At 58.3% G+C, this 55,440-nt stretch carries 54 protein-coding genes and 1 tRNA gene (1 of these 55 cut by a window edge); 28 read left to right on the top strand and 27 right to left on the bottom strand.

Annotation, left to right across the window (positions count from 1 at the left end):
* The first annotated feature begins 149 nt into the window (after window positions 1-149).
* From QSJ36_RS03195 to feoB, 3 genes are read left to right on the top strand one after another with little or no spacing between them, the layout of a single operon-like run.
* Window positions 150-806, top strand: coding sequence for a metal-dependent transcriptional regulator (locus QSJ36_RS03195; RefSeq protein WP_022396434.1), 657 nt, complete (start codon window positions 150-152; stop codon window positions 804-806).
* Window positions 807-834: 28 nt separating this feature from the next.
* On the top strand, window positions 835-1,059 hold the full coding sequence (locus tag QSJ36_RS03200) for a FeoA family protein (protein ID WP_102721624.1): 225 nt from the start codon (window positions 835-837) through the stop codon (window positions 1,057-1,059).
* A gap of 8 nt (window positions 1,060-1,067) precedes the next feature.
* A complete protein-coding gene (gene feoB / locus QSJ36_RS03205) occupies window positions 1,068-3,209 on the top strand; it encodes a ferrous iron transport protein B (protein ID WP_102721623.1) in 2,142 nt (713 codons plus the stop codon).
* A gap of 144 nt (window positions 3,210-3,353) precedes the next feature.
* Here feoB and QSJ36_RS03210 read toward each other — a convergent pair whose 3' ends face one another.
* Window positions 3,354-4,253, bottom strand: a complete 900-nt coding sequence (locus QSJ36_RS03210; RefSeq protein ID WP_218957693.1) for an SDR family oxidoreductase — start codon at window positions 4,251-4,253, stop codon at window positions 3,354-3,356.
* A 58-nt stretch (window positions 4,254-4,311) separates the two neighbouring features.
* Between QSJ36_RS03210 and QSJ36_RS03215 the strand changes: the two genes are divergently transcribed.
* A complete protein-coding gene (locus tag QSJ36_RS03215; RefSeq protein ID WP_146019299.1) occupies window positions 4,312-4,518 on the top strand; it encodes a hypothetical protein in 207 nt (68 codons plus the stop codon).
* Window positions 4,519-4,662: 144 nt separating this feature from the next.
* On the opposite strand, the gene QSJ36_RS03220 is transcribed toward QSJ36_RS03215, so the two are convergent.
* From QSJ36_RS03220 to QSJ36_RS03235, 4 genes are all read right to left on the bottom strand, one after another.
* On the bottom strand, window positions 4,663-5,229 hold the full coding sequence (locus QSJ36_RS03220) for a chromate transporter (protein ID WP_102727340.1): 567 nt from the start codon (window positions 5,227-5,229) through the stop codon (window positions 4,663-4,665).
* A complete protein-coding gene (locus QSJ36_RS03225) occupies window positions 5,226-5,795 on the bottom strand; it encodes a chromate transporter (protein WP_102731216.1) in 570 nt (189 codons plus the stop codon). Before QSJ36_RS03225 ends, QSJ36_RS03220 begins: the two co-directional genes overlap by 4 nt.
* Before the next feature lie 382 nt (window positions 5,796-6,177).
* Window positions 6,178-6,438 carry a hypothetical protein gene (locus QSJ36_RS03230; protein WP_022396429.1) on the bottom strand — a complete coding sequence of 87 codons (261 nt, stop codon included), beginning with the start codon at window positions 6,436-6,438 and terminating at the stop codon, window positions 6,178-6,180.
* A gap of 108 nt (window positions 6,439-6,546) precedes the next feature.
* Window positions 6,547-7,188: a hypothetical protein gene (locus QSJ36_RS03235; protein WP_102729791.1), complete on the bottom strand. Its 642-nt coding sequence runs from the start codon at window positions 7,186-7,188 to the stop codon at window positions 6,547-6,549.
* Between the two features lie 178 nt (window positions 7,189-7,366).
* Between QSJ36_RS03235 and QSJ36_RS03240 the strand changes: the two genes are divergently transcribed.
* Window positions 7,367-7,834 (top strand): acyl-CoA thioesterase, encoded by a 468-nt coding sequence (locus QSJ36_RS03240; RefSeq protein WP_285466862.1) that lies wholly within the window; start codon window positions 7,367-7,369, stop codon window positions 7,832-7,834.
* 28 nt (window positions 7,835-7,862) lie between these two features.
* Here the strand turns inward: QSJ36_RS03240 and QSJ36_RS03245 are convergent, their stop codons facing one another.
* The 3 genes from QSJ36_RS03245 to QSJ36_RS03255 form a co-directional block, all read right to left on the bottom strand.
* Complete coding sequence (locus QSJ36_RS03245; RefSeq protein ID WP_022396426.1) at window positions 7,863-9,272, bottom strand: DHA2 family efflux MFS transporter permease subunit; 1,410 nt, start codon at window positions 9,270-9,272, stop codon at window positions 7,863-7,865.
* Window positions 9,273-9,388: 116 nt separating this feature from the next.
* Window positions 9,389-10,546, bottom strand: a complete 1,158-nt coding sequence (locus QSJ36_RS03250) for an acyltransferase (RefSeq protein WP_102721617.1) — start codon at window positions 10,544-10,546, stop codon at window positions 9,389-9,391.
* Window positions 10,547-10,810: 264 nt separating this feature from the next.
* The gene (locus tag QSJ36_RS03255; RefSeq protein ID WP_285466865.1) at window positions 10,811-11,701 is read right to left on the bottom strand and encodes a hypothetical protein; all 891 of its coding nucleotides are present in this window, start codon (window positions 11,699-11,701) and stop codon (window positions 10,811-10,813) included.
* A gap of 533 nt (window positions 11,702-12,234) precedes the next feature.
* Here QSJ36_RS03255 and QSJ36_RS03260 point away from each other — a divergent pair.
* Complete coding sequence (locus tag QSJ36_RS03260) at window positions 12,235-12,648, top strand: hypothetical protein (RefSeq protein WP_285466869.1); 414 nt, start codon at window positions 12,235-12,237, stop codon at window positions 12,646-12,648.
* 163 nt (window positions 12,649-12,811) lie between these two features.
* On the opposite strand, the gene QSJ36_RS03265 is transcribed toward QSJ36_RS03260, so the two are convergent.
* Together QSJ36_RS03265 and gpmA are read right to left on the bottom strand one after the other, a co-directional pair.
* Window positions 12,812-13,834 (bottom strand): 2-hydroxyacid dehydrogenase, encoded by a 1,023-nt coding sequence (locus QSJ36_RS03265; RefSeq protein ID WP_022396422.1) that lies wholly within the window; start codon window positions 13,832-13,834, stop codon window positions 12,812-12,814.
* 16 nt (window positions 13,835-13,850) lie between these two features.
* Window positions 13,851-14,615, bottom strand: coding sequence for a 2,3-diphosphoglycerate-dependent phosphoglycerate mutase (gene gpmA, locus QSJ36_RS03270; RefSeq protein ID WP_102731221.1), 765 nt, complete (start codon window positions 14,613-14,615; stop codon window positions 13,851-13,853).
* Window positions 14,616-14,818: 203 nt separating this feature from the next.
* Between gpmA and QSJ36_RS03275 the strand changes: the two genes are divergently transcribed.
* A complete protein-coding gene (locus QSJ36_RS03275) occupies window positions 14,819-16,750 on the top strand; it encodes a beta-galactosidase (RefSeq protein WP_253231874.1) in 1,932 nt (643 codons plus the stop codon).
* Between the two features lie 82 nt (window positions 16,751-16,832).
* Here QSJ36_RS03275 and QSJ36_RS03280 read toward each other — a convergent pair whose 3' ends face one another.
* Complete coding sequence (locus QSJ36_RS03280; RefSeq protein ID WP_022396419.1) at window positions 16,833-17,405, bottom strand: tyrosine-protein phosphatase; 573 nt, start codon at window positions 17,403-17,405, stop codon at window positions 16,833-16,835.
* An 8-nt stretch (window positions 17,406-17,413) separates the two neighbouring features.
* Entirely contained in the window at window positions 17,414-18,067 is a 654-nt protein-coding gene (locus tag QSJ36_RS03285; RefSeq protein ID WP_022396418.1) for a nitroreductase family protein, read from the bottom strand.
* 289 nt (window positions 18,068-18,356) lie between these two features.
* On the opposite strand from QSJ36_RS03285, the gene QSJ36_RS03290 reads away from it, so the two are divergent.
* From QSJ36_RS03290 to QSJ36_RS03320, 7 genes are all read left to right on the top strand, one after another.
* Window positions 18,357-20,585 carry a hypothetical protein gene (locus QSJ36_RS03290; RefSeq protein ID WP_285466875.1) on the top strand — a complete coding sequence of 743 codons (2,229 nt, stop codon included), beginning with the start codon at window positions 18,357-18,359 and terminating at the stop codon, window positions 20,583-20,585.
* Window positions 20,586-20,721: 136 nt separating this feature from the next.
* Window positions 20,722-21,249, top strand: coding sequence for a gamma carbonic anhydrase family protein (locus QSJ36_RS03295; RefSeq protein WP_257228329.1), 528 nt, complete (start codon window positions 20,722-20,724; stop codon window positions 21,247-21,249).
* Window positions 21,250-21,268: 19 nt separating this feature from the next.
* The gene (locus QSJ36_RS03300; RefSeq protein WP_022396415.1) at window positions 21,269-21,754 is read left to right on the top strand and encodes a bifunctional nuclease domain-containing protein; all 486 of its coding nucleotides are present in this window, start codon (window positions 21,269-21,271) and stop codon (window positions 21,752-21,754) included.
* Between the two features lie 208 nt (window positions 21,755-21,962).
* Window positions 21,963-22,048 (top strand) — tRNA-Tyr (locus QSJ36_RS03305).
* Between the two features lie 231 nt (window positions 22,049-22,279).
* Window positions 22,280-24,145, top strand: coding sequence for an SLC13 family permease (locus QSJ36_RS03310; protein WP_022396414.1), 1,866 nt, complete (start codon window positions 22,280-22,282; stop codon window positions 24,143-24,145).
* Between the two features lie 123 nt (window positions 24,146-24,268).
* Window positions 24,269-24,505 (top strand): hypothetical protein, encoded by a 237-nt coding sequence (locus tag QSJ36_RS03315; protein WP_022396413.1) that lies wholly within the window; start codon window positions 24,269-24,271, stop codon window positions 24,503-24,505.
* 85 nt (window positions 24,506-24,590) lie between these two features.
* The gene (locus QSJ36_RS03320; protein WP_102721605.1) at window positions 24,591-25,103 is read left to right on the top strand and encodes a hypothetical protein; all 513 of its coding nucleotides are present in this window, start codon (window positions 24,591-24,593) and stop codon (window positions 25,101-25,103) included.
* A 40-nt stretch (window positions 25,104-25,143) separates the two neighbouring features.
* Here the strand turns inward: QSJ36_RS03320 and QSJ36_RS03325 are convergent, their stop codons facing one another.
* The 6 genes from QSJ36_RS03325 to QSJ36_RS03350 all read right to left on the bottom strand — a co-directional run bounded on the left by QSJ36_RS03325 (window position 25,144) and on the right by QSJ36_RS03350 (window position 33,337).
* On the bottom strand, window positions 25,144-26,175 hold the full coding sequence (locus QSJ36_RS03325) for a glycosyltransferase family 10 (RefSeq protein WP_022396411.1): 1,032 nt from the start codon (window positions 26,173-26,175) through the stop codon (window positions 25,144-25,146).
* A gap of 158 nt (window positions 26,176-26,333) precedes the next feature.
* On the bottom strand, window positions 26,334-28,409 hold the full coding sequence (locus QSJ36_RS03330) for an acyltransferase family protein (protein WP_022396410.1): 2,076 nt from the start codon (window positions 28,407-28,409) through the stop codon (window positions 26,334-26,336).
* 92 nt (window positions 28,410-28,501) lie between these two features.
* Window positions 28,502-29,500 (bottom strand): glycosyltransferase family 10, encoded by a 999-nt coding sequence (locus QSJ36_RS03335; RefSeq protein ID WP_022396409.1) that lies wholly within the window; start codon window positions 29,498-29,500, stop codon window positions 28,502-28,504.
* Between the two features lie 122 nt (window positions 29,501-29,622).
* Window positions 29,623-30,897, bottom strand: a complete 1,275-nt coding sequence (locus tag QSJ36_RS03340) for a glycosyltransferase (RefSeq protein WP_146020052.1) — start codon at window positions 30,895-30,897, stop codon at window positions 29,623-29,625.
* 452 nt (window positions 30,898-31,349) lie between these two features.
* Window positions 31,350-32,156, bottom strand: coding sequence for a hypothetical protein (locus QSJ36_RS03345; RefSeq protein ID WP_022396407.1), 807 nt, complete (start codon window positions 32,154-32,156; stop codon window positions 31,350-31,352).
* Window positions 32,157-32,182: 26 nt separating this feature from the next.
* Window positions 32,183-33,337 carry a glycosyltransferase gene (locus QSJ36_RS03350; RefSeq protein WP_022396406.1) on the bottom strand — a complete coding sequence of 385 codons (1,155 nt, stop codon included), beginning with the start codon at window positions 33,335-33,337 and terminating at the stop codon, window positions 32,183-32,185.
* Window positions 33,338-33,638: 301 nt separating this feature from the next.
* Between QSJ36_RS03350 and rfaD the strand changes: the two genes are divergently transcribed.
* The 4 genes from rfaD to QSJ36_RS03370 are packed head-to-tail and all read left to right on the top strand — an operon-like array spanning window position 33,639 to window position 37,648.
* Window positions 33,639-34,625 carry an ADP-glyceromanno-heptose 6-epimerase gene (rfaD, locus tag QSJ36_RS03355; protein ID WP_102721708.1) on the top strand — a complete coding sequence of 329 codons (987 nt, stop codon included), beginning with the start codon at window positions 33,639-33,641 and terminating at the stop codon, window positions 34,623-34,625.
* A 21-nt stretch (window positions 34,626-34,646) separates the two neighbouring features.
* The gene (locus tag QSJ36_RS03360; protein WP_285466884.1) at window positions 34,647-35,621 is read left to right on the top strand and encodes a glycosyltransferase family 9 protein; all 975 of its coding nucleotides are present in this window, start codon (window positions 34,647-34,649) and stop codon (window positions 35,619-35,621) included.
* Complete coding sequence (locus QSJ36_RS03365) at window positions 35,618-36,643, top strand: glycosyltransferase family 2 protein (RefSeq protein ID WP_022396403.1); 1,026 nt, start codon at window positions 35,618-35,620, stop codon at window positions 36,641-36,643. The genes QSJ36_RS03360 and QSJ36_RS03365 overlap by 4 nt, the downstream gene beginning before the upstream one ends.
* A 21-nt stretch (window positions 36,644-36,664) precedes the next feature.
* Entirely contained in the window at window positions 36,665-37,648 is a 984-nt protein-coding gene (locus QSJ36_RS03370) for a glycosyltransferase family 8 protein (RefSeq protein ID WP_022396402.1), read from the top strand.
* A 13-nt stretch (window positions 37,649-37,661) separates the two neighbouring features.
* Here QSJ36_RS03370 and QSJ36_RS03375 read toward each other — a convergent pair whose 3' ends face one another.
* Together QSJ36_RS03375 and QSJ36_RS03380 are read right to left on the bottom strand one after the other, a co-directional pair.
* On the bottom strand, window positions 37,662-38,696 hold the full coding sequence (locus tag QSJ36_RS03375; protein WP_215832942.1) for an SIR2 family protein: 1,035 nt from the start codon (window positions 38,694-38,696) through the stop codon (window positions 37,662-37,664).
* 112 nt (window positions 38,697-38,808) lie between these two features.
* Window positions 38,809-39,660 carry a metallophosphoesterase gene (locus tag QSJ36_RS03380; protein WP_022396400.1) on the bottom strand — a complete coding sequence of 284 codons (852 nt, stop codon included), beginning with the start codon at window positions 39,658-39,660 and terminating at the stop codon, window positions 38,809-38,811.
* A gap of 220 nt (window positions 39,661-39,880) precedes the next feature.
* Between QSJ36_RS03380 and QSJ36_RS03385 the strand changes: the two genes are divergently transcribed.
* From QSJ36_RS03385 to QSJ36_RS03420, 8 genes are all read left to right on the top strand, one after another.
* Window positions 39,881-40,048 carry a hypothetical protein gene (locus tag QSJ36_RS03385; protein ID WP_022396399.1) on the top strand — a complete coding sequence of 56 codons (168 nt, stop codon included), beginning with the start codon at window positions 39,881-39,883 and terminating at the stop codon, window positions 40,046-40,048.
* A gap of 87 nt (window positions 40,049-40,135) precedes the next feature.
* The gene (locus QSJ36_RS03390; RefSeq protein ID WP_022396398.1) at window positions 40,136-41,149 is read left to right on the top strand and encodes a bifunctional oligoribonuclease/PAP phosphatase NrnA; all 1,014 of its coding nucleotides are present in this window, start codon (window positions 40,136-40,138) and stop codon (window positions 41,147-41,149) included.
* Between the two features lie 14 nt (window positions 41,150-41,163).
* A complete protein-coding gene (truB, locus tag QSJ36_RS03395; protein WP_022396397.1) occupies window positions 41,164-41,880 on the top strand; it encodes a tRNA pseudouridine(55) synthase TruB in 717 nt (238 codons plus the stop codon).
* 4 nt (window positions 41,881-41,884) lie between these two features.
* On the top strand, window positions 41,885-42,820 hold the full coding sequence (gene ribF / locus QSJ36_RS03400) for a riboflavin biosynthesis protein RibF (RefSeq protein WP_022396396.1): 936 nt from the start codon (window positions 41,885-41,887) through the stop codon (window positions 42,818-42,820).
* Between the two features lie 73 nt (window positions 42,821-42,893).
* A complete protein-coding gene (locus QSJ36_RS03405) occupies window positions 42,894-43,232 on the top strand; it encodes an aspartate 1-decarboxylase (RefSeq protein WP_067569353.1) in 339 nt (112 codons plus the stop codon).
* A gap of 41 nt (window positions 43,233-43,273) precedes the next feature.
* Window positions 43,274-43,753 (top strand): preprotein translocase subunit SecG, encoded by a 480-nt coding sequence (gene secG, locus QSJ36_RS03410; protein WP_022396394.1) that lies wholly within the window; start codon window positions 43,274-43,276, stop codon window positions 43,751-43,753.
* Between the two features lie 165 nt (window positions 43,754-43,918).
* Window positions 43,919-44,560: a prepilin-type N-terminal cleavage/methylation domain-containing protein gene (locus QSJ36_RS03415; RefSeq protein WP_022396393.1), complete on the top strand. Its 642-nt coding sequence runs from the start codon at window positions 43,919-43,921 to the stop codon at window positions 44,558-44,560.
* A 158-nt stretch (window positions 44,561-44,718) separates the two neighbouring features.
* The gene (locus tag QSJ36_RS03420; RefSeq protein ID WP_022396392.1) at window positions 44,719-45,786 is read left to right on the top strand and encodes a 3-deoxy-7-phosphoheptulonate synthase; all 1,068 of its coding nucleotides are present in this window, start codon (window positions 44,719-44,721) and stop codon (window positions 45,784-45,786) included.
* Between the two features lie 140 nt (window positions 45,787-45,926).
* Here QSJ36_RS03420 and QSJ36_RS03425 read toward each other — a convergent pair whose 3' ends face one another.
* From QSJ36_RS03425 to guaB, 7 genes are all read right to left on the bottom strand, one after another.
* Entirely contained in the window at window positions 45,927-46,409 is a 483-nt protein-coding gene (locus QSJ36_RS03425) for a hypothetical protein (RefSeq protein ID WP_102727931.1), read from the bottom strand.
* 235 nt (window positions 46,410-46,644) lie between these two features.
* Window positions 46,645-47,631, bottom strand: coding sequence for an AEC family transporter (locus QSJ36_RS03430; protein WP_022396390.1), 987 nt, complete (start codon window positions 47,629-47,631; stop codon window positions 46,645-46,647).
* Window positions 47,632-47,685: 54 nt separating this feature from the next.
* On the bottom strand, window positions 47,686-48,333 hold the full coding sequence (locus QSJ36_RS03435; RefSeq protein WP_022396389.1) for an HAD hydrolase-like protein: 648 nt from the start codon (window positions 48,331-48,333) through the stop codon (window positions 47,686-47,688).
* Window positions 48,330-48,932 carry a sugar O-acetyltransferase gene (locus QSJ36_RS03440; RefSeq protein WP_022396388.1) on the bottom strand — a complete coding sequence of 201 codons (603 nt, stop codon included), beginning with the start codon at window positions 48,930-48,932 and terminating at the stop codon, window positions 48,330-48,332. The genes QSJ36_RS03435 and QSJ36_RS03440 overlap by 4 nt, the downstream gene beginning before the upstream one ends.
* A gap of 69 nt (window positions 48,933-49,001) precedes the next feature.
* Window positions 49,002-49,808 (bottom strand): methyltransferase domain-containing protein, encoded by an 807-nt coding sequence (locus QSJ36_RS03445; protein ID WP_285466964.1) that lies wholly within the window; start codon window positions 49,806-49,808, stop codon window positions 49,002-49,004.
* 272 nt (window positions 49,809-50,080) lie between these two features.
* Window positions 50,081-51,604 (bottom strand): glutamine-hydrolyzing GMP synthase, encoded by a 1,524-nt coding sequence (gene guaA / locus QSJ36_RS03450; RefSeq protein ID WP_285466966.1) that lies wholly within the window; start codon window positions 51,602-51,604, stop codon window positions 50,081-50,083.
* A 12-nt stretch (window positions 51,605-51,616) separates the two neighbouring features.
* On the bottom strand, window positions 51,617-53,068 hold the full coding sequence (gene guaB, locus QSJ36_RS03455) for an IMP dehydrogenase (protein WP_102729822.1): 1,452 nt from the start codon (window positions 53,066-53,068) through the stop codon (window positions 51,617-51,619).
* A gap of 193 nt (window positions 53,069-53,261) precedes the next feature.
* Between guaB and QSJ36_RS03460 the strand changes: the two genes are divergently transcribed.
* Window positions 53,262-53,753 (top strand): low molecular weight protein-tyrosine-phosphatase, encoded by a 492-nt coding sequence (locus QSJ36_RS03460; RefSeq protein ID WP_285466968.1) that lies wholly within the window; start codon window positions 53,262-53,264, stop codon window positions 53,751-53,753.
* Window positions 53,754-54,314: 561 nt separating this feature from the next.
* Window positions 54,315-55,440: the start of an RHS repeat-associated core domain-containing protein gene (locus QSJ36_RS03465; RefSeq protein ID WP_285466970.1), read on the top strand. It continues 4,547 nt past the right edge of the window; the window shows 1,126 of its 5,673 coding nt (coding positions 1-1,126); its start codon is at window positions 54,315-54,317; the stop codon falls past the right edge of the window.

Here is a 55,440-nt window from a genome sequence, read left to right on the forward strand (position 1 = left end):
AAGGAATGCGCCTAATTCCTTTTCAAAGCCGTTCCCTGCCGTTTGCGTAATGGAAAAAAATGGCTCTGCTGACACGGGAGAGGCTTTTTTGTTTGAGCGAAATATCATTTTGTTAGGTATACCTTATAACGAAGGAGATCATCAGAGCCATGACCAGCAGCCGTGAAGATTATTTGAAAGCGATCGCCGAGCTCCAGCGGAGCAGGGAGAGGGTCGGCAACAGGCATATTGCTGATTATCTGGGCGTTTCTGCCGCTTCCGTCAGCGAGATTATCCGGAAGATGGAGAAGGAAGGCCTGGTGGAGAGCATGGAAAGACGCTCCATCCGCCTGACGCGGAAGGGAGAGGAAGCCGCCATGCAGCTGGTGCGCATTCACCGGCTGTGGGAGGTTTTCCTGGTGGAACATCTCGGGTATTCGTGGGGGGACGTTCATGAAGAGGCGGAGAAGCTGGAACATGCGGCTTCCCCCCGCTTGATGGAAAAACTGGACCGTTTTCTCGGTTATCCGGAGATGTGCCCCCACGGAAGGAGGATTCCGGGGAGGGAGGACGGGCCGCTGCCGGAAGGGCCGCTTTCCCGCCTGTCCGACATCCCGGCAGGGATTCCGGCCGTAATCAGGCGCGTTCCCGAATCGAAAGAGCTGCTGGAGCTTCTCACCTCCCTGGGCATTCATCTTCATGAAACGGTAGCCCTGATGGAGGCGGAAGCGCACAGCGGAGCGTTTCTGGTGAAGGCGGAAGAAGGACAGCGACTGGAATTGCCTGCCGCCGCCGCTGACGCCATCCTCGTGGAAGTTTCTGCATGAACAATTAATGGAAAGGAGAAAACTAACAATGACATTGAACCAGTTGCCTGAAGGGGAGACCGCCAGGATTGAGTCTCTCGGGATGGAAGGCCGTTTGAGACGGCGGTTGATGGATATAGGCATGATTCCCGGCACCCGGGTGGAATGCCTGGAACGGGGGCCGTTCGGAGACCCCGTCGCTTTTCTTGTGCGCGGAACGGTCATGGCGTTCAGGTCTTCCGATCTGGAAATGATTACCGTTAAGTCCGCGTGAAATCAGCCATGGAAGGAGAACGGGTGAGGCTGGACAGCGGAACGGAGAAGGGCGGATCTTCCGGCGCGGCGGAAGAACGCATGCCCGTCGTGGCCCTGGCGGGCGCTCCCAATGTGGGAAAGAGCACGGTGTTCAATGCGCTGACGGGGCTGAGGCAGCATACCGGGAACTGGCCCGGCAAGACGGTCGTCCGCGCGGAAGGCATTGTGGGGCGCGGTCCCCGGGAGTACCTTTTGGTGGATACGCCGGGCACGTATTCCCTGCTGGCCTGTTCTTCGGATGAAGAGGCGGCACGGGATTTCATTTGTTTCGGTGACGCGGATGCCGTCATTGTCGTCTGTTCCGCCACCAATCTGGAACGGGATTTGAACCTGGCCCTCCAGGTGATGGAAACGACGGGAAATGTAGTGGTCTGCGTCAATTTAATGGATGAGGCCCGGCGGAAGGGCATCCGCATCGACTGCCCGCTTTTGGAAAAACGCCTGGGGGTTCCCGTGGTTCCGGCATCGGCGGCGAAAGGTGAAGGCCTGGACGTTCTGGCTGATACGGTGCAGCGGATGGCGTGGTCTGGAGAGAGGCGGCCCCCCCTCCGGCTGCCCTATGGGGAGCACGTGGAACCGTGGCTGGCGCGTTTGGAAATGTTGGCCGGGCGTCTTCCGTGGCGCGGTTTGTCGCCCCGCTGGGCAGCCGTCAAGCTGCTGGAAGGGGACGAGGGAACGTTGCGGCTTCTGGAGCAGTACGCGGGAACCGGTTTGAGAGAGGAGAAGGAGGTGCAGGAGATTCTCCGTGAGGCCGCCGCCGCGGAGGCCGGTTCTTCAGGCAGTTCTTTTGGCGACCGCGTGGCGGCGGTATTCGTGGAACAGGCGGAACGCCTGTGCAGGGGAGTGGTCGCTTTGCCGGACGGAGGGGGGCTGGGGCGCGACAGGCGCATCGACAAGGTGCTGATGGGGCGGTGGACGGCTTATCCCCTGATGTTCGCCCTGATGGTGCTGATTTTCTGGATCACCATCGTGGGGGCGAATTATCCTTCCCAATGGCTGGCCGACCTGCTTGGAAAAGGCCAGGAGGCGCTGACGGACCTGTTCCGCCTGGCGCATGCTCCGGAATGGCTGCACGGCGTGCTGGTGCTGGGCGTTTACCGCGTGGTGGCGTGGGTCGTGTCCGTCATGCTGCCGCCCATGGCCATCTTTTTCCCCCTCTTCACGCTGCTGGAGGATTCCGGTTATCTGCCCCGCGTGGCGTTCAACATGGACAAGGTGTTCCAGAAGTGCTGCGGCTGCGGCAAGCAGGCGCTGACCATGTGCATGGGGTTCGGCTGCAATGCCGCGGGCATCACCGGATGCCGGATTATCGATTCCCCCCGGGAACGGCTCGTAGCCATTTTGACGAATAATTTCGTCCCCTGCAACGGCAGGTTCCCGACGCTGATTGCCCTCATGACCATGTTTTTTGCGGGGACGGTGGCGTCCGGGTTGCAGCCGCTGGCTTCCGTGGCGGGCCTGGTGCTGCTGATCGGGCTGGGCGTGGGAATGACGTTTGCGATAACGGCCCTCCTGTCCCATACGATTCTCAAGGGAACTCCGTCTTCCTTTACCCTGGAACTGCCCCCCTACCGCAAGCCCCAGATCGGCCGCGTGATCGTCCGCTCCTTTCTGGACAGAACCCTGGCGGTCCTGTGGCGCGCGGTAATGGTGGCGGCTCCGGCGGGAATCGTCATCTGGCTGATGGCGAATATCCGCGTTGGAGACTCCAGCCTGCTTGTCCACGGCACGCAGTGGCTGGACCCCGCCGGGCGGCTGATGGGTCTGGACGGCGTGATCCTGATGGCGTTCATCCTCGGCATTCCGGCCAATGAAATCGTTTTCCCCCTCATCATCATGGGTTACCTGGCTTCCGACAACATGATGGACATGGACGATATGAACGAGCTGAAGTCCCTCCTGACCAATAACGGTTGGACCTGGGTGACGGCGTTATGCACCATGCTGTTTTCCCTGATGCACTGGCCGTGTTCAACGGCTCTTCTCACCGTCCGCAAAGAGACGGGCAAATGGAAGTGGGCTGTTCTTGCCTTCGCCATTCCGACGGCCTGCGGCGTTGTGATGTGCCTTCTGGTGGCGGGAACGGCGCGCCTGCTGGGGTTTGCCTGACGGATGAATGGAGTTCATGCTTCCGCGGAGGGATGAAGGCGGCAAAAGTTTCCCTTTCCGGGAGTCCGGAAAGGGAACGGGCCATGGTTCCGGGGTTGCCGGGCAGGCAGCATGAAGCCTTTTCCCGGGCCGCGGATTTCCGTATCAGGCCAGATGCATGCCGCCGGTGACGCCGAAGACTTCCGCAGTGATGAAGCTGGATTCCTGGGAGGCGAGGAAGACGTACAGGCCGGAGAGCTCCACGGGCTGTCCGGCCCGCTTGAGGGGCGTTTTCTGCCCGAATTCCGGCAGGTCCTTCTGCAACTGGCCTCCGGTCACTTGCAGAGCCGTCCAGATGGGGCCGGGAGCTACCACGTTCACCCGGATGCCCTTGGAGGCTACCTGCTTGGCCAGGGCGCGGCTGAAGGCGATGATGGCCGCTTTCGTGGAGGCATAGTCCACCAGGTTCTTGCCGGGCTGGTAGGCCTGGATAGAAGAACACGTGATGATGCTCGCTCCCGGCTTGAGGTGCGGAAGGGCTTCCTTGGCAATCCAGAACAGGGAGAAAACATTCACTTCAAATGTTTTGGTCAATTGCTCCGTGGTAATGTCCTGAATGTCCTCCACCGCTACCTGCTTGCCGGCCACCAGGGCCAGAATGTCCAGGCCGCCAAGTTTTTCCAGAGCGTCCCTGACGAGTTTTTGACAGAAGGCTTCATCGCTGAGGTCGCCCGGCAGCAGGACGGCGTTCCGCCCTTCCTTCCTGATGAGCTCCGCCACTTCCTCGGCATCGCTCTGTTCTTCGGGAAGGTAGTTCAGGGCTACGTCGGCTCCTTCGCGTGCATACGCAATGGCGGCCGCACGCCCTATGCCTGAATCTCCCCCCGTGACCAGGGCCTTCCGTCCACGGAGCTTGCCGCAGCCATGATAGCTCTGTTCCCCGGCGTCCGGCACGGGTTCCATTTCGGACTGGAGCCCGGGAGCTTTCTGCTGCTGTTTTTCATACCCTTCCTGGCGGAATTCGTCGCGCGGGTCCTGCATTTCGTGAATGTCTTTAGTGCTCATTTTTTCATCAGTCATGTTTTGGCGTGAAACTGCCGGGAGAAGGAAGGCGCCGCCCGCCATGCGTAAGATAGCTGGCCGCGTCTCTTTCTCCGGTGTTCCGCATTTCCTATCCGTGATGACCGGGATTTGGATGGCCTGTTCAAGGGAAGACATGCTTTTATTTCAGCATGTCATTGATATTCACTTATATAGGATTATTCTGAATGTTATTTCCATTGATCCTGATAGAGCCGTTCATTCACTGGTCTTCCTTGAATCCTGTTGAATTTCTCCAATCCGTTTTCGGGAAAAGCCGCTATGTTGTGCTGATTAACCCGCTTGATGATCAAATGGTTTGATCCTTTCATCCTATTTGCGCCGAGGCAGGGCGGGAACCTGCCTCCGTTTTTCAGCGCGTCCGCGCCGGATTTCAGGACAGTCCGTAAATGAAGTATCCGGCCACTCCCGTCAGGGTCATCAGCAGGATGGGGTTCATTTTCCATTTCCGCAAGACGAACAGGGCCGCGCCGAACAGGAGAATGCTCGGGAGGTCCACTTCCGCGATGGCGTGCCAGTCAAAGGTGCCGCAGAAGGTCAGCAGCAGGATGGTGCCGCCCGCGGACATGATCAGGCCCACGGAAGCCGCTTTCAGCCCTTCCAGCACCCCGGAAACATAAGCGGATTTTTTATGCCTTTGGAAGAAAAGGTGCAGCAGCAGCGCCGCCGCCACGCCGGGAATGATGCATCCCAGGGTGGCCGCCACGGCGCCGGGAATGCCGGCGATTTGCAGTCCGACGAAGGTAGAGGTGTTGATGGCCAGAGGGCCTGGCGTCATCTGGGAAATCGTGATGATATCGGTAAAAACCTTCTGGGTAATCCAGCCCTGGTGAATGACCACCTGGTCCCGGATCATCGGGATGACGGCGTAGCCGCCTCCGATGCTGAACGCTCCGATCTGGAGAAAGACGCTGAAAAGCTGCCATAATGCCTGAGTCATCCGGCCCTCCTTCCCAGCGTTTTCCGGACGTGCCACAGGCTCAGGAGGCAGCACACGGCCAGAATGGCGGCGATGTTGGCGTGAAAGGCGAAGCTGGCGAGGAACGCGCCCGGAACCAGCGCGTTCAGCAGGGCGGATTTTCTGCGCAGGATCATCTGCCACATGTCCACGACTATGTCTACAATGAGGGCCGCCACGCCTGCCTGCATTCCCCGGAGGACCGCTTCCACGGCGGTATTGGAACTGAAGGCGTCATACCAGACGGTGATGATGGAAAGAATGACCAGCGGCGGGATGATGGCGCCCAGGCAGCTGCAAATGACTCCGGCCATGCCTGCGGTGCGGTGCCCCGCCAGCGCGGAGAGGTTGACGGCAATGGCTCCGGGCGTGGATTGCGCGATGGCGGCCATGGAGAGAAGCTCCTCTTTGGAAAACAGCCGTTTTTTCCAGACAAAGTATTTATTGATCATCGGCACGACAATGTAGCCGCCCCCGAACGTGAATGCCCCGATAAAGAGGTTGATCCAGAAGAGCCAAAGGCATTTTTTCACTTTTTCTCCGGTCATGGCGTTTAAAGAGGAAGGAATGGCGTTCCGGATATTCCGCCTTTGCGGGAAATTCGGCAGCCGTTGTCCGGGAAAAGGCGGCTGAACGCCGCGCCGTTCCCGTTTTCCCGGAATAAGGGGTGGAGGGATTCTATCACAGGCGGCGGTGGAAGGCCATGCCATTACATGGATAAAGGGGAGAAAAGAGGTGAAGGTCTGCCTCTTTTATAAGTGGGGGGGGACAATTGCGGAGCTTCCCGCGGCGCGCAGCAGGCGGCGGAACAAAAAAAGTCCGGCAGGTTTTACCCTGCCGGATGGCAAAGAATCAAGGGAGCCGGGGGAGAAAGCCATCCTTCCCGGCTTGTTTCCAGGCGGAAGAAAAAAGGAATGCAAGAAGCCGGAGTCAGCTTTCTTCCTGTTCCAGCTCCGCTTTCCGGGCCAGGATTTTTTTCATGACGGCGTGGCGGTCTCCTTCCGGGATTTCCACGGGATTGCCGCGGTAGTCACTGGTCATGGCGGCCAGGGCGCCCCCTACATGATGCATGTTGAAAATCGGCAGTTTCCAGGTGGAGGGCTTTTCCGGGTCGGGAACATAGGCGAAGTCGGAAGCGGGATGTTCCTCCCCGTCCACTTTTTTCATTTTGGGTTCATGGTCGCGGTCCATAAGGAATGGACAACCGTCCTTGCGGGCCATTGTAAAAAAGGCCGGGATAAGACGCACAAATTCAACCGTCCGGTGTAAAAGCGGCTTGTCCCGGCGCATTTTTATTTTTTATGGAGCCTTTTGTTCCAGCGGTTTCAGGGGAGCCAGCTTCAGGTTCACCATCCCTCCCGTAAAATAATAGACGGGGGTTTTTCTTCCCGGCACGTCCAAGGGAGCCCTTGCCATTTTGGATTCTCCAAAAAGGGTGTCGTCCACCTCCAATCCGAAGCGCTTGAAGGTTTCCCTGTAGGGGGCGAGCAGTTTTTCCTCCCGTACCAGCCTCACGCAGACGCTCATGTAATGGCCGTCCTTTTTGGAGACACGGCTTTTCCCCTCCCTCGCCAGCTGCTTGAATTTTTCCTGGACGTCCTTTGCCCGTCCCAGGGAAGGCGTGGAAAAGCAAGTGATTTTTTCCAGCGGCATTCCCCTGGCCTGCTGTTCTTCCAGGAATTGCTCCAGGGCCGCCAGGTAATCCTGCAGCATGTAATCTTTGGGATAAGGGAAGGAACTGTCCCGTAACACGCAGGTAGCTTCTCCACCGGGATGGGTATATTCCCTCAGCGTGAATTTGAATTGAGGCGCCTTTTTTTCTTTTCCCTCATTTTGAATGGAAGGGGAGGTTCCGGAGTCTGTTGTATCAGCCATGGAAACCGGCACGGCCAGCAGGGAAAGGGAGACGAGGGCAATGGGCGGGGAAGGAGGAATCCGCATGGTTCCTTTTAAACTGATAACACATCTATCGTCAATACTTTATTGTCCTGCGAAAACGTATTCCCCTTTCTTGGAGGAATCCTCCGGGGCTGTCCGCCTTCCGTTTCCGCGTTTTGCTCTTTACAAGAGGGCTGGGATAGATGAGCATGAGCCCGTTAATTTATAATTGTTCTTATTTATGGAAAATACATACCACCATACCCAGCTTCCGGAGGGACGCATTCCCGCCCTGCGCGTGGAACCGATGCCTGCGGACACCAATCAGAGCGGGGAAGTGTTCGGCGGCTGGGTGATGAGCCAGGTGGACCTGGCGGGAGCCAATACGGCCATGCGTTATGCGTTGAGCCGCTACATCGTGACGCGTGCAGTCAGCAGCCTGACGTTTGAAGCTCCCGTGCTGGTGGGCGATGTGGTTTCCTTTTATACGGAGATTATCAAGGTGGGGTGCACCTCCGTCACCGTAAAGGTGGAGGTGTACGCGGAACGCCTGACGAAGCTCTGCAATAATATTGCCAAGATTACGGAGGCGGAGCTGGTTTACGTGGCCCTGGGGGCGGACAAGAAGCCGATTACCCTGGAAGAGTCCCGCGCCCAGTTCGCGCAGTGCTGCTCCCTTGAAACGGGGGACAGCGTTTCCTGTTCCTGAACAGAGGCGGGGGCCGCGTTCCCGCGCGTCAGGCCGCTTTTTTCCGTCTGCGGGTGATGCCCTTGTTTTTATCCACCAGGGCAAAGATGAAGGAGCTGGCCGCGGCAATGGCGCCGATGGTGACGAAGGTGGCGTGGAAGGCGGCTTCCACGGCCTTTCCGGAGGTGGCTGAATGGCCGCCGAAGCTGTCCAGCAGCAGGGAGGCCGCGGCAATGCTGACGGCGATGGAGAGCTGCATGATGGTGGAGAGCAGGGAGTTGCCGCTGCTGGCGTCCGCGTTGGGGAGGTCAATCAGCGTCAGGGTGTTCATGCAGGTGAATTGAATGGAGTTGGCCGCGCCCAGCAGGGCGAGCATGCCCAGCAGGGTGAGTTCGTGGGTGCCGGGGCTGATGAAGTAGAAGGCGGCCAGCAGTGTCCCGATGGTAAAGGTATTGACGACCATGATGTTCCGGTAGCCGAATTTGCCGAGCAGGCGCGGCGCGACCGTTTTTGCCAGCAGGTTGCTCAGCGCCAGGGGAATCAGGGACATGCCGGACTGGAGGGCGGAGTAACCCAGCACCACCTGGAAGAAGAGCGGAATCAAGTACGGCAGGCAGCTTCCCCCCAGGCGGCAGACGATGTTGCCGGCGATGCCGATGGCGAAGTTCCTGATGCGGAACAGGGAGGGGCTGAAGATGGGCGCCTTTGAACGGAACGCCAGCACCCAGTACAGGAGCTGGAACACGCCTCCGGCGGACAGGAGCAGGGCCATGCGCGTCTTGTCGGCTGCGCCTCCTGCGGTGGAGAGGCCCATGGTGACCAGCACGGCGGAGGAGGAGAAGAGGAAGAAGCCCGCCCAGTCGAATTTCTGTTCCCGGACCGCTTTAAGGTCCGGCATCAGCTTCCAGGTGGCCCACAGGCCTGCTATGCCCACCGGAATGTTGATCAGGAAGATCCAGTGCCAGGAGGCGTACTGGACGATGATGCCGCCCAGCACCGGCCCCAGGAGAGGCCCCAGCAGCGCCGGAATCGTCACGATGTTCAGAACGTTGACGAACATGGAGCGCGGATAGGAGCGCAGGACGACCAGACGCCCTACGGGCATCAGGAAGGCCCCCCCGATTCCCTGGATGACGCGGCACGCCGTCATCATGGCGACGGAGGTGGAGAGGGCGCACAGCAGGGACCCCGCGGAGAAAACGGAGATGGCGAAGAGAAAAGTGCGGCGCGAGCCCAGCTTGTCGGATATCCATCCGGAGGCCGGTATCAGGACGCAGACGGTAAGCATGTAGGCCGTCACCAGGGAGTGAAGCTGCAGCGGGTGGCTGTTGAAGCTGCGGGCGATGGTGGGGATGGCCGTGTTCAGGATGGTGGCATCCAGCATCTGCATGAAGAATGCCGATGCCACAAGAAAGGGCAGGTAGCGCAGCGCTTTGGAGGATGTCGGCAGTTTTTCCATGGAAGACCGCCGCCAGTATCCGGCTGGGCCGCGCCGGGGGCAAGGCAGATGTTTGTCCCGGCGCTCCCGTTGTTTTCCGGGCGCCCCGGAACCGCCGTTATGCCCTGGGCTCCGTTTTACGGCCTGGGCTGTTCCGGTGCGCGCCGCGCCAGCACGCGTTTGGAAAGCCATGCGCGCACAGGTTCGTCATAAAGCTTCAGGCACCCGTAGGCCACGGCAATGCAGATGAACAGGACGCCCACCGCCACGGGGAGAGCGCGGGAAAAGGGCACTTCCGCATCGTGCACCCAGGCCAGGTACAGGTAAACGATGGGGTAGTGGGTGATGTAAAGGGGGTAGGAGATGTTTCCCAGGAACCGGCTGGCCCGGGAGGAGATGTCGCCTGGGATGTCGCTGGCTCCCAGAAAGACCACCGCGGGGAAGATGACGATGATGCAGAAGGCGTCATACAGGCCGTTCAGGCGGAAGTTTTCCGCCCCGCCCACGTGCGGCATGGCCAGCGCTCCCACCAGAAGCAGGCTGCACCACCAGAAGCCGTGCCTGACCCGGCCGGGCTTGCACAGGCGGAACAGGAGCAGGCCGCCGAAGAAGGGGAACATGAGCCGCGTCAATCCCACGCGGCACTGTTCCACGTCCAGCGTCCAGCCGCCGATGTTGTTGCCCTGCGTGTAGCACTGGTGGATGAGGGCGCAGGCCGCCAGGAAGACCAGGACCGCCAGCCACCGGCTGGTGAATTTCCTGATGAGCACGGCGTAAAGGATGTTGGCGATGTATTCGAAGAAGAGGGACCAGGCCGGACCGTTCAGCGGGTGCATTTCCGTCCATCCGCGAATATCCAGGGAAACGGGGACGGGCAGCAGCGTGAACCCCACGGTCATGACCAGCAGCATTTTCCATACGGGGGTCTGTGCGATGTTCGGGAAGATTTCAGACCCCTGGAAGTAAAAGAGGGCTCCACCCAGCAGCATCCCCATGACCACCATGGGTTGAAGGCGCACCAGCCGCCGCTTGCAGAAATTCCACAGGCTCATCTTTCCCCAGCGGTCGTCATAGGCATACCCGATGACGAAGCCGGACAGCATGAAGAAGAAGTCCACGGACAGATAGCCGTGGTTGATGATCTGGTCCGTGTGGAATTGGAAGTCCCTGGCGCTTCCTTCAAACATGTGGAACAGGACCACCATGACGGCGGCTACGCCGCGCAGGCCGTCCAGGGCGGCATAATGAGGTTTGGGAGCCAGAACGGAGGGAGAGAGAGGGGCCGGAGTGCTCATGGTATAAGTACGGCGAAAAGTGATTGTGCTTACAGAAAAAGAGGCGATGCGTATTTTACGTGCGCGGCCGCGGAACCCCGGAACGGGTTTTTCCGCAGGGAAAGTCCCGGTACAGGCTGGTACTGAGACGGCTTGCCCGGCGGACAGGCAAGCCGTTTCCTATCTTCCACAGACGGCGTGAGACGTAAAGAAAAATGATGAAGGCTGTTCCTTCTCCCTTTTTCCTTTAAAGAGCCGGATTCCGGAGGAAAAGAGGTCCGGCGCCTACGGCGCGGGGGCAAGTACAATGGACTTTGTTTCCGCGCCGCTGGTGATTCCCTTGACGGTCAGGGTGCATTTTCCCGGCGGCAGGGTAAGGACGCCGGGGGAGTGCTTTACGAACCGGGACCATCCGCCGGTTCCCGGAAAAGTGAATTCCGTCAGCTTGTCATTGATGGAATAACCCAGCTTGAACAGGGTGGAGGCGGGATCGGCAATGGCATAATCCGTCGTTACCGTATAGGTTCCTCCGTTTTTGGTGAAGATGTCCCAGCTGACGGAGCTGAAGTGGGACAGGATGTTGAATTTTCCCGCATCTTTTGCCAGGGCATGCGTGATGAGGCAGTTTTCAGGCGAGAGCGTGATTTTGCCGCTGGCCGCCGGCTGGACTACCGGGAAGATGGAGGCGGGAATGAGCCGGATATAGCGGATGTAAATGCCGTCCCTCCCTTTTTTCTTGAGCGTAAAGGTTTGTTTTCCCTTAACCAGGTTCATGCGGCCCAGATGGTAGATTCCCCCATCGGCCTCACCGCCGCCGGAAGTGGGCACATTCCACAGGAAGGGGGCGTTGTCGCCGCATTTCAGTTCATAGCGGGCGGAAGCGGTAGCCGTCCAGGGGAACGTGTACCAGGCTTCAAGGATGTATTCCCCGTCTTGGGCGACGTTGATTTCCCAGCTTGCGCCGGAGTCTTTTTCCGCCATGCCGGCGATGAATTTGACGGACCGTATTTTTGCCAGCTTGCTTTTGGAAAGTTCCGCATTTTCAGCCTTCATCAGGACGGTCTTCCCCTGAATGGCGCCGGAGGCTGCCGTTTTAATCAGTCCGTCCGCCGGGAATTTGGCCTGGACGGCTGCGCAGAGCAGGAGGGAGGCATTCAGCATTAAGAGCAGTTTCATGTTGGATATGGATGGTTGGAGTTGAAAGACAGATGTTAATCTATTCCATCTTGTCCTTCAAGACGCTGTTGCCGTCAATAAAAAAGTGGGCAGGATTTTTCGTGCCTTCCCTCCGGATATGGTTCCGGAATGGCGAGAGGGCCGGCGATTCTCCGGCCTCCGGAGGGACTTAACAAGGGAGTTTTTACAGCTGGGAAGCTTGACGCTGGGCCGGATAATTTTCCGGAAATTTCCAGTAGTATATTGAGAAGGAAGAAAGAGGAAAAGCTGCTTGTTCTCCATGCGTCAAGAGCATTTAATCAACGATGGCCGGAATACCCCCTGGCTGCCCTGATGATTGATGATGAAACGTTATTTGCTGATTTTCCTCCTGTCCGGAATGGACACGGGAGCGCTGAAGGCTGAAAAGGTCCTGGACGGCTTTGACGAGGAACCTTTTGAACAGCCCGTAATCCTGCCTGAAAAAACGCGCCTGTCGCCTGTGGCGGCCTATATGGGAGAGCCTTCCGCCGGCGGAACGGGAAAAGCCGTCCGTGCCGTGCTTGCTGCAAGTGGTGGAGGTGGCCGCAAACAGATGGCCGGGCCTGAATGGAAAGGCGGGAACGGACTGGATTGCCGCCGAATTGTTTTTCCAGTTGAACGGCTGTTCCATTACCCTGGGGAGGCAGTTGTTCCAGGATGCCCGGCAACCCGTTCTCCCAGTTGGTTCAAGGCTGTTGTTTTCCGGCTCCCTTCCCGCCGCGCTGCTCCGGGACGCCCTGCTTCCGGGGAATACTTATGAGAATCCGGAAAAGGCGGATGAAATTTGCCGTGCCGTTTTCAAGAACCTGAAGAGAGTGGAAGGCACGCTTCCCGCCGTACCGGATACCGGAGCTTTCCGTGGAATGCGTGTACCGGATTCCGGCCATTTACAACGTGCGGTGGTCGCTGGAGAGCCGGGATTATGAAGGGAATGTGATGCGCGTGGTCAGGCGGCAGGTAGTGGAGAAAGAGGGGGGGTGAAACTGTTTCCTATGACGTGCCTGTCCTCTGGCGCGGAAAAGCGGCGGCGTCTTTTCCGCTCACTCCGCCGGAGCGCATTCCCCTCACGGAAGCAGGTGCCGGGTGCGTTCAGTGTGACTGGAGCGATACGCGGTTGGCCAGCGGCTTGCCTTCCAGGAAGTCCCGGATGTTGTGCAGGGTGACTTCCGCAATGTTGTGCAGGGCTTCCTTCGTGAAAAAGCCCTGGTGGGAGGTCAGGATGACGTTGTTGAAGGAGAGCAGGCGCGCCAGGGTGTCGTCGTCAATGATTCGGTCGGACTTGTCTTCGTAAAAATATTCCCCTTCCTCTTCATACACGTCCAGGCCGGCGGACCCCACTTTTTTTGATTTCAGGCCGTCAATCAGCATTTCCGTGTTAATCAGCTTGCCGCGTCCCGTGTTGATGATCATCACGCCGTCCTTCATTTTGCCGATGGAATCCGCATTAATCAGGTATTCCGTTTCCGGGGTGAGGGGGCAGTGCAGGGAAATGATGTCGGACCGGGCGTACAAGTCGTCCAGCGTGGTGTACGTAATGCCGGCTTCTTCCGCAAAGCGCTGGTCGGGGTACGGATCGTAGGCCAGGATGTTCATGCCGAACCCCTTGAGGATGCGGATGAGGATTCTGGCGATTTTCCCCGTTCCGATGATGCCGGCCGTTTTCCCGTTCATGTCAAAGCCCATCAGCCCGTGCAGGGAAAAGTTGCCGTCCCTGGTGCGCCAGTACGCGCGGTGTATCTTGCGGTTCAGGGAGAGCATCAGGGCTACGGCGTGTTCCGCCACCGCATAGGGGGAGTATTGGGGGACCCTGACGACGGGCAGGTCCGCTTCTTCCGCCGCTTTCAGGTCCACGTTGTTGAATCCGGCGCAGCGCAGGGCCAGCAGTTTGACGCCGTTTTCCTTCAGGCTCCGGATCACTTCCCGGTTTGCCGTGTCGTTGACGAAGATGCACGCCACGTCCGTGCCGCGGGTCAGCGGCACGCTGTCCGGGGTGAGGTGCCCCTTGAAGTAGCGGATGTCGTAATGGAATTCGCGCTCGTTGATCGGGTTGAAGGAGTCCCGGTCGTAGGGCTTGGCGTCAAAAAACGCAATGCGGCAGGAATGGTCGGTCATGCGGAAGGGAGGGGGGTTAGGCGATCGGCGGTTTTTTCTTCGCGCTTCCCTGGCTGGCGACGGCTTCCATGCGTTTGCGGATTTCTTCCGGATCTCCCAGAAAGTAGTCTTTCTCCAGGTTCAGGGAATCGTCAAATTCAAACACATAGGGAATGGCGGTGGGAAGGTTCAGGGAAAGAAGCTGGTCGTTGGGGATGTTTTTCAGGTACTTGATCATGCCGCGCAGCGTGTTGCCGTGGGCCACGATCAGGATATTGTCCAGCGTCCGGAGGGAGGGGAGGATGGTTCCCTCCCAGTAGGGCATCATGCGGTCAATGGCCTCCTTCAGGGATTCCGTCCGCGGAAGTTCGTTATCCGGCACCCCCTTGTAGCGGGGGTCCCACTTGGGGTTGGCGGGATCATCCTCCGCCAGGGGAGGGGGCGCCACGTCATAGCTGCGCCGCCAGATCAGCACCTGCTCGTCTCCGTATTTTTGGGCCGTTTCACTTTTGTTCAACCCCTGGAGCATGCCGTAGTGCTTTTCATTCAGCCGCCAGCTTTTGGCGACGGGCAGCCAGTCCTGGTCCAGACGGTCCAGCACGCAGTTAAGCGTCTTCACGGCGCGCTTGAGGTAGGAGGTGTAAGCCTGGTCAAAAGCCATGCCCTTGTCTTTCAGCAGGTCGCCCGCATGATTCGCTTCCTCTATACCCAGTTCCGTCAGGTCCACATCCGTCCATCCGGTGAACCTGTTTTCACGGTTCCACGTGCTTTCTCCATGGCGCAGAAGAACAATTGTTTTCATATCGCTGAATTTAGACAGGCGGCCTCCGGCTTTCGCGCAAAGGAATGGAGGCGTATGACGTGATAATATTCCCCGCCGCAGGAGAAATTCCTGCCGTCCGGCCCCGGCAGTCCGCCGGAGGAGGGGAAGGACGCCTCACAGGTGCGGCGGCGGCGGGTAAAATTGTGATTGGCAACCGTCTTCAAATGGATTAACAGTTCAGCATGATGAAGCAATATGGTTTCAGTTGGGCTGCCGCCCTGATGGCCGCCGGAGTGGGAGCATTGGCATGGGCCGGTCCCGGGGCTGTCCGGAATGTGCAGAAGCCCGCTCCTTCCGGTGGAGCTCCCGCCGTGTTCAAGTTCGGCGGGGAAGGGAACCAGGAGTTCATGCTGAATGGAAAACCGTTCCAGATACGCGGAGCGGAGATGCATCCCCAGCGCATCCCCAGGGAGTACTGGAGGCACCGCATCAGGACTGCCCGGGCCATGGGCTTGAACACCATTGCGTTTTACGTGTTCTGGAACGACCATGAACAGCCGGACGGCAGCTTTGACTTCAAGACGGGCAACCGCGATCTGGGAGAGTTTCTCAAGATATGCCAGGAGGAAGGCATGTGGGTTCTGTTCCGCCCCGGTCCCTATGTGTGCGGGGAATGGGACCTGGGAGGGTTGCCCCATTATCTGCTGAAGGATCCCAAGGCCAAATTGAGGACTACGGAAGACGCCAAATTCATGAAGGCGCAGACGCGGTATCTGGAAGCCGTGGCCCGTGTGGCGGAGCCCTTTTTGGTCAAAAACGGAGGCCCTATCCTGATGACCCAGCTTGAGAACGAATACGGGAGCTACCAGAGGAAGGACCGCAAGTACATGGAGTGGCTGAAAGCGTTCTGGACCAGGAAGGGCTTCGGCCCCTTTTACACGTCCGACGGCGCGGGGGAACATTTCCTGAAAGGGGTGGTGCTTCCCGGCGTGGCCGTGGGACTGGACCCGGGGCTGAACGACGGCCACTGGGAGGTGGCTAATAAGTGCAATCCGGGCGTTCCCGTTTTTTCCTCGGAAACGTATCCGGGCTGGCTGCGGCACTGGGGGGAGGGGAACTGGGCCCCCACCCCAGGCATTGTCAACCACGTCCGCTGGTTTATGGACAAGGGGCGGTCCTTCAGCCTGTTCGTTTTCCACGGTGGCACCAACTTCGGGTTTACGGCGGGCGCCAACAACGGGGGGCCGGGAAAATACCAGCCGGACCTGACGAGTTACGATTACGGCTCTCCCGTGGACGAACAGGGCCGGATGAATGAATATTACGCCCAGATGAGGGAAATCATCCTGGAAAAACTGCCTCCGGAAGCCGCCGTGCCGGAACCTCCCGCGGACATCCCGGCCATGGAGATTCCGGAGTTCACGCCCGTGGTCCATGCCGGCCTTTGGGAGAACCTGCCCAAGCCCTTCCGGTCCAAGTTCCCGCAGCCGCCCTATTTCGAACAGTGGAACCAGAACCAGGGCATCGCCGTTTACAGCGCCACCGTTCCGGCCGGACCGCCTGAAACGCTGGAATTCACCAACGTCAATGACTATGCCCAGGTGTACCTGAACGGAGAGCCGGTCGGCACGCTGGACCGACGCCTGGGACAGAAGAGCGTGGAGCTGCCGGAGCGCAAGAAGCCGGGAACGCTGGAAATCCTGGTGGAGGCCATGGGACATATCAATTTCCACATCAGCATGGAGAGCGACCGCAAGGGACTGCACGGCCCTGTGAAGCTGGGAACGCGCGAGTTGAAGAACTGGACGGTGAGGGCCCTTCCCCTGAAGGCTGACTCCATTGTCCAGGCACCCAAGGGAAAGGGCCCTTCCCGGAAACGGGAAGGAGCGCATTTCCGGGCCGTCGTGAACATTGAAGAGCCGCAGGACACGTTCCTGGACATGTCCCGCTATGCCAAGGGATACGTGTGGGTGAACGGCGTGAATGTGGGGCGGTATTGGAATGTGGGGCCTCAATTAAGGCTGTACGTTCCGGCCCCCTTCCTGAAAAAAGGGGAGAATGTGATTGATGTCCTGGACCTTCACGAGAAGGAGCCCAAGCCCATCCGCGGCATGAAGGAGCGCAACAAGGAGCCTGGAAAGATAGATACCAAAAACTTGGACAACCAGTGGTAAAACCGCCGGGTCTTCTGCCCGCGTCACTGGAAAAAGCTTTTTTCCATGAACCCGCGCCATGGGGGGAGCCGCAGCCTGGGTGTCAGACGCCCTGAGCCTGTCTTTTTCTCCGGAATTCCTCTTTGAACGCCTTCCAGTCCGTGTCTCTGACCAGTTCCGCGAGGTTGGAGTAGTAGGACCGGTGGTGCCCGAAGCGTTCGTCCATCAGCTCTTCAAGTGCCTTTTCCGGCGTCCAGCCCTGCATGACGATGCGGTAGGCGGCGCAGACAATGCCGGTGCGGTCGGACCCGTGCCAGCAGTGCACCAGAACGGGCTTGGGCGCGCTGCTGATGACCAGCAGGCAGTCCATGAGTTCTTCCCGGGTCACTTTCCCTGCCGCCAGTTTAATGCGGTACAGGCGCAGTCCGGTATGTTCCGCCTCATCGGCGTCGCTGTGGTATTCCCGCAGGTTCAGGACGGATTTGAGCCCCAGCTTTTCCAGGGCCTTGAACCCGTCGCCGCCGGGTTGTCCGGAACGGTACAGCTCCGGGCTGAGGCGGTAGCAGTTTCTGGCGTCTTTTACCTTGATGGGAGCGGGGGTTTCCATCAAGGTTTCTGCGCAGGCAAGGGGAAGAGGCGCCGCCAGAACGGCGAGTATCACAGCGTTCCGGTTCATGGTTTCTTTCAGGAATCGGACGGGTAACCGACGCTCTGGGCGTACAGGACTTTTTTAAAGACGGGGAGTTTCAAGCGCCGCTGGATATAGTCGGCGTCAATCATGGCGCGGAAGACGGTGCCGAGGCCCGCGGAAGTACAGAAAAGATAGACGTTTTCTCCGATGAATCCCACGCCCGTGCAGGCCGTGACCAGTTTTCTTTTGGCGTCAAAGTCTCCGGGCTGTTTGGACTGGTCCACCACATAGACCAGGTTCAGCGGCGCGGTAGCCGCGAATTCCTGCGTTCCCGTGGCGGCACGCATATCGCCCTGAACCACTCGCTCCAACTGGTGGGTTTCCGGCTTGTAAAGATAGGCGCCCTGCGGCAGGACGGCATAGATTTCTATTTCGTTGGAATTCCGGGAGGACGGCGCCGTACGGTAATCAGGATCGTCCCGGTTGACGCCTTGAGCCGCCCAGAGCAGGGAAGACAGGATTTCCATCGGAATGGGCTTGTCTGCGAAGGATCTGGTGGAATGCCGTTCATTCAGGACCTGCATGAGCGGCCTGCCGCCCTTTTTGTCCGGCGGAGGCAGCACGATGTTGTCACTGAGGGCCGTTCCGGAGAGGAGGCTTCCCGAAATGACGGCCAGAAGCGGGCTGAGAGCATGAGAAATATTCATAGGCGGCGAAAGACGGATAAAGATGATGGAATAATTAGCAGGATACTTGTATTTTTCTCATGTTTTTGGGAACACGTGAGAACCTAATCCTATAAAATGGCTATGAAAACACAAGGAAAAATCCCTTGGTTTGATTCTTAACGGGTTCCGGAAGATGGACTCACCGGAAAAGACCGTTGTTTCAAGTTGACCTTGGGAGGGTATTGCGCTTTTATGTCAAACGGAACAGGGATGGAAATCTTTTTTCCTTCCCTGCCCAATTTGCTCCAACCCGTTCAAGCCTTATCCCATGAATCCTGTCAATCCCTTGCGTCCCGGTTCTCCCAAGCGTAAAAAATCCTCCTCCGGGGGAATTGTCATGACCATTATCCTGGTGCTGGCTCTTGCCGGCGGCGGAGTGGTTTACCACCGCATTTCCGTTCAACGGGAGGCGGAGGCCGCAGAGCTGGCGGCCAGAAGGGACGCGGAAGCGAAAGCGGCGCGCGCACGGAAGGCTGCGGAGCTGGAGGCGGCGCGCAAGGCGGCGGAGGAACGGGCGCGTGCGGAGGCGGCGGAAAAAGCACGGCTGGAAGCGGAACGCCTGGCTGCGGAAGAGGCCGCCAGAAAACGGCAGCAGAAGGAACCGGAGGCGGTGGAGCCGGCTCCCGCAGAGCCGAAGGAAGAGCCCGTGGTCCGGGAGGAAGACCCGCGCCTGGAGATTTTCAAAAAGCCCGTTTTGCTGGTCAGCCTGAAGGCCAATAACGCCGCCAACAGGAAATTGTTTACGGACGCCTTCAATCTGGCCCTGGAGACGGGCCGCTATGACTTGTACGCCGGTTTCCTGCGGTCCAATCTGGAACGTGACGCCGTGAAGGTCATTAAATTCGGCAAATTCGACGTGTCCATGTATGACCAAAGCCCGTATCTCATGCGCGCCAATGAACTGTACCAGCTCATCAGCAAGGTGGGGGCGGAAACCATTCAGGAGCAGCTCAAGGAGAGTTCCCCCAGATATTTTTATCCGTGGCTTTTTTCAGACCCCTCCGACCCTCTGCGGCTCTTCCTGCGCACGATGGTGCGGGAACAGACTCCCAGGGAGGAATGGGGAGGCATCCTGCGGAAGTGGGCGGAGTTCTGGATGAAAACCTCCGCCATGCCCCGGAGCAAGTATTCCTCCCTGGCGCTGGCCTGCGCCATGCTGGACCCCCGCATCGCCTCCAGTCCGTCCAGGCTGCGGGCCTCTTCTTCCACCAACATTTCCACTACTCCCCTGACGCTGGAACAGGTGTTCGAGTACTTCGTGGAGATGGATGAAGCCCATGAACTTCTTACGGATATTACCAAATTAAGCCCTTCCGAGCTGCTGTTCGTGGTGGACGTGCGCCTGCCGAGGTCGGAGATGGACTGGGCGCGCAAGAAGGTGCGCCTTACCCGGAAGGGCTGGGGCGGTGCCTATTCCATGATCCGCTACCGGATGGACCGCGCCGCCCTGGGCAAGGATCCTTACACGAATTACACCTTCCAGGAGATTCTGGATGAAGGCGGCATCTGCATGGACCAGGCCTATTTTGCCGTGAATACCGCCAAATGCAACGGCATTCCCTCCGCCTACGTCACCGGGGACGGCAACCGCGGCCCGCACGCCTGGATCAATCTGCTGACGACGGACGAAACCTGGCAGTCCTATGGCGGGTATGGGTACAATACGGGGCATTTTTCCCATCCGCACAACCGCAAGTCAAAGCATGAATCCACTCTTCTACAGGGCATGGACAAGAAGGTGAACGGCTCCCGGCTGGACACCTCCCTGGATTACCTTTCCCTGGCGGACCTGTTTGAAGAGATGCAGAAGCCGGATTGCGTCCGGGTGATGCTGGAAGCCGCCACGCAGGCCACCCCCGGAAGCCCTCTGGGCTGGGAACGCCTGATCGCGCTGATGAGCCGTCCGGAAAGCGGCACGAAGCTGGAGGAATGGGATGTGCTGGTGACCATGATCAAGCGCAAGTTCCGCTCCCGGCCGGATTACCTGGCCATGGCCGCCCGCGTGGAGGATGAATACATTTTCCCCATGAGGGACGCCTCCACCAACAAGCGCAATGTGGCCCGGGACCTGAAAAAGCTGGAAAAGGAGACGGACGAGGGCCGCAGCGATCTGACTTCCGCCGCCATCAAGCGGCAGGCGGACATCCTGATGGAGAACGGGGACAAGGCCGGCGTGGCTTCCCTGTACCGCAAGTCCATGAAGGATTACGCGCGCCGCGCGGAAGTGTTCGAGGCGCTGATGGGGCAGTATTACCGGTATGTCTCCCAGGAGCCGGAGGCCGTTCTTCAGCTCGCCAAGGAGGCGGAATCCTCCTACAACCGCTATATCCGAACCAAGTCGGACGACTACTTCAAGGTGAAGAAGGAGGTTGCCATCCAGAGGAAGATAGCCGGATATTATGAAAAGGGTGGCAATGAAAAGAAGGCCGCTTCCCTGCGCAAGGACGCGGAGAAGCGGGAGAAGAACAGCAAGAAGGGCATCCGGGAGGAGGGATAGCCCGGCAGGCCGCCTGCGGCCCCACCCATCATTTCCCCAGGCGCGCGGCCCTGGCCGCCTCCGGCTGCGGCATACCCGTGGAATGAACGTTTTTAGGCTGGAATGCTGTCTTATCTTCAACTAATACATGACCTATATGGCAAGAGAACCTTACGCGAACTTCTGGCCCAAAGTGGCGGATACCGCTTTTGTGGCGGAAAGCGCCGACCTGATCGGAGATGTCACCATTGGAGAGCACGCCAGCATCTGGTACCACACCACGCTGCGCGCGGACATCAACAAGATCGTCATTGGAGATTACTCCAATATCCAGGATAATAGCTGCATCCATCTGGCGGACGACTTCGGCTGCTATGTAGGCAAGTACGTGACCGTGGGCCACGGCGTGATTCTGCACGCCTGCACGGTGGAGGACAACTGCCTGATCGGCATGGGGTCCATCATTCTGGACGGCGCGGTCATCGGCCAGGGATCCGTAGTGGGCGCGGGCGCGCTGATCACCAAGGGCACCGTCATTCCGCCCAATTCCCTGGTGCTGGGGTCCCCCGCCAAAGTGGTGAAGGACCTGGGCCCGGAATCCGCGGATAATAACCGCAAGTGGGCGGAGAAATACGTCAAGGTCGCTGCCCGGTATACGGAGCGAGTCATCAATCCCGGTTTTTAACATTTGATTTCCGCACGCCATGCCGGATGAAAAGCTGATCACCCTGGAACCGTACGCCCTGCTCTATACCCGGGCCGGGGCAGGTGTGTGCCTGCGTGATCCGCTGACCGGCAAGGCGGGCGTTATCTTCATGGAGCTGGCGGACGGCATGGCGCTGGAGCGCAGCCTGAACGGGGAACGCCCGGTGCGGCCGGACACGTCCTCCCTGCTGTCCCATTTTTTATCCGCCATGGAGTGCCGGGTGAGGCTGGTGCTCATCAATGGCCGCAAGGATGAAGTTTTTTACGCCCGCGTGGCGGTGGAGGCCGCCAACGAGGTCATGGACAAGCTGGTGGAGCTGGACGCCCGCCCGTCGGACGCCCTGATGATTGCGGCCCAGTTCGGGACCGGAATCAAGATTGTTCCCGCCGTCTGGGAAAGCATGGAGAACATCCTGCCCCAGCTGGAACAGCTGGACGCGGATTCCCCGGACAGCCGCGCGCCGGTGTATGTGGGAGAGCCGTAGGAACGGCGCTTCCGGCTGCCGGACCTTTTCCCGCCTCCCGGGCACGCCATCCGGCGCGGCGGCGGCTTGAGGAACCGTCTTCCGGTTTGCCGCCCGGAGGCATGATTGCGGCATAAGATTTTCCGGTCCTTGGGCATACCTACTTTTTACAAAAAAAACTTGCTAAGGCGCCGGAATCCCTATACATTCGCCGCACATCACTTCAAGTGGGTAGATTCCCGAGCGGTCAAAGGGGGCAGACTGTAAATCTGTTAGCATTCGCTTTCGAAGGTTCGAATCCTTCTCTACCCACCACTTTTACTTTCATAACGCGTTCTCCGGAAGAACGCGTTTTTTATTGTTTCCGCGGTTGCGGGTTCGTGATGTTCAACGGGAAAAGGGAATCGCCGCCCTGTAGGAGAAGCAGGAAACGAGCATGCGCTCGGAGGATGGGGAGGCGGATGACTTGTTCAGCCTATCGACAAGGCGCGCAGGACATGTTAGATATTCTCTCTTGCCGATTTTTCATCTCTGCCGTTTATTGACATGTTGACCACGCTGCTCATTCTGGGAGTATCCGCCGTTTTGTTCGTCCAGGGGAGAATCCGTTCAGATATTGTCGCGCTGTGTTCCCTGCTGTGCCTGATCGTGTTCGGGATTTTAAGCCCGGAGCAGGCGCTTTCCGGCTTTTCCAACTCCATCGTAGTCATGATGGTGGGGCTTTTCGTGGTGGGGGGAGCCATTTTCCGGACGGGACTGGCCAAGATGCTGGGCGGCAGGATCATGAAGCTGGCCGGCAAGAGCGAGCTGCGCCTGCTGGTGCTGACCATGCTTGTCACGGCGGGTATCGGAGCGTTTGTCAGCAATACGGGAACGGTGGCGCTGATGCTGCCCATTCTGGTGAGCCTGGCCGCGGACGGCGGCATCCAGACGAGCCGCCTGCTTATGCCCATGGCGTTTGCCAGCAGCATGGGCGGCATGCTGACGCTGATCGGCACGCCCCCCAACCTGGTCATCAACAACCAGCTTCAGGAGGCGGGAATGGAGGGGCTGGGCTTTTTCTCGTTCACCCCCATCGGCCTCGTCTGCATCGTGACGGGCGTCCTGCTGCTGATTCCCCTGAGCAGGAAGTTCCTGGGCCGTCATGACGACAAGACGGAACACGAGGCCAAGGGCAAGTCCCTCAGCCAGTTGATAGACGAGTACCAGATCATCAGCAATCTTTACCGTCTCCGGGTGCTGGAGGATTCCGCCCTGACGGAGAACCCCCTGCACGACCTCCAGATACCGGACCGCTACCACGTGAACATCGTGGAAGTGCGCCGCAGGCATTCCAGTCGGCATTCCTTCCTGCAAACGGTCAGCCAGACCATGGCGGGCTCGGACACGCGGGTGGCGCGGGGAGACGTCATTTACGTGATGGGGGAGTTTGAGGACGTGGACCGTTTCGCCCGGGAATACGGGGCGGTGATGATTAACCGGAAGACGTCGGAAGATACGGATTCCCTGCTGAAAAGCAAATTGAAGTTTGACGAGATAGGCATTGCGGAGATGCTGCTCATGCGCAACTCGGACCTCATCAACATGCCCGTGAAGTCTTCCGGGCTCCGCGCCAAGTACGGGGTCAACATTCTGGCCATCCAGCGGGACAACCATTACATTTTCCACAATTTGAAGGATGTGAAGCTCCAGTACGGGGATACGCTGCTGATTCAGGGAACCTGGGCGGATATTGCGCGCCTGAGTGAGAAAACCTTTGAATGGGTCGTGGTGGGCCAGCCGCTGGCGGAGGCGTCCAAGGTGACCCTGACGCACAAGGCCCCGCTGGCCGCTGGCATCATGCTGCTGATGATTGCGGCCATGGTGTTCAACTGGGTGCCCGCGGTGGCCGCGGTGCTGATCGCCGCCGTCCTGATGGTGCTGTGCGGATGCCTGCGCAACGTGGAGGAGGCGTACCGGACGATCAACTGGGAGAGCATCGTGCTGATTGCCGCCATGCTGCCGATGTCCGTGGCGCTGGAGAAGACCGGCACCTCGGAGGTCATCTCCCACGGCCTGGTGGCCGGCCTGGGGGGATTCGGGCCGTTCGCCCTGATGGCGGGCGTTTATTTCACGGCCTCCCTGCTGACCATGTTCATCAGCAATACGGCCACGGCGGTGCTGCTGGCTCCCATCGCCCTGCAATCCGCGGTGAGCATGGGCATCAGCCCCTATCCGCTGCTGCTGGCGGTTTCCGTGGGCACCAGCATGTGTTTTGCCTCTCCCTTTTCCACGCCGCCCAATGCCCTGGTCATGCCGGCGGGCAAGTACACGTTCATGGATTACGTGAAGGTAGGGGTTCCCCTCCAGGTGATCATGGGGCTGGTCATGGTGGTGGTGATCCCTCTGTTTTTCCCGTTCGTGAAAGCCTAGGCCGGAGAGCCGTTCACGAGGCGGAAAGGGCGCATGGCAGTGTAATTTACATGCATTACTAAAAAAAGAGAGACAAGGGAAGCGCGTGGGAGTAGAAGAGGATTGTTTAAGAACCCCCATTTAATGATGAAGTACTTGCTTATTATTATGGCCGCTGCGTTCGCCATGCCCTCCATGGCGGAGGAAGACGCTCCCAAGAGAATGACTTCCGCGGAAAAGAAGGCCGCCCTCCTTGAAAAGTATGATACCAATAAGGACGGCAAGCTGGATTCCGAGGAGAAGACCAAGATGAAGGAGGACCTGAAGAAGCAGAAGGAGGAGGAACGGGCCAGGAAGCACGCCTCCCGCAAATCCGATTAAGGTTTTACGGCTTCGTTGACAATCTGTTTTTCAGACGGCTTGAACCGGGTTCAGGCTGGAGGGAGAACGTATGCCTGTTAAAGCGATGAGATACGGAATTTGGACCAGATGGGCCGCTGCGGCCGTGTTTGCCTCCCTGGCTGCATGTACGGCGGAAGAATGGGCCCAGTTTAACAAGGAGATGGAGCAGAATCAGCGGGCCGCCGCCGAACGCCGGGTCAAATACCGCAAGATCAGGGTCCAGTGCTCCGACTGGGAGATGGCGGATACGGCTGCCGCCTCCCTCTCGTCCAAGGGATTCCGGGTCATGTACCCCGGAGAAGACGGCTACGGAGCCGTGGCGACCGTCAGCAAGACGGCGCAGGAGCATGTGCTGATTCGCAACGGGAATTATTTCACCACGCTGCCCGGTCCCAATACGCGGCCCGGCTACAGGACGAAGGTTACCGTGACCGTGCATAATCTGGCGGGCAGGAAGCTGGCTGAATACCAGGGGGAAAGCGTTCCTTCCGAATCCTTCCACCGCATGGAGGCGGCCCGGTCCGCCTGCCGCAAGGCCATCGGCAAAATGCCGTCCAGCACTTCCATTTACTGGTAGGGGGGGAGTTTTGGCCCTTATCCTGGGGACGGCAGCCGGGCTACACTCCGGCTCCGGTCCCGCGCCTGCCGCGTGACCTGATTTTATAGGCCAGCGTATCCGCCAGCTCCCGGAGGGCGTTGAGCGGGTTTTTCCGCAGGACGTGGCGCCCTTTCAGCGTGGCGCCGGGCCGGACGGTTCCCGTTCCCCGGTGGTTGTGGATGACGGCGGCTGTCTGGGCGAACATGTTGTACTTTTCCAGCACCAGGCGTCTAGCCTCGCGAATGGCGGGAAGCCGCTTTTCGTATTCCCCGCCGTCCATGGCCTTGCGGATAATTTCAAAGGCTTTTTGCGGATCGTCCAGGGGGATGGGGATGAAGCTTTCCTGCGGGAAGCATTCCGTCGCCAGCGGGTCCCCGGCGTAAAAGGGAAGGGTCATGGCGACGAAGGCGTCGGACAGTTTTTCCGTCCAGTGATGGGGTTCCAGATGGTTTTCCACGCACAGATGGTACTTGTAGCCGTCCATGGCGACGGTTTTGTTTTCTATTTCCTGAATGCCATGCCCGAACCAGTCCAGCTCCGGCAGGCGGTCCGCCAGGTAGCGCGTGAGGTCATAACGCATTTTATGCATGGTATGCGTGTGCTGCTTGGCGGAACAGATGGTGGAAAGCATCTTGGTTTTCGGAAATTCCGTCTGGTCCAGAATCTCCTGCATGGGCTTGATGTACAGCCATTCCAGGCATCCACGGCCCAGGGTATGGTTGGGGTGCGGGAGGTCCCGGACGGAGTGGGTAGTCAGCACGGTGCCGAACTGGCCGGTGTATGCCCGGCTGTAGATTTTAATGGAAGGGGGTTCCACCGTGATCAGGATGGTCTGGTCCGGGGGACAGAGCAGGGGTTCCGTTTCATCCTTGATGGTGCCTATGGAGTTCCTGGGGAATTCATCGTATACTAGTACCCAGTCATAGTCCGTCATGGCGGCGTCCGTGCAGAACAGGCAGTCGCCCCACAGCAGGGATTCCGTTTTATCCGGGGAGGCCTTGGTGGATTTTCTGATGACCTTGATGCGTATGGGGCGGGAGGAATCCGTCATGGGAATGGAGGCGTTGAAGCGGCGCGCGGGCTTTCCGCCGTACGTCGGGCAACCCGTCCGGAAGCATCGCGGCGGCGGCGCTGCATGACGTCAGTGTAGAGGGCCTTCCTTCCTTGTCAATGTCAAAGGATTGGGCGTTTTTCCGTGCGGAGCTTCCGTCAGTTGGACACCGTGCTTTCCATCCCCGGAAAAAGCTGGTCGAGGATGCCGGAAACCATTTTCCTGGAACCGTAGGGGGAAAGGTGGTTGTCGTCACAGTACATCAGGTGCCCCTCGTCTTCTTCCAGCCACCGCCCGTTTTTATGGAAGGCGCCGTGCAGCGGGATAAAGCGGCACAGGCCCGTGGATTCCATGTGCTCCAGCAGGGCGAATACGGGGCGCTGCCGCGTGATGAAGTCTCCGCCCAGCAGGCGGTCCGCGCGGTTGGCGTTCAGCAGCGCATTGCGCCGCATGAGTTTGCGCGGGCCGAAGGTCCATTCAGGCACGGGACCCAGCAGCACGATTTGCTTGCCGGCCTTGCGAAGGCGTGCGCAGGTGTGGAGCAGGCCGTCCGCAACCAGTTGTTTCAGGCGCATGTCCCGGTGGCTGTTGACCAGTTCAATCCAGCGGTTGTGGATGAATACGGTGTGTATCTGGGGAGTGTTTTCCAGCCAGTCCAGAATCAGGTCCATGTTGTGCTCCCAGTGCGGGTACATCATGCGCAGCAGCGTGAGGGAATCCGCGTCTCCGGACTCGGAAATGCCGCTCAGGGGGCATAGCCGCGCCCGGTAGAACAGGCCTGACCGGTTGAGGAGCCGGGCGGCGTCGTCAAAGCCCGGAGAGCTGGCCATGGCATGGCTGTCTCCCATAAGCAGGAAGGAAGGGGGCTGCCCGGTTTTACCCAGCAGTACAAAGGGGTAGTCCGTCACGTCTCCCAGCTCCGGATGATGGGGCTGGATGGCGTTTCCCTTTTCCACCACCGCACGGTCAGGGGGCGTGATGCCGAAGGAGGGCGGGAAGGCCGGCCCCTTCCAGTATTCCGGGAATGATATGTTGTTGGCGGCCACGTGCCAGTAGTCCCGTGCGCCGTCCGTCCATTTGAGCCATTCTCCGGCAAAATCCAGCGTGAGGCACCCTGCCGCCGTGAGCAGGAACGCTTTTGCGGGCTTCCGCCATGCGGCGGCTGTCCTGAAGGGGGTTTCCACGAATTTCCAGGAAAGGAAACCGAGAAGAAGGGAGAGAAGGAACATGCCCGCATAGTCCCGCGGACCGCATTCATTGAAGCAGAAGTAGGTCCAGTACACGATGACGGGCCAGTGCCACAGGTACAGGGAGTAGGAGATTTTGCCGATGCCCGTGCTGAGCGGATGCCTGAGGATGCGCCCGGACCAGCCGTGGCTTCCGTAGCGGATCAGAAGGGCCGCCCCCGCGACGGAAGGAATGGCCGTATAACCCGGAAAGGGCGTGGAGGAGGAATAACAGGCAAAGGGGAGCAGAATGCCGGCCCACCCCGCCAGCCGCAGCCAGCGTATTCCCCGGCCCTGTTCCGTAGCGGCGGGAGCCAGGGCCAGGAGACAGCCTGCCAGGAGTTCCCAGGCGCGGCAGTGAAGCAGGTAAAAGGCCTTGTTATGCTCCAGATTCCCCATGTGGTAGACGGCGGCGAACAGGGAGAGCGCCAGGGCTCCGCAGAGAACGGGCTTGACGGCGTTTTTCCTGAATTTCCAGAGCAGCCACAGGGCGAGCGGAATCGTCAGGTAGAATTGCTCCTCCACGCTCAGGGACCACAGGTTCAGCAGCGGGTTTTCTTCTGCGGCCGGGCTGAAATAGTTTCCTGCGGTCCTGCTGAAATAAATGTTGGTGATGAAGAGGGCGCTTGACCTCACGGTGCGCCCCAGGGTCCGCAGGTCGTCGCAGGCCAGCACCACGCACCCGAAGGCCAGCACGACCGCAATCAGGCAGAAATAGGCGGGCATGATGCGCCTGATTCTCCGGTAGTAAAAGGAGGACAGGGAGAAGTTCCCTTCCTTCAGGCTGCGGACAAGGCCGCTGCCGATCAGGTAGCCGGAGATGACGAAGAAGATGTCCACGCCCGTGTACCCTCCCGGGCAGATCCATTCCTGCAAATGGTACAGGACGACGGCCAGCACGGCAAAGGTGCGCAGGCCGTCGATGTGCGGAAAGTAGGTTCCGTGGGCGGCATTTCCGGCCTGATGGAGGGAAGGTGAACAAAAGTTTTCAGAAAGGCATTTGTTCATGAGGCGGAAAGAAGGCAAATACAGGGATGGGGGAGAAAGTGAAGAGGAAGCGAGAGAAGCCGGGATGGAGTTGAACTGTCCGGGAGCCTGGGTCAGTGGCGCAGGCGGTTCTTCAGCCGCCGCCATGCCAGGCGCAGCCTGTGGCCGCGTTTTAAAAAGCGCTGGTAGTAGGCAATCCATGTGCCGTCCCCCTTGCGGCGCGCTTCTTCCGGAGACTGGTCGAATATCCGGTAGAGTTTGGCTGTTTCACGTTCCGTTTCTTCCAGGAAGAGGGCTTCCTGTTCCAGGGTTTTCCAGGGGCGGGACATGATTTCACACCACAGGCCGTCGTCTTTGTCCACTTTCTTCACGTAGGCCGCGGCGTCGTCCAGGGTGGGGAAGTCGTGGCAGTTGATGAACGCGGCGGAGTTGAATTCCCTTCCGATGTCCGGATTGCCCCAGTAAATGGGGATGGTGCCCGCAAGCATGCTGGTGACGATTTTCTCGCTGGTGTAGCCGGGGTACCAAGCGTTTTCAAAGGCAATGGAGAATTTGTACGGCTTTTTCATCCGGATGGAGGAGGCGTACCAGTCTTCCGACCGGTGGCCGTCGCCCGGCGTGTTGTTGAGGTGGGGCCCCAGGGAGTTGACGAACCGGACGGAGGAGAGCTTGTGAAAAATGGCGTCCCGGTTGGGATGGGATTTGCGGTTGGCGTAAATGAAGTTGCAGAAGCCCGTTTTGGAGGCCAGGAGGGCGCGGACGTCCAGGCCTGCCTTGCCGCCGTGCACTTCCTGCAAATGGTGGCGCAGGAAGGGGAGTTTGACGGTGCGGTCGCTTCCGGGCACCGCATCCAGCCCGATGTAGTAGTCAAACAGCATGAAGTCCGGCGCGATGGCTTCATGGCAGCCGTACATGACGGTGATATGGCCGGGGGCCCGTTCCAGAAAATCGTAAAACGCTTCCCGGTTGACGTAAAACCAGGGGGTGGCGATCAGGTAGTCGAAGTCGGAATCGTCTTCCACCACGCGGTAACGGTCTTTCAGGAGCTGGTAAATGCCTTCCCTGCCGAAATCCGGAGTGGACTGTAAAAAGGAGATTTTAAGCGTTTTCATGGGAGAAGGCGGGTCGGAGTGGTTGAGAGTGTATGGGGCGGCTCTTTCTTGTCAATGACAAAGGCAGGGGCCGGCCGGGCGTGTTGGGGGAAGGTTGCCCGGCGGTTAAACATCAGCCTTTTTCACCCTTCGCGACGGTATTCCCGGAGCGTTTCTTCATACAGGGCGGCGTGCCGCGCGGCAATGACGGGGTAGGAAAACGTTTGTTCGGCGTGTTGGCGGCCTTCCTCCGCCAGGGCCAGCAGGAGCTTTCCGTCCCGGATGAGCCGTTCGCAGTGGCCTGCCATTTGATTCAGGTCTCCCTGGGGAGCCACCAGCCCCGTCCTGCCGTCCAGGACCACTTCCGGAACTCCGCCCGTCCGGAAGGTGACGGAGGGGGTCTTGCAGGCCATGGATTCCAGAGCTACGTTGGAAAGGACGTCCTGAAGCGTGGGATTCAGGAAGATGTCCGCCGCGCTGTAAAGCCCGGCCAGCTTGTTCATGTCCGTAATGAAGCCGGCATTTGTGCTGGGGAAGGGGAATTCCACGTTCTTTTCCTGGTTGCCGAAGAGCAGCAGATGAAGGTTCCTGTGCCCGCGCCGGTACAGTTCCTCCAGCACCAGGGGGATGAAATGGCCTCCCTTGACCGGATTGAACAGGCCGGTTGCGCCGCAGGCAATGACAAAGGCTCCGGACGGGATGCCCAGGGCCGCACGGATGGCCTCCCGGTCTTCCGCCGGGCGGAAGAGGTCCGTATCCACGGGGTTGTAAATCTGGACAATCCTTCTTCCGGGGAACATGCAGCCTTTTTCCACTTCCCTTTTCAGCCAGAGGGAGGGCGTCACCAGCGTCAGGGACGGTATGCGGGCGAAGGAGCGGCGCTTGCGGGAGAACAGCCACGCCGGAAGGCCGCGGAAGAGGCGGGGAGTGCCGAGCTGGGGGCAACTGCCGCGGCATTCGTCCCGGAATCGGTCGCAGTCCATGGTGCAGTGGCACCCCGCGGTGCAGGCAAACATGTCGTGCAGCGTATAGACCAGCGGGCGGCGGATGTGGCTCAGCCGCGTGAAATCCACCGTTCGGCCGCCTATCCAGTGCAGGTGCACCAGGTCGGCTTTCTCCATCTGGGCGGTGTCGAACCCCATGCCCAGCACGTTCAGGGAGAAGGGCAGGTCCCTCCTTCTTTCCGGCAGCAGGGCGTCAAATCCATGCGCCAGATGGCGGCGCAGCGCGTCCGTAGCTCTTCTGGCGGCGGATCTGCTGATTTCCAGGCCGTCTATTCCCTTGCGCCTCCTGAGCAGAAGGACGGATTCCATATCGGAAATATTCCGGTTCAGGGCATCATTCAACCGGTAGGGAGCGGAGCTGGCCGATACGCTGTGGGAGACTTGGAATACTGTCCTGCGTTGAGGAGAAGTCACATAGGGGAGTATGAGGATTAGGAATCCGGCGTCAAGCCTGCAAATCTGAAAGAAAAACGTTTTGGGAAGATTTCGCTTGCCGTTATTCCGTGAACCGGCAGACGCTGGCCCTGATGTCAGGGAGGCTTCTTCTTTCAACAAGAAGCAGGGGAAGCTGGCTCACGGAGGGGCCGCGGCTGTGAAAGGATATTTTGATTGACGGTGTTTTGCGGCTTCGGCGCCTGGGAGCGGAAGATTTCTGGCTATAATAGATATAACTCATTGTATATAATAGTATAAATAATATTAAATAGCCGTTGCTGCGTTCCGGAGGCGATAGGTATCAGGGCCGGGAGGCCGTGGCTCCCGGGAGGTACGCGACCATGAAAGGGAGATGGGGAGAATGTTGATGGAGCGGCAATTGGACCATCCCGGAGGGGGGAAAAGGAGAGCTTTTCCGAGCTGTGGCATCCTTACCGGATTCCTAATCCGCCCTTTTTGGCGGGAAGAAGAAGTTGCCTGCATTTTTGCAGCCAGCCTTTTTTTGCGGTCCGCGGGATTCCCATGTCGCGCCTGTCCTGGAATGGAAAGGAGGAAAGCTGTTCCCAGTCCTCCGCATAGGTTTCCGTACCGTCCAGGGCGGTGATGCCCTGCAGCTTGCACAGGATGGAGAAGATGCTCTGGTCATACCGGTTTTCTACAAAGCCCGGCAGGTTGGGAGAGGCGGAGGGAGAATTGTCCGCCAGGTGCAGATGGTCGTAAAAGACATGGAGCCAGTCCCGGATCAGGTTTTCCGTGACCGGGTTCTTTTTCAGAAAGACGTGCCCTCCCGCAATTTGCTGGGTGTGCGTGACATGGACGTCTTCCCCGGAAACGCCGAAGTGGCGCAGGATGTCCCCCTTGGTCCATTTGTATTCCGGCTGCCCGTTGGTGAAAACCAGCATGCCGCGGCTGTCCCGGTCCAGCATGTCCACATATTCCCGGAAACGCTTCGCTCCGTTAATGTTGATATGGCAGCCTGCATCCAGGTACAGGAGGCGGTCGCCTTCCTGCATGTCCTGCAGGACGTGGTGGATGGACCAGGGTTTCCAGGACCAGTACCCGAATCCCCGGCAGGACGGCGTCAGGTATTTGCCCATGCGGCCGGTGAATTCCGCGGAAAGGTCATGTTCCGTGAACAGCGTGATCTCATCGAAAAAATCCAGCGCTTCCGCCTGCCTGCCCAGCCGTTCCAGGGCGGCCGCCATGCGGGAGTCTGCGAATGAGAGAAAGCGGTTCATTGTCCGGAAGGTAGGGATAAGGCAATTTACAGGGAAGGCGGCGATGTGTCAAACGGCTCTTCCGGCGAGGCGTTTTTCCCTTGGGAACCGTTGGAATGCGCTTGGGAAAAATGTTCCGCGAGCATTCTTTTGCAGGAATAATAGCGTCCCTTCTGTCCGGGAAGCAGGGAACAGGCCGCCAGCAGGATGCGGCCCCAGCCGTTGGATGGCGGCTGCGCCGAGTTCAGCAGGTCCACCAGTTGCCTGTCCCGGCCCGGCAGGACGGAGAGGAACCGAGCCCCTTCCGCGTTCCGGTAGAACAGGTGCCACCAGTCCAGCAGGGACTGTTGCTGAACGGCGGTCATCTGGTGGAAAAGAGGATGCTTGGAAACGAAGAAAGGCCTGATTTTCCGCACGCCGTAGGCGAACAGGCCTTCATTCTGCCATCCGTGTTCCTTCCAGTAGTCCACGATGTACAGCAGACGCTGGAATTCCTGCACGCATTTGAAGTAGGTGGGGTCATTGCAGCGGCGGGAAAGGGAACCGCTCCGCATGAGGCGGTAGTAATACAGGCAGTCCGGAATGAACAGGAGGCGGGAGGCGTGGGGGACGGCCATCAGCCGGAAGGTTTCATCCTCCGCGCCGGATTTCAGGTTCACATTGAAGCGGAGGCGGTGGGCGTCCAGCATGCTTTTCCGGAACAGCTTGCTCCATACGCAGATGTCCATTTTCCCCCAGATGGAGTCCCGGAAGAAGCTGGCCGGGGAGGCGTCCTTTTCAAAATGCCAGGAGGGCGACCTCCTTCTGGCCTCAATGAGCCGGTCCGACGAGTCCTCGAAGACATGGTTGCCGCACTCCACGATGTCCGCATCATGTTCCAGGGCCGCGGAAAAAAGGCGGGAGTACATTTCCGGGTCCACGTAGTCGTCCGGGTCCGCAAAGCCGACGTAAAGGCCCCGCGCCGCATCCAGCCCCGCGTTCCTTGCGGCGGAAACGCCCGCGTTCTGCTGGTTCAGAAGGATGATTCTGCCGTCCTTTTCCTTCCAGCGGAGCAGGTGCGCCCAGGTATCGTCCATGGAGCCGTCATTGATGCAGATGATTTCAATGTTCCGGAGGGTCTGCCGAACCAGGCTGTCCAGACAGTCGTCCACATAAGCGGCTACATTGTAGCAGGGAACGATGATGGAAACGTCGGGACGCATAAGCTTATAATGTATGTAACGGATTTACAATCCGTGGTCAATGATAATTTTTGCAAGATAAATATTACCGAAGGTTTTTAACGTTGTCAGCATGAAAAGAGGGGATGAAGGCCGGGGATTCCGCGGGATGCGCGGGGATTGCGTTCCAACGGTTTTCCGCATGGTCCGGCCAGGGGTTGGAGTATCCGGATTGTAAATTCGTTGAGAATTTGGAGTCCGGGAACGCCTCAAATGGCAGTTGCCTAGGGCCGGGTGGATGTGGTACAAAAGGCCGTACAACTTCTTCATTTATTCTTCTCTTATGATTATTGTCACGGGTGGGGCCGGCTTCATCGGCTCAAACATTGTCGCCGCTCTGGAAAAGGCCGGTAAAAAGGATCTTGTGGTGGTGGATGAGCTGGGCTCTTCCGACAAGTGGAAAAACATCGCCAAGAGAGAGCTGTGCGCCGTGATTCCTCCGGAGGACATGCTTGACTACATGGAGGCGCATGCGGAGGAAATTGAGGCCGTCATTCACATGGGGGCCATTTCCGCCACCACGGAGACGGACGCCGATCTGATCATCCGGACGAATTTCACGCTGAGCTGGCGCCTGTGGGAGTTCTGCGCCCTGTACGGCAAGCAGTTTATTTACGCCTCTTCTGCGGCCACGTACGGGGACGGCTCCATGGGGTTTGACGATGACTCCTCCCTGGAGCACGTCAATGCCCTGCGCCCCCTGAACGCGTACGGCTGGAGCAAGGCCCTGTTTGACCGCAAGGTGGCCCGGGAGGTGAAGGAAGGGCGGCCGGTTCCCCCCCAGTACGCCGGGCTCAAGTTTTTCAACGTGTACGGCCCCAATGAATACCACAAGGGGGGGCAGAAGAGCGTGGTGGCCCACATTTTCCCCCAGGTGAAGGTGAATGAAACGGTGAAGCTGTTCAAGTCCTACCATCCCGACTACCGGGACGGCTGGCAGCTCCGGGACTTCGTGTGGGTGGGTGACTGCGTGAACGTGGTGCTCTGGCTGCTGGACCATCCGGAGGTGAGCGGATTGTTCAATGTGGGGTCCGGGGAGGCGCGCTCCTTCTACGATCTGGCGAAGGCGGCGTTCAATGCGCTGGGGCTCCAGGAAAAGATCGCCTACCGGGAGATGCCTGAAGAGCTCAAGGGCAAGTACCAGTATTATACGCAGGCGGACCTTTCCAGGCTGCGCGCCGCCGGCTATGCAGCCCCCATGACTTCCTTGGAGGACGGCGTGCGCCAGTACGTGCAGAAATATCTGGACAGGGAGGACAGCTACGTTTAACCCGCATTCCTTTTTCCGCCCATGCCCGCACAGCGCATTCTGATGATCAAGCACGGCGCCCTTGGCGACGTGGTGCTTGCCATGGGGACGATGAAGCGGCTCCGGGAGCTCCATCCGGAGGCGCATATCACCCTGATGACCATGGGGATGTTTGTTCCCATGGCGGAACAGCTCGGGGTGTTTGACGATTTCATTGTGGACAACCGCCTGCCCTACCGGAAGCTTGGCGCCACGTGGGGGGCCATCCGTTCCATCGTGAAAGGGAATTTTGACGTGGTGTACGACCTCCAGGAGTCTTCCCGCACCAGGAAGCGTTATTATCCCGCCGTCCGCTTCCTGCTGGACCATGACATGGACTGGGTGGCCTGCAATTCCGGGGAACGGCGCAGGCTGCTGAAAAAAGGCGGCTTCCGGTTTGGCAGGGTGGTGAAGGAACCGTTCCACCTGGAACGCGTCCTGACGGACCTCTCCTTCATGCACGGGGAAGGGCTGCATTTTGACGAGCTTCCGGAACGCTACGTGATGATGATTCCGGGCTGTTCCCCCAGCCATCCCTACAAGCGCTGGCCCGTGGAGAATTTCTGCGCCCTGGCCCGGCGCCTGGCGGAAAGGGGCATTTCCTCCGTCGTGATCGGCACCTGGGCGGAGGCTGCGGAGGTGGAGGCCATTGCCGCCAGCTCCCCCCTGGCCGTCAGTTTCCTGGGCAAGTCCACCCTGATGGATATTCCCCAGATGGCGCTCCGTTCCCTGGCCTGTGTGGGCAATGATACGGGGCCTACGCACATGTGCGCCTATGCCGGGGTCCCGGTGACCGCTATTTTCTGCCACCGGACGCGCAAGTCCGCCATTACGGCCCGGTGCATTTCCAACCTGATTTCCCCCGGCTCTATTGAGGAAATTACGGTGGACCAGGCGTGGTCCACGCTGGAGCCCTTCCTGCCCCCGCAGGAAGAGCTTGAACCTGCAAAAATGGCGGCCACTCCGCAGGCGTCATGACGGCTCCCGTGAAAATTTCCGTGCTGGTTCCGGTTTACAATGTGGAACCGTATCTGGCCCAGTGCCTGGAAAGCATCTGCGCACAGACGCTCCGGGAGCTGGAAGTGGTTTGCGTGGACGACGCTTCCACGGACGGGTCCCTGTCCATCCTGCGGGAGTTTGCGGAGCGGGACCAGCGGGTGAAAGTGGTGCAGGCCCCGGAAAACGGCGGCCTTTCCCGCACCCGGAACCTGGCGATGAGCTATGCGCAGGGAGAATACCTGGTGCTGGTGGATTCAGACGACTGGCTGGAAACGGATTTGCTGGAGGAGATGTACAGCCGTGCGAAGGCGCTGGACGCCGACAAGCTGGTGTGCGGGTTCCGGTATTATTATGAGTCCGACCCCGGAAGGGAGGACCGGTTCCTGCCGGAGGACATCGCGCCCCCCGGAAAGGGATGGATTCCCTGTACGCCGGAAACCATCGGTAAAATACACCATGGAGCGGGCGGCATGATGATACGGCGTTCCGTTGTGGAGGAGCATGGCATCCGGTTCCCCGAGGGCGTTGCCTGCGAGGACCTGTATTTCCACTATGTCGCCTTTCCGCGGTGCAGAAGGGTGTGTGTGGTCAGCAGGGCGGCATACGTTTACCGCAAGCGCGCCGGGTCCATCACCAGCGGCTTTGCGTCCGGCAGTTCCCTTCAGTCGCTGGATTACCTGACGGTGGCGCAACTGGTGCTGGAAGAGTGGAAACGAGCCGGAATCCTGGAGGAATACAGGACGCCTTTTCTGAAAATGCTGGTGATGGGCGTGCGGAATATCCGCAAGTACGCCCCCCATGCCGTCCAGAAAGAGGTCACCCGGAAAGTGTCCCGAATGCTCCGTGAAGAAAACCTGTACCGTCCCGGAGAGGAGGATTCCCGCCTGTCCCGCCGGGAAGAAAAACTGCTGAAAACCTGGCTGGCCGGAAAATCCGGCTTGGACTTTTCCTATTACTGGAAGAGAATGCGCAAAGCGGGCGCCCGGCTGCTGCGCCGCTGACACCACCCGAACGATCGACCGATGAAGAAGAATGAATTTGCCGTCGTCCTGGCCAGTGACAACCGGGGCATCCTGCCTTTGAGCGTTACCGTGTTTTCCCTGCTGAGCACCGCTGCTCCGGAAACCTTTTACAAGATTTACATCCTTTCCGACGGCATTGACGGGGAGAACCGGAACAGCATTGAGCGCCTGGCGGCCCCGTTTGAGTGCCGGTTGGAGTTCATAGACGTTTCCGGCATTCTGGAGGAGCACGACTTTCCCCATACGGAACAGTGGCCCGTGCCCGCCTGGGGCCGCGTGTTCATCCCGGAGTTATTGAAGGAGGAGCGGGGCAACATCCTGTATCTGGATATTGACGTTCTGGTTTGCCGGGATTTGACGGAGCTGTTCCGGACGGATATGTCCGGGAAGGCGGTGGGAGTGGTGTTTGAGAATTTTTCCAGGCCCGGTTCCCATTTCAACGAACGCCTGGAGATGCCGCTGACCTGCACGGGGTATTTCAATTCCGGCGTGCTGCTGATGAATGTGGACGTATTCCGGGAAAAGAACCTGGTCAGGGCCGTGCTGGATTATGCCGTCAGCCACCGGGACAGGCTGACCTGCCCGGACCAGGACGCGCTGAACGGCGCCCTGTGCGAGCTGACCGTGCCGCTGCATCCGCGCTGGAACTGGCATGACGGCCTGACGCGCCGCATCCTGAAGAACGACCCCAGGGAACGGTTCTGGCGAGGAGTGACGCCGCGCCAGGCGGTGGAAGCGGCGCTGGAACCGGGCATTCTGCATTACCAGGGGGTGCACAAGCCCTGGCGGTATAATTGGCGCTATGAAGGGGAACGTTACGAACGCGCCATGCGTGAAGCCGGGCTGCTGCATGGCCCGCTGCCCGGAAGAACCCTCCCGGCCATCCTGAAAAAGCACCTTTACAGGCCTGTTTACCGGATGACCAGGAATAAAATTCTCAGGCTTCAAAAGCAGTTTGAGAAGGAGGATGGCACATGCTCCTGAAGCCGGATGCGGGTTAATGTTCCTGTTCTATTCTGGACTGGATATCACGTAAAACCGCCCGGTAATACTTCTCGTAATCCGTACCTTTCGCGTTTTTTCCGGGAGGCGTGGGCGAAGAAGAGCAAACCTCCACATCAAATTCTTCCAGAAGGGCTTTCATGGCTTTGGCGGGCTGGCCGTAGAAAACGATGCGGTTTTGAATGCAGCGCGCCTTTTTTGAATCGCGCAGCCATCGTGACCGGAGGTTCAGGATGTACAGCAGGTCTATTTCTTCCGAAGAAAGATTCAGCCCCATGATGTAAACGTTGGAAAAGAAAAACAGGTCAATCCATGATTCCTCCAGTTGAAGCTGCGGCTTGCGCAGCTTTTCCGGGATGCCCGCTATTTCTTTTTTCTGTTTTTGGACCCAGTAAGTGTAGGTTCCCTTTAAATAGCTGTCAATTTTACCGATGCAGCCGCAATAGTGCTCATACCCGTATTGAATCGTGAAGGAGGAGGGTTTTTCATTATAGGTGCCGTGAATGTTCCAGATGCGGAGGGAGCGGCGTTCCTTCTCCATGCAGACATGGCGGCGGATGCTGTATTTGGTTTCCGAATTCCGGCGCTGGCTTGTCTTGTAATGCTGTGATTCCAGGATCTGCACCAGGAACGTGTCGTAATTGGTGGTCAGATAGTCGTCTATTGGAAGGGCGGCAAGCTGGTGTAAAACGGAGCCGGGATATTTCTGCGGGGTGAACTCTTCCAGTTTCTTCTTGAGCCGGTCACGCACATCGGAGGATACTTTGCCCATGTCGGCTTCCGGATGCCGTTTTTGTTTTTTCAGGATCAAATACTCGTAAATCAGGGGAAAAGGCAGATAGTCCCCCTGGTCTCTGAACGGGCAATAGATGTCTTGCTTGCAGCCTTCACCGCCGTTGCAGGGAGGGCAGACGGTTTCCTTGAGCAGGTCAATGCTGCTTGGGCTTCCCAGTGTGCGGATCAAACCGTTGCCAAACAGGACGGCGTTCTTTCTGAGGGTGGATTTGGTATTGGTGGAAGTAGTCATCATGGAAAACAGCAGAACCATTCTCCATGCTGGTCCATGGCCGCGAAAAATCAAGAAACAAAGAAAAATCCTTTTCCCGCCGCCGTCTAGTCCGGCATGAAAAGGGCTGCCGGCGTCAGTGCAGTTCCAGCAGATAGATCTCCGGAGGGCAGTTGAAGCGGAGGGGGAGCGTGCTGGTTCCCACCCCCTTGGTAATCAGATAGGTGTTGCCGCCGGAAATATGCCAGGGGTAGGTGTAGGGCTGGGCGTGTTCCGGGCTGGCTTCAAACCACAGGAGATTGAAGGGAAGGCGTATCTGGCCGCCGTGGGTATGGCCGCTGATGACGATGTCCGCGTCCCCATGGGAAAGCATGTGATCCGCTTCCGGACGGTGGGAAAGCAGGAAATGGGGTATATCCGGGGACTGGCGCTTGGGGAGCCGTTTTTTGGAATTGCGCGAGGTGTCCAGCATTCCGGATAGCTGGAGCTGCCTGCCGTCCTTGAACGTGACAAGCGCGCTTTGGTCTTCCAGCACCGTGATGCCGGCCCGGGTCAGTTCCTTGCGCCAGTTGTCCCAGCCGAAGGTGAAGTCATGGTTCCCCTGGATGGCGAAGACGCCGCAGGGCGCTGCCAGCCCCCGCAGCAGCCGGGCGGCCGCGGCGGGGCTCATGCTGGCGTTTCTGCTGGCGCCGCGGGCATAATCCCCTACCAGCAGGATCAAGTCCGGCTGAAGCTGCATGATTCTCCGGACGTAGCGCAGCGCCCTCACTTCATCAAAGGCCGTGGGCATCAGGTGAAGGTCTCCGGCAATGACGACTTTAACGGGTTTTCCGCGGCCGTTCCACTGGGGGACGCGGTAGTCCACCTTCCGGACGAACAGAAGATTGGGTTCTATCAGGTACGCCCAGGTAATGCCGGCTACGCCGAGCGCGCAGACGCCCAGCAGCAGGGTGCCGAAAAGCCGGAGTATTCTGACGGAGAAGGGCATGGAAGGGAAGCGGCTTGGCAGAGACTATAATTCCTGAGGACCGCAGGCGAGCGATTTATGCGTCTTGCCATTTGAGAAAGGCCCGATTGCGGGGAGAAGCAGGCGGAAAGGCGCCCCCTTGGGAGATTTTAGCAAATTTGATTGACGGGCGCCCGCATGGTATGCTTTTATGCTCCAAGATATTTCCATATCCTTTATCACCCATCATTTAACCACGCATATGAAGAAGATTACCGTTATGGCTCTTGCCGCTTTTGCGGCGAGCATCATGGCTTCCTGCTGCTGTCAGGATCAGGGTGCTCCCCCCCTGACCCCCCTTCCCAAGTTCAATGACCTGAACCAGCCCGCCGTGGATGTGGCTCCGGTGGTCATGAAGTCCAAGAAGTAATCCTCTTCCGGGATTAGGTACGACTTTTCAAGCCGCACTTGGTGATTGTCCAAGTGCGGCTTTTTCTATAAAAATGCGGCAGAACATATGGAAGATTGGAAACATTGTCCCAAATTTGCGCCTTTGGCGGACCTGTTCCGCAGACATGACAGCTTTGCGGTAATTGCGCACGTGCATCCGGACGGTGACGCCATCGGTTCCACGCTGGCGCTGGGGGAAGCCCTGAAGCAGATGGGCAAGAAGGTGGTGATGATGAACGAGGACGGCGTGCCTTCCAATCTGGCCTTTATGCCGGGCGTGGAAAATATCATCCCCACGCCCGATGAGCCGGTGGACGTGGAAGTGGCCGTTTCCGTGGACAACGGCGCGTTCAAGAGGCTGGGCGAACGCAGTCTGAAGGCCCTGGCGGGAGTGAAGGTGTGGGCGAACATCGACCACCACCAGACTAATGAATTGTTCGGGGACGTGCAATGCGTTCTGCCGGACGAGTGCGCCACGGGTGCGGTGCTGTATTATTTTTTCAAGTATCTGGGCGTTCCCGTTACCCCGATAATGCGTGACGCCCTATACGTGGCCGTCAGCACGGATACGGGTTCCTTCCAGTACCAGATGACGACGGCGGCCGTGATGGAGCTGGCCGCGGATTTGATCCGGATGGGCGTTGACGTCCAGGACATCAACCGCCAGCTTTACCAGGAAAAGCCCTGGGTGAAGATGCAGCTGATGCGCGAGGCTCTGAACGGCATGAGGCTGACGCCGGACGGCAGGATTTGCACGTTCTGCCTGACGAATGAGGCGAAGGCACGGATCGGCAGCCGTCCGGAGGACACGGAAGGCCTGATCGACCTTTTGCGTTCCGTGCAGGGAGTCTGGCTGGCCGCTTATCTGGAGGAGGCGGAGGACGATCCCCGTATCCGCATTTCCCTGAGGTCCAAGACCCCTGAAATATCCGTGGCGGAGCTTGCCTCCCGTTTTGGAGGCGGCGGACATGCCATGGCCGCCGGAGTGCGCATCAGGGGACCCATTGAAGAAGTGCGCCTCACCATCCTGAAGGCCATGCAGGAGGAAGTGGAACGCGTGCTCCAACAGCAGATTTCATGAACGCTTCAGATTCCATGCAAGCTCCCTCGGGCGTCCTGTTGATTGACAAGGCGCAGGACATGACCTCCCACGACGTGGTGGCGATTGCGCGCCGCTCCCTGGGGATTAAGAAGATCGGCCACTGCGGCACGCTGGACCCCATGGCTACGGGGCTGCTGATGCTGGTGGTGGGAAAGGCGACCAAGCTTCAGGACAAGCTGATGTGCGAACACAAGGAATACGCCGGAACCCTGACGCTGGGAGTGGAGACCTCTTCCCAGGACGCCATGGGGGAAGTGGTGGCGGAGTATTCCGTGGACGGCGTGACGGAACAGGCCGTGCGCGAGGCGTTTGACCGGTTTGACGGCGCTTTTGAGCAGATTCCCCCGATGGTTTCCGCCATTAAAAAGGACGGCGTCCCGCTGTACAAGCTGGCCCGCAAGGGGCAGGAAGTTGTGAGGGAGCCGCGGCCCGTGGAGGTGTTCGGCCATCAAATTTCCCGCGTGGCCGTTCCGGAAGTGGACTTTACCGTTCAATGCTCCAAGGGTTTTTACGTGCGTTCCTATGCGTATGACATCGGGAAGGCGCTGGGCTGCGGAGCGCATTTGAGCGCCCTCCGGCGCATCAGGTCCGGCTCTTTTACGCTGGAGCGCGCCGTTACGGTGGACACCCTGAAAACCGCCCCCAGGGAGGAGCTGTTCCGGGCCATGCTTTCCCTGGAGGAGCTGGCGGACATTCTGATTGCCAGGTAGCAGCATGGTCATTTACCGGGAGTTCAAGGAACTGAAGGGTGTTTCTTCCCCCGTGCACTGGGCCATGGGGATGTTTGACGGGCTGCACCTGGGGCATGCCGGAGTGATTGCCGCAGCGGTGGAAGGCGCGGCCCGTGACGGAGGCATTGCCGCCGTGCTGACGTTTCGCACTCATCCGCTGGCCCGTGTCCGCCCGGAAAGCGTGCCGCCTGCCATTATGGCGGTGGATGCGGAAAAGTTCGCCCTGATGGAAGAGCTGGGGGTGAAGATGGTGCTGACGCTGGAATTTTCCTCCCGGCTGGCTTCCATGAGCCCGGAGGAATTCATCAGGGAGCTCTGCGCCTCCTGCCGCGTGGCGGAGATTGCCGTGGGGGAAGACTGGCACTTTGGCCGAGGCCGCGCGGGCGATGTGGAAACCCTGCGCCTTTTGTCCGGCCGCTACGGGTTCCGAGTGACGGCCGTTCCGCCCATCCTGCGGGACGGGGAGCGCGTGAGCAGCACCCGGATTCGCGAAGCCGTGCGTGCGGCGGATTTTTTACAGGCGGCCGGCATGCTGGGCCGTCCCTACCGCTGGAGGGGCCCGGTGATTCATGGACGCCAATTGGGACGCCTGCTGGACTACCCCACGGCCAATATGAAGCCCGGCTGCGGGTTGCAGCCTCCTCATGGCGTTTACGCCGTACGCGCCCGGGTGAACGGGGCGGAATATGGGGGCGTCGCCAACCTGGGGGTGCGTCCCACGGTGGAGGGGGATGCGGGGGAACTGTTGCTGGAAACGCATTTATTCGGCCGGCCGGGGGACATTTACGGGCAGGAAATGGAAGTGGAGCCGGTCCGGTTCCTGAGGCCGGAGGCCAAATTCCCCTCTTTGGAAGAACTGAAAAACCAGCTTGCCCGGGACGCCGCCCATGCCGCTGAAGTGTTGAAACGGGGTGAGTAAGACACAGAAAACCGTAAAATGGAGGATGACGGCTTGACCGAAAGAGCGATCGGGGGTTTGTTGTTCGGACGTCATGTTGGTTGAGCAGTTAAAATCAAAAATCCATCGCGCCATGATTACCCGTGGCGATGTTCAATATGAAGGCAGTATTGAAATTCCTGCCGATTTGATGGCCGCTGTGGACCTGTGGCCCGGAGAAAAGGTCCTCGTGGCGTCCGTCACGTCCGGAAACCGTCTGGAAACGTATGCCCTGCAGGGGCCTGCCGGTACGGGGAACATCATCATGAACGGCGGCGCGGCCCATTTGATCAAGACGGGCGAACGGGTGGTTATCATGAGCTTTGCCCTGTCGGACAAGCCCATCGTTCCCAAGAAAATCGTTTGCAACGAGCATAACGAAATCATTTCCTAGACTTTACAAACCATCTGAATTCACACATACTCCCCGCGTTCATGAACCTTTTTTTAGCAAATTCACTTAATATCAGCATTCAGTTACTCTTTGCCGTTCTGGTGATTGTGTCACTTCTCCTCCTGGGCGTGGTGCTTATGCAGAGACCCAAGCAGGAAGGGCTGGGAGCCGCTTTCGGCGCCGCCATCACGGACCAGGCCTTCGGCGCGCGGACTACGGATGTGCTGAAAAAAGCTACGGTGTACTTCGGCTCCGCCTTCATGATTCTTTGCCTGGTGCTGGGCATGCTGATCAACCGCCAGCACGTCAAGAGCTCGGAAAGTCTGCTGAGCCCGGAAATGATGAAGGCCGCCGCCAAGCAGGAAGCCTCCGTTCCCGCCAAGACGCCGGAAGAACTCCAGCAGGAGGAGCTGCGCAGGCGCGCCGCTGAGGCGGAAGCCGCTTCTTCACAGGCTCCGGCTCCCGCTGTGCCGGAAGCTCCCGCTCCTGTCTCTCCGGAAGCTCCCGCTCCCGCTAATTAAAAGAATGTTCTTTTTAAACGCCCCGGCCGTCCTCCGACAGCCGGGGCGTTTGCATGCCGGGGTCATGCGCCGCATGTTTGCCGCTCCGGAAACGCGCTTTGAAATTGGCGGTTCCGGTTGTTTTCCGCTTGCCCTGAACCGTAATTGCGCTACTCTTGGCAAAGTATGAAGGCACCTTTTTTGAACCGTAAATCCAAGGGATTCACGTTGATTGAATTGCTTGTGGTGATCGCCATTATCCTGACGCTGGCCGGCATTGCCATGACGGTGGTGAACGGCGTGATGGAAAAATCACGGGTTACCACGGCGCGGAGCGATTGCAACGGTTTGCAGACAGCCGTTGAGAACTACATGCTGGACAACGGCCGCGTTCCCGTAGCCTGGAGCGGACGGGAAATGGCCAAGCAGGCCCGCAAGGACGGACAGTATTACATGACGACCGCCGTGGATGACGACAGCCGCATCATGAGCATCCTGACCAACTACATGGACCGCGGGGATGAAGATAGGAAGCTGAATCCCAAGAAAACGGCCTATTTCAACACCACGACCACGGATGTGGAAGGTTCTCCCGGCCTGTTCTTTGAAAGCCGCGGCCGCGTGGGCCTGATGGACCCGTGGGAATCCCCCTACCACATCATTTTGAATGCCAATCCCGACGACCGCACCCCCCGCGTCCAGGTCGGTTCCCGCATGGTGACCAAGAACGTGGCCGTTTACAGCGTCGGCAAGGACAAGCAGGGCAGCACGGAGGATGGCCACATCAACAATCCGGAAATGACGGAAGACAACGTGACTTCCTGGTAACGCATTCCGGGACCGCCTGTTGAGAGACGGGACCGATTTATTTTGCGGGGCTTCCGGCTTATGGCCGCGAGGCCCCGCGATATATTCAGGCATATTGCCTCCAAACCGTATTTTTTTCTTTTCAACCACTCTCAAAAACCCCTCAATAAGTCCCAGACATGAACTGGTTCAAAACAGACGACGTACGCATTCAAGACATCGAGCCCCTGATTTCCCCCGCCATCCTGATCAAGGATTATCCGGCGACCACGGAAATCGCCAAAATGGTGGCTACGACCCGCAAGAATGCGGAGAACATCATTTCCGGCCACGACGACCGCCTGCTGGTGGTGGTGGGGCCGTGCTCCATCCATGATCCCCAGGCCGCAGTGGACTATGCCTCCCGCCTGAAGGAGCAGATGGCGCGCTTTGAAAAGGATCTGGTGATCATCATGCGCGTGTATTTTGAAAAACCCCGCACCACGGTGGGCTGGAAGGGCCTCATCAATGACCCGTTCATGAACCATACCTTTGACATTAACCGCGGCCTCCACATGGCCCGCGGGCTGTTGCTGCGCCTGGGTGACATGGGGATTCCCGCCGCCACGGAGTTCCTGGACACCATCACCCCGCAATATATAGCGGACCTGATTACGTGGGGAGCCATTGGCGCGCGCACCACGGAAAGCCAGGTGCACCGTGAACTGGCCTCCGGGCTTTCCATGCCCGTGGGATTCAAGAACGGCACCAGCGGCAGTCTCCAGATTGCCGTGGACGCCATCATTTCCTCCTCCTGCCCGCACTGCTTCCTTTCCGTGACCAAGCAGGGTGTTTCCGCCATCGTTTCCACCACGGGCAACAAGTCCTGCCACCTGATTCTGCGCGGTTCCTCCCTGGGCCCGAATTTCGATGACCAACATGTGAAGGAAGCAGCGGAAGCCTTGCAGAAGGCCGGCATCAACAACCGCATTATGGTGGACTGCTCCCACGGCAACAGCTGCAAGGATTACCGCAAACAGCCGGCGGTGGCCGCCAGCATCGCGGAACAGATTTCCGACGGTTCCGACCAGGTGGTGGCCGTAATGATTGAGAGCAACATCGTGGAAGGGGCCCAGCCGCTGAGCTCCGACCTGGTGTACGGCAAGAGCATCACGGACCAGTGCATCGGCTGGGACACCACGGTGGAAGTGCTGGAAAACCTTGCCGCCGCCGTCCGCAAGCGCCGTGCCAAACGGCAGGAAGCGTAAGTCTTCCGGTGTTGGCGGAAGACATTCCTAGTGATTAAGGACCAGGGGGTACGCCTTGGGTGATTGTACCCGGAAGCCGTAGTTCCAATCCTTTATATCTGGTTACTTTTCATTGGCCCTTCGGCGTTTTTGCCGGAGGGTCAATGGTCGTCTCCCCACAGGTAGGAATGGCGTTCGGAGATTGTTTTGCCGTGGTTGTCCTTCAGGACGAGCTTCCATGCGAGAATCTCCCCTTTTGTTTTGGCTTCATCCCCGATGAATTCAAAAACGGAATTTTGCGTGCCTCCCTTTCTCCCGGCAGGGTAGGAAATGGATTTCGTCAGGACGGCTGAACCTGTTTTTCCCTGGCGGTACATCATGACCAGGGTGGCCGCCTGTTCCGGGTTCGCATCATTCCAGGTGACGAAGTAGTATTGGCCCAGACGCTGGAGGCGCTGTTGCTGGGAGACGGCGCCATGCAGCAGGTAAGTAGCCTGGGAGCGGTGCATGCCTACATCTTCTGCAGGAACCACCGTGGTTTTCAAGGGAACCTCCCGCACATGTTCAATCCGGGAAACCTGCTCCGCACAGGAAAACAGGACCGGCAGTACGGCGGCAGTGCAAAGGGGAGCAGGAAACTTCATGGAGCCCATTCAATACACATCCGCCGGGGGAGTCAACACAAAGGTGGGAAAGCTTCAGCATGGAAATGTGGTGGGGCCCAGAAAGAATAAAGGCGTTCCAGGACTGGAATGGTTCTGCTGATGGAGTATCCAACAAGGGAACCGCATCCATGAACGGGAAAGGTTCCGGAAGCACGGAGCTGGCCCGTTTGACTGCCCCGTGTCCCAGCCGGGCGATGACGCTGCCGCGCCGCCTTTAATACAACGGCACGACCAGTGAGGAACCCAGAGCCAGCCAGCAGGGCAGCGTAAGGAAGGAAGCCACGGTAGTGGTCAGCAGGATTTGGGTGCCCAGGTCGGGATGGCCGCCGAAGCGTTTGGCCAGAATGACCGGGATGACGGCGGAGGGAATCGCCGCCTGGATGATGATGACGCGCTTGATATAGTCGTCCACCGGCAGGAAATAGGCCATCAGGAGCAGCAGCGCCGGAGCCAGTCCCAAGCGCGTCAGCAGCCCGCAGATGATGGGTTTGGGCTCCCACTTCATGTTGTGCCACAGGTCTCTCATGGAACAGCCGAACAGGATCAGGCACAGGGGCGTGGCGCAGTTGCCGATCATTTCAAAGGTTTTCATGAGAGGCGGCTGGGCTACATAGGTTCCCAGGCCAGACCAGGCGAGTGCCAGGCCCACGATGACCGCCAGCAGGGGGCCGCGGAAGAAGACGCCCATGTTCAGGTTGCCCGGACCGCCTGCGATGATGATGACGCCGATGCTCCATACGACCAGTTCACACCCCACGTTGTGGACGAAAAGGACGCCCAGCGTGGGGTCATTGCTGGCCGTGAACAGCATCTGGATAATGGGAATGACGAAAAAGGCGTAGTTCTGCACCCCCGCCGTCAGGGTGAAGGTGCGCAGGCCCGTGCCGATGCGCATGCGCAGCATTTTGGCGACCAGCCATGCGGACGCGATGCCCAGCAGAAGTTCCAGCGCTCCGGCTGCAATAGCCTGGAGGGAAAAGGAAACGCTGCTGAGCGTTTCATTCCCGGAGAGCACCATGTACTTCATGATGCTGTGGAAGACGAGGCAGGGATAGGCCACATCCATCGCGATGCGCATGATGGGCGCGTCATGGTCCGCCTGGATGACCTGCTTGTGGCGCAGATAGAAACCCGTGGCGAAGAAAAGATAAACGGGAATGGTGGAGAGGAAGGAAGTGAGGATGATGGAACCGGTGTCCATGGCGGCAGGATTGCAGGGCGCGATTGATTAAGGCAAATAAAAAAACGGAACAGGTTATGTGTTTTCCCGCGTCCGGAGCAGGAAATGCGACAGGTCCCTGATGCTGAAAAATACTTTTGAAGGGTTGGCTTCTTCCAGGCCGCGGATGTCCGCGGTAGTTCCCCAGGCGGCGGACAGGCAGGTCACGCCCGCTTTCCTGCAGGCGGTTACATCCGATACCGCATCCCCGACGTAATAAAATTCATCCTTTGCCAGGTGGCAGTCATGCAGCAGTTCCCCAATGGCTTCCGCCTTGTTCGGCCTGTCTTCCGCACCGGTCTTGACAGAGCAGAACAGATCCTGCATGCCGAATTGTTCAAGCGTGATGCGGCAGCTCTTTTCTCCTTTTCCGGTAATCAGGGCAACCAATATTCCCTCCTTTTTCAAGGTGTTGATCAATTCGCGAATGCCTTCATACGGTTTCGGGCATTCTTCATGCATCTTTTCATAAACCGGGTAAAAATCATGAAGGGCTTCCTGCCATTTTTCCCCGGCGACCATTTTAATCATTCCTACTTCATTCAGGCCGAAGGTCTGCGTAATTTCCCGTTCGCTCAGCGTACGGCCCGCGTAGGGGGAAACTGCTTTTTCAAACGCCCGGATGCACATGGGGACCGTCTCCCCTATCGTCCCGTCCAGGTCAAAAGCGATCAGTTTAATCATTGTTCGCGATTCCCGTTGATTTTACGGATAACCCTGCAGGGGTTTCCCGCCGCCAGGCTGTCGGGGGGAATGTTTTTGGTGACCACGCTTCCGGCGCCGATGACGCTGCCTTTTCCGATCGTGATTCCCGGCAGGATGATGACGCCGCCGCCAATCCAGCAGCCGTCTTCTATCGTCACCGGAAGGGCGAAGGTATGGCGAATGTATTCCATGCCCTCCGCCGTTTCCACGGGAGTGAGGCGCTCATTCAGCTCAATGGGGTGCGTAGCGGTGTAAATCTGCACATTGGGAGCGATGAGCACATTGCTGCCGATGGTGATCCTGTTGCAGTCCACGAACGTGCAGCCCGTATTGACGGTGACGTTGTTCCCGATGTGGATGTTGCGCCCGTAGTCGCAGGTGAAGGAATGACCGATGGATACTTTGGCGCCGATGCTGCCCAGCATTTCCTTCAACACCTGGCGCTTTTCCTCCTTATGGTCGTAAGGCAGGGAATTGTACTTCATCAGGAGCCGGTGGGTCTTGCTCTTGAATTCCAGAAACACCGGGTCATGGCAGTCATACCATTCGCCCGCCATGCATTTTTCCAGTTCAGTCATTGTCTTTTTCCCTTTGTTGTTGATTATGGACTGTGGCAGCCATTCTGCCGAGCGATCGTGAATGAATGCTCATTTTGCAGGGTATGCAGATGCTTTCAAGCTAAATGACATGGGATACTTGTCCCTGTTGCAGCTATACGCATATAGCCCTTTCTTTGAAGAAGAAGCCTGCATATTTCCAGAATCATAAAAGTTTTCAGCATGTTCATTAAAATATTCAATGTGCAGACCGGCCCTCGTCAATGAATTAATAATATCCGAAACCGTATGCATCCAGAAATAGGATTTTACGCCATCTTTCGGTTCACAGGCGTATCCGCCGATGGAACTATCCACAGAGGGAATTTTACTGAAATAGGGGTATTTAATCTCGAAAACTTCCTTGTCCAGTTTGCTCTCATCAAAGGAAAGAAAAAATGGGTGTGAATCAAATACATACAAATAGCCGTTATCCTTTAAAAGGCTGCGAATGGTATTCGCCCATACATTCAAATCGGGAAGCCATCCCAATACTCCCTCCGAGGTAAAGACAATATCGTATTTTCCATCATGAATTTTTGATAAATTCATGATGTCGGCTTCAATGAATTTTACGTTTTTAAAATTAAAATCGCCGGCAAGTTTATTTGCAAAAAATATGTTGTCAGGAACTAAATCTACCCCTACCACGCTTTTAGCTGTTTTGGCAAGTATCAATGTATCTGCACCGGTATTACACTGTAAATGGATTATTTCCTTGCCTGATATGTCACCCAGTTCTTCCTGTATATAATGGTTCAAGTGAAGATTATCATCACTTAGTAAAGCTTTAAAGTGATGATAATGCTCTTCTGATATTTTACCCCAAGCCTGCTTGTTAGATTCAATTTCAATCATGCAATATTGCCTTCTTGTTATTATAAATACCTTTTTTACTCCTCCATCGCAGGAAGTGATATACGATGCTATTCTGCAAATTACCAGCAGGGAGCAGCGGTGCACCGCCCCTTGCCATTGGCAAGGAACGGTGCCTGCGCTTTGTGGCAAACAAAAGGTTAAAGATAAACTAAACTTTAACCTCGCTGGGTTTATCCTCTCGCCATGCAATAGAGATCGAAAGACCTGTATTCATGGGACTTTACAGCCTCCCTTTTAGGGGCGGTATAGTATTACTCCCACTCAATGGAGGCCGGGGGCTTGGTGGAAATATCGTAAAGGACGCGGTTGATGCCCTTCACTTCATTGAGGATGTGGTTGCTGGTTTCACGCAGCAGGGCCGGGGGCAGTTCTACCCAGTCCGCCGTCATGGCGTCTTCCGACACGATGGCGCGCAGGTTGGTGGCCCATTCATAGGAACGTTCGTCCCCTTTCACGCCCACCGTTTTCACCGGGATGAGGCCGGCGTAGGCCTGCCAGACCTTTTCATACCAGCCGTATTTCTTCAGGTTGCCGATGAAGATGGCGTCACACTCCCGGATGATGTCCAGGCGGTCCCTGGTGACTACGCCGGGGCAGCGCACGGCCAGGCCGGGGCCGGGGAAGGGGTGGCGCCACAGGATGTCGTGCGGGATGCCCATGGAGGCGCCCAGTTCGCGCACCTCGTCCTTGAACAATTCCGCCAGGGGTTCCAGCACCTTCCCCTGCGCCTGGAGTTCCAGCACGCGCTCCACGCGGTTGTGGTGTGTCTTGATGACGGAGGCCTTGGACTTGGCGTTGGAGGCGCTTTCAATCACGTCCGGATAAAGGGTGCCCTGGGCGAGCATTTCCGCGTCTCCCACAGCGTCCCAGAATACGTCGATGAACAGGCCGCCGATGATGCGGCGCTTCTTTTCCGGGTCGCCTTCCCCGGCCAGGGCCGTCAGGAAGCGTTCGGAAGCGTCCACCGTTTCAATTTCCACGTTCATGCGGGCGAAATTGGTGCGTACCTCATCGGCCTCATTCTTGCGAAGCAGACCGTTGTCCACGAAAATGGCGCGCATGTTCACGCCTGCCTCATGCAGCAGGACGGCCAGCACGGTGCTGTCCACGCCGCCGGAGACGCCGCAGACCACCTGCTTGTTGCCCACGCGTTCCCGGATTTCCCGGATGAGCTGCCTCTTGAAGTCGCCGATATCGAATTTCTTGAGGTTGGCGGCGCAGGAGAGGAAGTTGCGCAGGATGGTGCGCCCTTCATGGGAATGGGTCACTTCCGGATGGAACTGGATGCCGAAAGTTGCTTCCCCCCACTGGAGGGAGACGGGGACGCCTTCCGCGTTGCGGGCGATGACCCGGCAGCCTTCCGCCAGGTGGTCCACCGTATCCGAATGGCTCATCCATACCTGGGAGGAGGGGGACATGTCCCGGTACAGGCCCGTGCAGGCTTCCGGAAGCAGGGCGGCGGGGCCGTATTCCCGCTTGTTGCTGGCCTTGACGGAACCGCCGTGCTTGATGTTCAGCAATTGCATGCCGTAGCACACGCCCAGGACGGGGACGTTCAGGCTTTTGAGCCATTCAAAGTCAATATCCGGGGCGTCTGCGTCCGTGGTGCTTTTGGGACCTCCGGAAAGGATGACGGCGCCGGGTTCGTGAATCTGGTCCAGGTCTTCCAGCGCGTACAGTTTGGCCATGTAGCCCAGTTCGCGCACGCGGCGCACAATAAGCTGGGTGTATTGGGAGCCGAAGTCAATGACGGCTACGAGGTGCTTGTCGTCCATGGGAGAGAGGGTTTAACAGGAATAGTTGATGGGTTCTTCCGTGATGGTGATGTCGTGGGGATGGCTTTCCTTCAGGCCGCCGGAGGTGATTTGGACGAACCGGGCCTTGTCCCGGAGTTCCGTCAGGCTGTGTGCGCCCAGGTAGCCCATGCCGGAACGCAGGCCGCCCATGAGCTGGAAAACCACGTCCGCCAGCATGCCCTTGTACGGGACGCGCGCTTCCACGCCTTCCGCAACGAGCTTGCCGGAGCTGTTCTGCCCGTAGCGGTCGCCGGAGCCACGGCGCATGGCGCCCAGGGAGCCCATGCCGCGGTATTGCTTGAAGTGGCGGCCCTGATAGTGGACCACCTTGCCGGGGCTTTCTTCCGTGCCGGCCAGCAGGCCGCCCAGCATCACCAGGTCAGCGCCGGCGGCCAGGGCTTTCACGATGTCCCCGGAATAGCGGATGCCGCCGTCTGCAATGACGGTGACGCCCGCGGGACGCGCTACGGAGGCTACCTCCTGAATGGCGGTGAACTGGGGCATCCCCACGCCGGAAATGACGCGGGTGGTGCAGATGGAGCCGGGGCCCACGCCCACCTTGATGGCCTGCACGCCCGCCTTGATAAGGTCGGAGGCTCCTTCCGCCGTCACCACGTTGCCGGCCACGATGGGGCGGTCCGTCAGCTTGCGGAGGTTGGAAACCACGTCCATGACGCGGGTGGTGTGGCCGGTGGCAGCGTCAATAAACAGGGCGTCCGCTCCGGCGGAAACCAGCGCCTTGGCGCGGTCCAGGTAATCAGGGCCCACACCCACGGCGGCGCCGCAGCGCAGGTGGCCGTGCTCGTCCTTGGAAGCGTCTGCAAACATGGCGCGCTTCTGGATGTCCGTTTCCGTGATGAGGCCGGCCAGCACGCCGTTTTCATCCACCAGGGGAAGCTTTTCAATGCGGTGGGTATAAAGAATGTGGCGCGCTTCCTCAATGGTGGTGGTGGGAGCCGCCGTAATCAGGCGGGAAAGGGGGGTCATTACGTCCTTGACCCGGATGTTCTGGTAATCGTCCACGCCGCGCATGTCGCGTCCGGTGACGATGCCTTCCAGCCTGCGGTTGGCGTCCACCACGGGGAAGCCGGAGTAACCCTGGTCCATCATGATCTGATGGACTTCTTCCAGCGTCATGTCCTTGTTCACCGTGACGGGGTTCGGTATGACCGCGTTTTCAAAACGCTTCACGCGGGAAACCATGGCCGCCTGGATGTCGATGGGATTATTGCGGTGAATGACGGCCAGGCCGCCTTCCCGTGCCAGGGCAATCGCCAGTTCCGATTCGGAAACGGTATCCATGGCTGCGGACAGCACGGGAATTTTCATGTCAAAACCGGGAACAAGCTGGGAACTGATGTCCGCATCACCGGGAAGAATCGCGCTCAGGCGGGGCAGCAGGAGCACGTCATCAAAACTTAATCCAAGAGGGAGATCTGCCATGCGATAATCTACAGCCAGACACCCTCTGACGCAAGCCGAAACACAGGGGAATCTTATTTTGGGGCGGCACGGCGGCGTTCTGCGCTTTGCTCCCTGCGTTGTCCCGGCGTGTGTCTGTTTTCCGTACAGGAAACTCTTCCCTCTTGATCCGGGGAAACGCCTTGCCTATCCTGAAAGAAAAGAAATGCCTTTCATGAATGCTCCCGAACCCTACCGAGTCCTGTTTGTCTGCCTGGGCAACATCTGCCGTTCTCCTGCGGCGGAAATCATTTTTAAGAAGATGGTGAAGGAACAAGGTTTGGAAAACCTGATTGAAAGCGATTCCGCCGGAATGATCGGCTACCACCGGGGCAGCCCTCCGGATCGCCGGATGCTCGCGTCGCTGGAGAAATACGGCTACAGCGATCCGGGAATCAAATCACGCCCCGTGCGGAAGGATGATCTGGAACAGTTCGACCTGGTTGTGGGAATGGACCGGGAGAATCTGCGGGATTTGAAACGGCTGGACAAAAGAGGGCAATGGGAAGGAAAGATTGTTCCCATGTGCTTTTTCACCACCCGTTTTCTGGATGAGGAAGTGCCGGATCCCTACTATGGAGGCCAGGAAGGCTTTGACCATGTGGTGGAATTGCTCCAGGACGGCTGCGCCAACCTTTTAGAGAACTTGAAGGAGCAGCTCTCCTGAATGATAAAAATGTATCGAGGGAAGGATATTCTTCCCTTTCGTCTCAAGCGATTCCCGTGCCGTGTTCTGCTGGGAAAGGACCGGTTTATGCCCGGAATGAGGATTGGTCATTATTCCGGGCGATGGGAAGTCAGCCGGTATTCAATGAAGCTTCCTCAGTAGTGGGGAAAATCCCCTCTTTCTCATGAGAAAGAAGTAGTTTGGCTGCCAGAGTGAATGAAATGGCAGATATTCTTATGGCCCCTGGATAGCGTCTATTCCGTTTTGGGCGTGTTGAAGAGTAAAAATTAGTTGGCATAGATAATGAATTGATAAAGTTATTGCTGGCATTCCCGTGTTGGAATCAAGCAATGATTGATAATCAATGATTAATCTATTTCAACCATGAAAGAACAATTTAACGACGATATTAATTCCCTGACAGGGGGGCGCAGTTCCGACAGCGGAGGAAAACCGACGCCCATCGATGAAAGCACTCCGGATGCTTTTGACCGGAATTGGAATTGGGAATTTGAGGTGCGCCCGCTGGGGCCTTCTGAAACGGCCAAATGCTTTGTCACCATGGGTGCCGATGATTTGGCGACGCTGACGGTGGATCAAAAGGAGATCATGAACCTCGGTCCGCGCGGGCCGGAAGGAGGCGGTACCTATGATCCGAAGGAAACCTCATTTGACATCGAGGGAGGGAAGCATGAGGCTCATTTGGAATATCAAAACATTACCCTCAAAGACCATAAGAAGAATGTTGCCAAGCTTACCTTTGATATGAACGTGGTCATCACTGACCATCAGACTGGTTCTTCCTCTTCCTATGTCCCTCCGGATACGCAAACGGAACCGGTGGACAATGACGACGAAGGCGAAGACGATCCATGCGGTTCCAGCAGCGGAGGGAGCAGCAGTTCTCCCAACAGCAGCTCCAGCAATCCATGTCCGGACGGCAACAATGGGGGAGATGAAGACGGTGATGAGCCGGTGGGCAATCCTTCCTCTTCAGACGGATGCATGGATAACACGGGAGGAGCGGAACCCCCTCCCACAGCTCGCAGCAGGTTTTCTTCCGCCTCCCTGTACGGCAGCATTTCTTCCGCCGGTAAGCGCGTAACCACTCAGACCAGGAAAACCAGCATGGTGTGGCGCACCAATTTCGGAGCTTTCCGGGGGATGGAAGGAATGCCTTATGGCATGCTGGAAATTGTAGCTTACAACTTTTCTTCCAAATTATGGACGCCCGCCGCTCTTCAATACCTGCACCCGATGGCAAGCAGTATCCAGCCGCCTCCCGGAGGCAGCTTGAGAGCGGACACGGCTTTTCAGATCAGGAATGGGGGTACCAATGTCAATTATTACTGCTATGCTGGCGCGGCCAGCGCAGGCTCCATAGGCGGGTCCAAGAAACGGGGTGGCTCCGTTTCCATGACTTACGCCCAAGAGAGCAGCCGTACTGCCAATGCAGCTTCTCTTTTTTCTACGGAAATGCGCGTGAGCAATAACAGGGGAAATTCCGTTCTGTACGGAGGGGCTTCACTCTCTTCCCTAAAGAACGCTACCGGGTATGTTTCCAAGCTTGGTTCTTCCTATACGGCGCAGGATTTTTCCCAATATCTGGACATCGTGCGGGGGAGTGACGGAAACATCCGCCAGATATGGAACCTGTGGGATGGCCTTGCCAGCATTGAACATGTGA

The sequence above is a fragment of the Akkermansia sp. NBRC 115031 genome, from assembly GCF_030268505.1.
GTDB lineage: Bacteria > Verrucomicrobiota > Verrucomicrobiia > Verrucomicrobiales > Akkermansiaceae > Akkermansia > Akkermansia massiliensis.

What these genes read in the sequence shown, in the direction of transcription:
- QSJ36_RS03280 (WP_022396419.1), bottom strand. Translation starts at nt 17,405, where the DNA reads ATGAACCGGAACGCTGTGATACTCGCCGTTCTGGCGGCGCCTCTTCCC.
- QSJ36_RS03235 (WP_102729791.1), bottom strand. Translation starts at nt 7,188, where the DNA reads ATGCGGATTCCTCCTTCCCCGCCCATTGCCCTCGTCTCCCTTTCCCTG.
- QSJ36_RS03255 (WP_285466865.1), bottom strand. Translation starts at nt 11,701, where the DNA reads ATGAAACTGCTCTTAATGCTGAATGCCTCCCTCCTGCTCTGCGCAGCC.
- QSJ36_RS03300 (WP_022396415.1), top strand. Translation starts at nt 21,269, where the DNA reads ATGCCGGATGAAAAGCTGATCACCCTGGAACCGTACGCCCTGCTCTAT.
- QSJ36_RS03460 (WP_285466968.1), top strand. Translation starts at nt 53,262, where the DNA reads ATGAATGCTCCCGAACCCTACCGAGTCCTGTTTGTCTGCCTGGGCAAC.
- QSJ36_RS03195 (WP_022396434.1), top strand. Translation starts at nt 150, where the DNA reads ATGACCAGCAGCCGTGAAGATTATTTGAAAGCGATCGCCGAGCTCCAG.
- QSJ36_RS03265 (WP_022396422.1), bottom strand. Translation starts at nt 13,834, where the DNA reads ATGACCGACCATTCCTGCCGCATTGCGTTTTTTGACGCCAAGCCCTAC.
- QSJ36_RS03360 (WP_285466884.1), top strand. Translation starts at nt 34,647, where the DNA reads ATGCCCGCACAGCGCATTCTGATGATCAAGCACGGCGCCCTTGGCGAC.
- QSJ36_RS03345 (WP_022396407.1), bottom strand. Translation starts at nt 32,156, where the DNA reads ATGAACCGCTTTCTCTCATTCGCAGACTCCCGCATGGCGGCCGCCCTG.
- QSJ36_RS03290 (WP_285466875.1), top strand. Translation starts at nt 18,357, where the DNA reads ATGAATCCTGTCAATCCCTTGCGTCCCGGTTCTCCCAAGCGTAAAAAA.
- QSJ36_RS03200 (WP_102721624.1), top strand. Translation starts at nt 835, where the DNA reads ATGACATTGAACCAGTTGCCTGAAGGGGAGACCGCCAGGATTGAGTCT.
- QSJ36_RS03325 (WP_022396411.1), bottom strand. Translation starts at nt 26,175, where the DNA reads ATGACGGATTCCTCCCGCCCCATACGCATCAAGGTCATCAGAAAATCC.
- truB (WP_022396397.1), top strand. Translation starts at nt 41,164, where the DNA reads ATGCAAGCTCCCTCGGGCGTCCTGTTGATTGACAAGGCGCAGGACATG.
- QSJ36_RS03230 (WP_022396429.1), bottom strand. Translation starts at nt 6,438, where the DNA reads ATGGACCGCGACCATGAACCCAAAATGAAAAAAGTGGACGGGGAGGAA.
- QSJ36_RS03375 (WP_215832942.1), bottom strand. Translation starts at nt 38,696, where the DNA reads ATGATGACTACTTCCACCAATACCAAATCCACCCTCAGAAAGAACGCC.
- QSJ36_RS03320 (WP_102721605.1), top strand. Translation starts at nt 24,591, where the DNA reads ATGAGATACGGAATTTGGACCAGATGGGCCGCTGCGGCCGTGTTTGCC.
- gpmA (WP_102731221.1), bottom strand. Translation starts at nt 14,615, where the DNA reads ATGAAAACAATTGTTCTTCTGCGCCATGGAGAAAGCACGTGGAACCGT.
- secG (WP_022396394.1), top strand. Translation starts at nt 43,274, where the DNA reads ATGAACCTTTTTTTAGCAAATTCACTTAATATCAGCATTCAGTTACTC.
- QSJ36_RS03285 (WP_022396418.1), bottom strand. Translation starts at nt 18,067, where the DNA reads ATGAATATTTCTCATGCTCTCAGCCCGCTTCTGGCCGTCATTTCGGGA.
- QSJ36_RS03220 (WP_102727340.1), bottom strand. Translation starts at nt 5,229, where the DNA reads ATGACTCAGGCATTATGGCAGCTTTTCAGCGTCTTTCTCCAGATCGGA.
- QSJ36_RS03445 (WP_285466964.1), bottom strand. Translation starts at nt 49,808, where the DNA reads ATGATTGAAATTGAATCTAACAAGCAGGCTTGGGGTAAAATATCAGAA.
- QSJ36_RS03440 (WP_022396388.1), bottom strand. Translation starts at nt 48,932, where the DNA reads ATGACTGAACTGGAAAAATGCATGGCGGGCGAATGGTATGACTGCCAT.
- QSJ36_RS03425 (WP_102727931.1), bottom strand. Translation starts at nt 46,409, where the DNA reads ATGAAGTTTCCTGCTCCCCTTTGCACTGCCGCCGTACTGCCGGTCCTG.
- QSJ36_RS03390 (WP_022396398.1), top strand. Translation starts at nt 40,136, where the DNA reads ATGGAAGATTGGAAACATTGTCCCAAATTTGCGCCTTTGGCGGACCTG.
- QSJ36_RS03350 (WP_022396406.1), bottom strand. Translation starts at nt 33,337, where the DNA reads ATGCGTCCCGACGTTTCCATCATCGTTCCCTGCTACAATGTAGCCGCT.
- QSJ36_RS03225 (WP_102731216.1), bottom strand. Translation starts at nt 5,795, where the DNA reads ATGACCGGAGAAAAAGTGAAAAAATGCCTTTGGCTCTTCTGGATCAAC.
- feoB (WP_102721623.1), top strand. Translation starts at nt 1,068, where the DNA reads ATGGAAGGAGAACGGGTGAGGCTGGACAGCGGAACGGAGAAGGGCGGA.
- QSJ36_RS03330 (WP_022396410.1), bottom strand. Translation starts at nt 28,409, where the DNA reads ATGAACAAATGCCTTTCTGAAAACTTTTGTTCACCTTCCCTCCATCAG.
- QSJ36_RS03335 (WP_022396409.1), bottom strand. Translation starts at nt 29,500, where the DNA reads ATGAAAACGCTTAAAATCTCCTTTTTACAGTCCACTCCGGATTTCGGC.
- QSJ36_RS03405 (WP_067569353.1), top strand. Translation starts at nt 42,894, where the DNA reads ATGTTGGTTGAGCAGTTAAAATCAAAAATCCATCGCGCCATGATTACC.
- QSJ36_RS03420 (WP_022396392.1), top strand. Translation starts at nt 44,719, where the DNA reads ATGAACTGGTTCAAAACAGACGACGTACGCATTCAAGACATCGAGCCC.
- rfaD (WP_102721708.1), top strand. Translation starts at nt 33,639, where the DNA reads ATGATTATTGTCACGGGTGGGGCCGGCTTCATCGGCTCAAACATTGTC.
- QSJ36_RS03315 (WP_022396413.1), top strand. Translation starts at nt 24,269, where the DNA reads ATGATGAAGTACTTGCTTATTATTATGGCCGCTGCGTTCGCCATGCCC.
- ribF (WP_022396396.1), top strand. Translation starts at nt 41,885, where the DNA reads ATGGTCATTTACCGGGAGTTCAAGGAACTGAAGGGTGTTTCTTCCCCC.
- QSJ36_RS03215 (WP_146019299.1), top strand. Translation starts at nt 4,312, where the DNA reads ATGCGTAAGATAGCTGGCCGCGTCTCTTTCTCCGGTGTTCCGCATTTC.
- QSJ36_RS03245 (WP_022396426.1), bottom strand. Translation starts at nt 9,272, where the DNA reads ATGGAAAAACTGCCGACATCCTCCAAAGCGCTGCGCTACCTGCCCTTT.
- QSJ36_RS03210 (WP_218957693.1), bottom strand. Translation starts at nt 4,253, where the DNA reads ATGAGCACTAAAGACATTCACGAAATGCAGGACCCGCGCGACGAATTC.
- QSJ36_RS03365 (WP_022396403.1), top strand. Translation starts at nt 35,618, where the DNA reads ATGACGGCTCCCGTGAAAATTTCCGTGCTGGTTCCGGTTTACAATGTG.
- QSJ36_RS03240 (WP_285466862.1), top strand. Translation starts at nt 7,367, where the DNA reads ATGGAAAATACATACCACCATACCCAGCTTCCGGAGGGACGCATTCCC.
- guaB (WP_102729822.1), bottom strand. Translation starts at nt 53,068, where the DNA reads ATGGCAGATCTCCCTCTTGGATTAAGTTTTGATGACGTGCTCCTGCTG.
- QSJ36_RS03435 (WP_022396389.1), bottom strand. Translation starts at nt 48,333, where the DNA reads ATGATTAAACTGATCGCTTTTGACCTGGACGGGACGATAGGGGAGACG.
- QSJ36_RS03370 (WP_022396402.1), top strand. Translation starts at nt 36,665, where the DNA reads ATGAAGAAGAATGAATTTGCCGTCGTCCTGGCCAGTGACAACCGGGGC.
- QSJ36_RS03275 (WP_253231874.1), top strand. Translation starts at nt 14,819, where the DNA reads ATGATGAAGCAATATGGTTTCAGTTGGGCTGCCGCCCTGATGGCCGCC.
- guaA (WP_285466966.1), bottom strand. Translation starts at nt 51,604, where the DNA reads ATGGACGACAAGCACCTCGTAGCCGTCATTGACTTCGGCTCCCAATAC.
- QSJ36_RS03415 (WP_022396393.1), top strand. Translation starts at nt 43,919, where the DNA reads ATGAAGGCACCTTTTTTGAACCGTAAATCCAAGGGATTCACGTTGATT.
- QSJ36_RS03380 (WP_022396400.1), bottom strand. Translation starts at nt 39,660, where the DNA reads ATGCCCTTCTCCGTCAGAATACTCCGGCTTTTCGGCACCCTGCTGCTG.
- QSJ36_RS03385 (WP_022396399.1), top strand. Translation starts at nt 39,881, where the DNA reads ATGAAGAAGATTACCGTTATGGCTCTTGCCGCTTTTGCGGCGAGCATC.
- QSJ36_RS03250 (WP_102721617.1), bottom strand. Translation starts at nt 10,546, where the DNA reads ATGAGCACTCCGGCCCCTCTCTCTCCCTCCGTTCTGGCTCCCAAACCT.
- QSJ36_RS03430 (WP_022396390.1), bottom strand. Translation starts at nt 47,631, where the DNA reads ATGGACACCGGTTCCATCATCCTCACTTCCTTCCTCTCCACCATTCCC.
- QSJ36_RS03310 (WP_022396414.1), top strand. Translation starts at nt 22,280, where the DNA reads ATGTTGACCACGCTGCTCATTCTGGGAGTATCCGCCGTTTTGTTCGTC.
- QSJ36_RS03295 (WP_257228329.1), top strand. Translation starts at nt 20,722, where the DNA reads ATGGCAAGAGAACCTTACGCGAACTTCTGGCCCAAAGTGGCGGATACC.